Source organism: Streptomyces sp. NPDC096136 (genome assembly GCF_044763325.1).
Taxonomy (GTDB): domain Bacteria; phylum Actinomycetota; class Actinomycetes; order Streptomycetales; family Streptomycetaceae; genus Streptomyces.
The window spans coordinates 55,885-112,266 of sequence record NZ_JBIWFZ010000025.1; the positions used below are offsets into that span (position 1 = coordinate 55,885).

At 72.1% G+C, this 56,382-nt stretch carries 51 protein-coding genes and 2 pseudogenes (1 of these 53 only partly in view); 31 read left to right on the forward strand and 22 right to left on the reverse strand.

What is annotated here, in order from left to right:
* A protein-coding gene (locus ACIRBY_RS33930; protein ID WP_403908006.1) for a pirin family protein crosses the window boundary here: on the reverse strand, positions 1-600 show its 5' portion. Its footprint begins 342 nt before the window's first position; 600 of the gene's 942 nt are visible here — the first part of the coding sequence; its start codon is at positions 598-600; its stop codon lies beyond the left edge, outside the window.
* Positions 601-698: 98 nt separating this feature from the next.
* On the opposite strand from ACIRBY_RS33930, the gene ACIRBY_RS33935 reads away from it, so the two are divergent.
* On the forward strand, positions 699-1,199 hold the full coding sequence (locus ACIRBY_RS33935) for a carboxymuconolactone decarboxylase family protein (protein ID WP_403908008.1): 501 nt from the start codon (positions 699-701) through the stop codon (positions 1,197-1,199).
* Positions 1,200-1,258: 59 nt separating this feature from the next.
* Here the strand turns inward: ACIRBY_RS33935 and ACIRBY_RS33940 are convergent, their stop codons facing one another.
* Positions 1,259-2,863, reverse strand: coding sequence for an FAD-binding oxidoreductase (locus ACIRBY_RS33940; protein WP_403908010.1), 1,605 nt, complete (start codon positions 2,861-2,863; stop codon positions 1,259-1,261).
* A gap of 71 nt (positions 2,864-2,934) precedes the next feature.
* On the opposite strand from ACIRBY_RS33940, the gene ACIRBY_RS33945 reads away from it, so the two are divergent.
* Entirely contained in the window at positions 2,935-3,564 is a 630-nt protein-coding gene (locus tag ACIRBY_RS33945; RefSeq protein ID WP_403908012.1) for a TetR/AcrR family transcriptional regulator, read from the forward strand.
* Between the two features lie 10 nt (positions 3,565-3,574).
* On the opposite strand, the gene ACIRBY_RS33950 is transcribed toward ACIRBY_RS33945, so the two are convergent.
* The 4 genes from ACIRBY_RS33950 to ACIRBY_RS33965 all read right to left on the reverse strand — a co-directional run bounded on the left by ACIRBY_RS33950 (position 3,575) and on the right by ACIRBY_RS33965 (position 7,378).
* Positions 3,575-4,015: a subtilase-type protease inhibitor gene (locus ACIRBY_RS33950; protein ID WP_403908014.1), complete on the reverse strand. Its 441-nt coding sequence runs from the start codon at positions 4,013-4,015 to the stop codon at positions 3,575-3,577.
* A gap of 508 nt (positions 4,016-4,523) precedes the next feature.
* On the reverse strand, positions 4,524-5,507 hold the full coding sequence (locus tag ACIRBY_RS33955; RefSeq protein ID WP_403908016.1) for a GNAT family N-acetyltransferase: 984 nt from the start codon (positions 5,505-5,507) through the stop codon (positions 4,524-4,526).
* A gap of 210 nt (positions 5,508-5,717) precedes the next feature.
* On the reverse strand, positions 5,718-6,749 hold the full coding sequence (locus tag ACIRBY_RS33960; RefSeq protein WP_403908018.1) for a hypothetical protein: 1,032 nt from the start codon (positions 6,747-6,749) through the stop codon (positions 5,718-5,720).
* A 242-nt stretch (positions 6,750-6,991) separates the two neighbouring features.
* Positions 6,992-7,378, reverse strand: coding sequence for a MerR family transcriptional regulator (locus ACIRBY_RS33965; protein WP_403908020.1), 387 nt, complete (start codon positions 7,376-7,378; stop codon positions 6,992-6,994).
* Between the two features lie 98 nt (positions 7,379-7,476).
* Here ACIRBY_RS33965 and ACIRBY_RS33970 point away from each other — a divergent pair, with 98 nt between their 5' ends.
* Positions 7,477-8,265 (forward strand): amidohydrolase family protein, encoded by a 789-nt coding sequence (locus tag ACIRBY_RS33970; RefSeq protein WP_403908022.1) that lies wholly within the window; start codon positions 7,477-7,479, stop codon positions 8,263-8,265.
* 137 nt (positions 8,266-8,402) lie between these two features.
* On the opposite strand, the gene ACIRBY_RS33975 is transcribed toward ACIRBY_RS33970, so the two are convergent.
* Positions 8,403-8,711 (reverse strand): hypothetical protein, encoded by a 309-nt coding sequence (locus ACIRBY_RS33975; RefSeq protein ID WP_403908024.1) that lies wholly within the window; start codon positions 8,709-8,711, stop codon positions 8,403-8,405.
* Positions 8,712-10,523: 1,812 nt separating this feature from the next.
* Positions 10,524-11,168 (reverse strand): TetR/AcrR family transcriptional regulator, encoded by a 645-nt coding sequence (locus ACIRBY_RS33980; protein ID WP_403908026.1) that lies wholly within the window; start codon positions 11,166-11,168, stop codon positions 10,524-10,526.
* A gap of 90 nt (positions 11,169-11,258) precedes the next feature.
* On the opposite strand from ACIRBY_RS33980, the gene ACIRBY_RS33985 reads away from it, so the two are divergent.
* On the forward strand, positions 11,259-11,672 hold the full coding sequence (locus ACIRBY_RS33985) for a DUF4345 domain-containing protein (RefSeq protein ID WP_403908028.1): 414 nt from the start codon (positions 11,259-11,261) through the stop codon (positions 11,670-11,672).
* A gap of 192 nt (positions 11,673-11,864) precedes the next feature.
* On the opposite strand, the gene ACIRBY_RS33990 is transcribed toward ACIRBY_RS33985, so the two are convergent.
* The 3 genes from ACIRBY_RS33990 to ACIRBY_RS34000 form a co-directional block, all read right to left on the reverse strand.
* Positions 11,865-13,019, reverse strand: a complete 1,155-nt coding sequence (locus ACIRBY_RS33990; protein WP_403908030.1) for a Fic family protein — start codon at positions 13,017-13,019, stop codon at positions 11,865-11,867.
* Positions 13,019-13,621: a DUF6426 family protein gene (locus ACIRBY_RS33995; RefSeq protein WP_403908032.1), complete on the reverse strand. Its 603-nt coding sequence runs from the start codon at positions 13,619-13,621 to the stop codon at positions 13,019-13,021. Before ACIRBY_RS33995 ends, ACIRBY_RS33990 begins: the two co-directional genes overlap by 1 nt.
* A gap of 109 nt (positions 13,622-13,730) precedes the next feature.
* Positions 13,731-16,565, reverse strand: a complete 2,835-nt coding sequence (locus ACIRBY_RS34000) for a LuxR C-terminal-related transcriptional regulator (RefSeq protein WP_403908034.1) — start codon at positions 16,563-16,565, stop codon at positions 13,731-13,733.
* Between the two features lie 102 nt (positions 16,566-16,667).
* Here ACIRBY_RS34000 and ACIRBY_RS34005 point away from each other — a divergent pair.
* A pseudogene (locus ACIRBY_RS34005) lies at positions 16,668-16,847 on the forward strand (hypothetical protein); the annotation flags it as partial.
* A 74-nt stretch (positions 16,848-16,921) separates the two neighbouring features.
* On the opposite strand, the gene ACIRBY_RS34010 reads toward ACIRBY_RS34005, so the two are convergent.
* Both ACIRBY_RS34010 and ACIRBY_RS34015 read right to left on the reverse strand, forming a co-directional pair.
* A complete protein-coding gene (locus tag ACIRBY_RS34010; RefSeq protein ID WP_403908036.1) occupies positions 16,922-17,656 on the reverse strand; it encodes a CAP domain-containing protein in 735 nt (244 codons plus the stop codon).
* A 329-nt stretch (positions 17,657-17,985) separates the two neighbouring features.
* Entirely contained in the window at positions 17,986-18,804 is an 819-nt protein-coding gene (locus tag ACIRBY_RS34015) for a hypothetical protein (protein WP_403908038.1), read from the reverse strand.
* Between the two features lie 391 nt (positions 18,805-19,195).
* On the opposite strand from ACIRBY_RS34015, the pseudogene ACIRBY_RS34020 reads away from it, so the two are divergent.
* Positions 19,196-19,578, forward strand: a pseudogene (locus ACIRBY_RS34020) (hypothetical protein); the annotation flags it as partial.
* A 649-nt stretch (positions 19,579-20,227) separates the two neighbouring features.
* On the opposite strand, the gene ACIRBY_RS34025 reads toward ACIRBY_RS34020, so the two are convergent.
* Positions 20,228-20,380 carry a hypothetical protein gene (locus ACIRBY_RS34025; RefSeq protein ID WP_403908040.1) on the reverse strand — a complete coding sequence of 51 codons (153 nt, stop codon included), beginning with the start codon at positions 20,378-20,380 and terminating at the stop codon, positions 20,228-20,230.
* 44 nt (positions 20,381-20,424) lie between these two features.
* Positions 20,425-22,137, reverse strand: coding sequence for a serine/threonine-protein kinase (locus ACIRBY_RS34030; protein ID WP_403908042.1), 1,713 nt, complete (start codon positions 22,135-22,137; stop codon positions 20,425-20,427).
* Positions 22,138-22,556: 419 nt separating this feature from the next.
* Here ACIRBY_RS34030 and ACIRBY_RS34035 point away from each other — a divergent pair, with 419 nt between their 5' ends.
* From ACIRBY_RS34035 to ACIRBY_RS34055, 5 genes are all read left to right on the forward strand, one after another.
* Entirely contained in the window at positions 22,557-23,831 is a 1,275-nt protein-coding gene (locus tag ACIRBY_RS34035; protein WP_403908044.1) for a DUF4241 domain-containing protein, read from the forward strand.
* On the forward strand, positions 23,824-25,020 hold the full coding sequence (locus ACIRBY_RS34040) for a DUF4241 domain-containing protein (protein WP_403908046.1): 1,197 nt from the start codon (positions 23,824-23,826) through the stop codon (positions 25,018-25,020). The genes ACIRBY_RS34035 and ACIRBY_RS34040 overlap by 8 nt, the downstream gene beginning before the upstream one ends.
* Positions 25,021-25,242: 222 nt before the next feature.
* Positions 25,243-26,064 (forward strand): class I SAM-dependent methyltransferase, encoded by an 822-nt coding sequence (locus tag ACIRBY_RS34045; protein WP_403908048.1) that lies wholly within the window; start codon positions 25,243-25,245, stop codon positions 26,062-26,064.
* A gap of 194 nt (positions 26,065-26,258) precedes the next feature.
* On the forward strand, positions 26,259-27,338 hold the full coding sequence (locus tag ACIRBY_RS34050; RefSeq protein WP_403908050.1) for a hypothetical protein: 1,080 nt from the start codon (positions 26,259-26,261) through the stop codon (positions 27,336-27,338).
* A 245-nt stretch (positions 27,339-27,583) separates the two neighbouring features.
* Entirely contained in the window at positions 27,584-28,537 is a 954-nt protein-coding gene (locus ACIRBY_RS34055) for a MerR family transcriptional regulator (RefSeq protein ID WP_403908052.1), read from the forward strand.
* A gap of 284 nt (positions 28,538-28,821) precedes the next feature.
* Here the strand turns inward: ACIRBY_RS34055 and ACIRBY_RS34060 are convergent, their stop codons facing one another.
* The gene (locus tag ACIRBY_RS34060) at positions 28,822-29,616 is read right to left on the reverse strand and encodes a hypothetical protein (RefSeq protein ID WP_403908054.1); all 795 of its coding nucleotides are present in this window, start codon (positions 29,614-29,616) and stop codon (positions 28,822-28,824) included.
* A 490-nt stretch (positions 29,617-30,106) separates the two neighbouring features.
* Complete coding sequence (locus tag ACIRBY_RS34065) at positions 30,107-30,394, reverse strand: hypothetical protein (protein WP_403908056.1); 288 nt, start codon at positions 30,392-30,394, stop codon at positions 30,107-30,109.
* 342 nt (positions 30,395-30,736) lie between these two features.
* Between ACIRBY_RS34065 and ACIRBY_RS34070 the strand changes: the two genes are divergently transcribed.
* The 8 genes from ACIRBY_RS34070 to ACIRBY_RS34105 all read left to right on the forward strand — a co-directional run bounded on the left by ACIRBY_RS34070 (position 30,737) and on the right by ACIRBY_RS34105 (position 39,800).
* Positions 30,737-31,594, forward strand: a complete 858-nt coding sequence (locus ACIRBY_RS34070) for an ATP-binding cassette domain-containing protein (protein WP_403908058.1) — start codon at positions 30,737-30,739, stop codon at positions 31,592-31,594.
* Positions 31,591-32,367 (forward strand): ABC transporter permease subunit, encoded by a 777-nt coding sequence (locus ACIRBY_RS34075; RefSeq protein WP_403908060.1) that lies wholly within the window; start codon positions 31,591-31,593, stop codon positions 32,365-32,367. Before ACIRBY_RS34070 ends, ACIRBY_RS34075 begins: the two co-directional genes overlap by 4 nt.
* A 32-nt stretch (positions 32,368-32,399) precedes the next feature.
* Positions 32,400-33,575 carry a sensor histidine kinase gene (locus ACIRBY_RS34080; protein WP_403908062.1) on the forward strand — a complete coding sequence of 392 codons (1,176 nt, stop codon included), beginning with the start codon at positions 32,400-32,402 and terminating at the stop codon, positions 33,573-33,575.
* Positions 33,572-34,237, forward strand: a complete 666-nt coding sequence (locus ACIRBY_RS34085; RefSeq protein ID WP_403908064.1) for a response regulator — start codon at positions 33,572-33,574, stop codon at positions 34,235-34,237. Before ACIRBY_RS34080 ends, ACIRBY_RS34085 begins: the two co-directional genes overlap by 4 nt.
* Positions 34,238-34,687: 450 nt before the next feature.
* Positions 34,688-36,025, forward strand: coding sequence for a carotenoid oxygenase family protein (locus ACIRBY_RS34090; protein ID WP_403908066.1), 1,338 nt, complete (start codon positions 34,688-34,690; stop codon positions 36,023-36,025).
* Positions 36,026-36,133: 108 nt separating this feature from the next.
* The gene (locus ACIRBY_RS34095) at positions 36,134-37,621 is read left to right on the forward strand and encodes an MFS transporter (RefSeq protein ID WP_403908068.1); all 1,488 of its coding nucleotides are present in this window, start codon (positions 36,134-36,136) and stop codon (positions 37,619-37,621) included.
* A 68-nt stretch (positions 37,622-37,689) separates the two neighbouring features.
* Positions 37,690-38,127, forward strand: coding sequence for an ester cyclase (locus ACIRBY_RS34100; RefSeq protein WP_403908070.1), 438 nt, complete (start codon positions 37,690-37,692; stop codon positions 38,125-38,127).
* Positions 38,128-38,309: 182 nt separating this feature from the next.
* On the forward strand, positions 38,310-39,800 hold the full coding sequence (locus tag ACIRBY_RS34105; protein WP_403908072.1) for an alpha/beta hydrolase: 1,491 nt from the start codon (positions 38,310-38,312) through the stop codon (positions 39,798-39,800).
* A gap of 539 nt (positions 39,801-40,339) precedes the next feature.
* Here the strand turns inward: ACIRBY_RS34105 and ACIRBY_RS34110 are convergent.
* On the reverse strand, positions 40,340-41,233 hold the full coding sequence (locus ACIRBY_RS34110) for an NADP-dependent oxidoreductase (protein WP_403908074.1): 894 nt from the start codon (positions 41,231-41,233) through the stop codon (positions 40,340-40,342).
* A 70-nt stretch (positions 41,234-41,303) separates the two neighbouring features.
* Between ACIRBY_RS34110 and ACIRBY_RS34115 the strand changes: the two genes are divergently transcribed.
* Entirely contained in the window at positions 41,304-41,879 is a 576-nt protein-coding gene (locus ACIRBY_RS34115) for a TetR/AcrR family transcriptional regulator (protein WP_403908076.1), read from the forward strand.
* A 2,135-nt stretch (positions 41,880-44,014) separates the two neighbouring features.
* Here ACIRBY_RS34115 and ACIRBY_RS34120 read toward each other — a convergent pair.
* Together ACIRBY_RS34120 and ACIRBY_RS34125 are read right to left on the reverse strand one after the other, a co-directional pair.
* Positions 44,015-44,248: a DUF397 domain-containing protein gene (locus ACIRBY_RS34120; protein ID WP_403908078.1), complete on the reverse strand. Its 234-nt coding sequence runs from the start codon at positions 44,246-44,248 to the stop codon at positions 44,015-44,017.
* Positions 44,245-45,093: a helix-turn-helix domain-containing protein gene (locus tag ACIRBY_RS34125; RefSeq protein WP_403908080.1), complete on the reverse strand. Its 849-nt coding sequence runs from the start codon at positions 45,091-45,093 to the stop codon at positions 44,245-44,247. The genes ACIRBY_RS34120 and ACIRBY_RS34125 overlap by 4 nt, the downstream gene beginning before the upstream one ends.
* Positions 45,094-45,598: 505 nt before the next feature.
* Between ACIRBY_RS34125 and ACIRBY_RS34130 the strand changes: the two genes are divergently transcribed.
* The 11 genes from ACIRBY_RS34130 (at position 45,599) to ACIRBY_RS34180 (ending at position 54,794) form a co-directional block, all read left to right on the forward strand.
* Positions 45,599-46,006, forward strand: a complete 408-nt coding sequence (locus ACIRBY_RS34130) for an ATP-binding protein (RefSeq protein WP_403908082.1) — start codon at positions 45,599-45,601, stop codon at positions 46,004-46,006.
* 89 nt (positions 46,007-46,095) lie between these two features.
* Positions 46,096-46,335, forward strand: a complete 240-nt coding sequence (locus ACIRBY_RS34135) for a hypothetical protein (protein WP_403908084.1) — start codon at positions 46,096-46,098, stop codon at positions 46,333-46,335.
* 307 nt (positions 46,336-46,642) lie between these two features.
* The gene (locus tag ACIRBY_RS34140; protein ID WP_403908085.1) at positions 46,643-47,686 is read left to right on the forward strand and encodes a hypothetical protein; all 1,044 of its coding nucleotides are present in this window, start codon (positions 46,643-46,645) and stop codon (positions 47,684-47,686) included.
* The gene (locus ACIRBY_RS34145) at positions 47,683-49,722 is read left to right on the forward strand and encodes a hypothetical protein (RefSeq protein ID WP_403908087.1); all 2,040 of its coding nucleotides are present in this window, start codon (positions 47,683-47,685) and stop codon (positions 49,720-49,722) included. The genes ACIRBY_RS34140 and ACIRBY_RS34145 overlap by 4 nt, the downstream gene beginning before the upstream one ends.
* A complete protein-coding gene (locus ACIRBY_RS34150) occupies positions 49,707-50,723 on the forward strand; it encodes an enolase C-terminal domain-like protein (RefSeq protein WP_403908089.1) in 1,017 nt (338 codons plus the stop codon). The genes ACIRBY_RS34145 and ACIRBY_RS34150 overlap by 16 nt, the downstream gene beginning before the upstream one ends.
* Positions 50,717-51,160: a hypothetical protein gene (locus ACIRBY_RS34155; RefSeq protein WP_403908091.1), complete on the forward strand. Its 444-nt coding sequence runs from the start codon at positions 50,717-50,719 to the stop codon at positions 51,158-51,160. Before ACIRBY_RS34150 ends, ACIRBY_RS34155 begins: the two co-directional genes overlap by 7 nt.
* Entirely contained in the window at positions 51,157-51,828 is a 672-nt protein-coding gene (locus ACIRBY_RS34160; protein ID WP_403908093.1) for an HAD family hydrolase, read from the forward strand. Before ACIRBY_RS34155 ends, ACIRBY_RS34160 begins: the two co-directional genes overlap by 4 nt.
* Positions 51,825-52,613 carry a class I SAM-dependent methyltransferase gene (locus tag ACIRBY_RS34165; RefSeq protein ID WP_403908095.1) on the forward strand — a complete coding sequence of 263 codons (789 nt, stop codon included), beginning with the start codon at positions 51,825-51,827 and terminating at the stop codon, positions 52,611-52,613. The genes ACIRBY_RS34160 and ACIRBY_RS34165 overlap by 4 nt, the downstream gene beginning before the upstream one ends.
* On the forward strand, positions 52,610-53,398 hold the full coding sequence (locus tag ACIRBY_RS34170; protein WP_403908097.1) for a creatininase family protein: 789 nt from the start codon (positions 52,610-52,612) through the stop codon (positions 53,396-53,398). The genes ACIRBY_RS34165 and ACIRBY_RS34170 overlap by 4 nt, the downstream gene beginning before the upstream one ends.
* Positions 53,389-54,129: a phytanoyl-CoA dioxygenase family protein gene (locus tag ACIRBY_RS34175; protein ID WP_403908099.1), complete on the forward strand. Its 741-nt coding sequence runs from the start codon at positions 53,389-53,391 to the stop codon at positions 54,127-54,129. Before ACIRBY_RS34170 ends, ACIRBY_RS34175 begins: the two co-directional genes overlap by 10 nt.
* Positions 54,130-54,146: 17 nt before the next feature.
* Complete coding sequence (locus ACIRBY_RS34180; protein WP_403908101.1) at positions 54,147-54,794, forward strand: L-threonylcarbamoyladenylate synthase; 648 nt, start codon at positions 54,147-54,149, stop codon at positions 54,792-54,794.
* Between the two features lie 51 nt (positions 54,795-54,845).
* Here the strand turns inward: ACIRBY_RS34180 and ACIRBY_RS34185 are convergent, their stop codons facing one another.
* Together ACIRBY_RS34185 and ACIRBY_RS34190 are read right to left on the reverse strand one after the other, a co-directional pair.
* Positions 54,846-55,835: a phosphotransferase family protein gene (locus ACIRBY_RS34185; RefSeq protein ID WP_403908103.1), complete on the reverse strand. Its 990-nt coding sequence runs from the start codon at positions 55,833-55,835 to the stop codon at positions 54,846-54,848.
* 81 nt (positions 55,836-55,916) lie between these two features.
* Complete coding sequence (locus ACIRBY_RS34190) at positions 55,917-56,267, reverse strand: hypothetical protein (protein WP_403908105.1); 351 nt, start codon at positions 56,265-56,267, stop codon at positions 55,917-55,919.
* Between the last annotated feature and the right edge of the window lie 115 nt (positions 56,268-56,382).

Consider the following 56,382-nt stretch of genomic DNA (forward strand, 5'->3'; position numbering starts at 1 on the left):
GTGCTCGAAGCCGGGGTCGACGTCGAGGGTGAGGGTGGCTCCGGCGTCGATCAGGACCTCGGCGCCGAGGAGCGGGGTGAAGGTGCGGACGGGGGAGGTGTCGCCGGCGAGCGTGCCGAGGAAGACCCGCACTTCCGCGCCGTCGACGCGGACCGGCGCGGGTGCGTGGTGCTGGAACTCGCGGGGCGCGTGGCGGTGTTCGCCGGGGAGGGCCACCCAGAGCTGGACGCCGTGGAGGACGGTGGTGCCGGGGGTGGAGACCTCGGTGTGGCTGATGCCGTGGCCCCCGGTCATGAGGTTGATCTCGCCGGGCCGCACGAAGGCGTGGGTGCCCAGGCTGTCGCGGTGCTCGATCTCCCCGCTGAACAGCCAGCTGACGGTCTGGAGCCCGGTGTGCGGGTGGGGCGCGACGTCCATGCCGCCGGAGTCGGAGACCCGGTCGGGGCCGTAGTGGTCGGCGAAGCACCAGGCCCCGATGAGCGTCCGGGCCCGCTGCGGCAGGGTGCGTCGTACGGTCATCGCCCGCGGGCCGCCCAGCGGGACGTCGCGGGCGGTGAGGACCTCGACCCCGGTTTTGAACCCGACCTCCGTGTGATCCATCTCCCGGCCTCTCTCCCACCAAAGTAGTTTCGTTTTCAACAACTATCGATGATCATAGTCCTGAAGACGACCCGGGACAACAGGCGTAGGAGCCCACCATGACCGAGACGGCGCAGACCACGGCAGCCCACCGGACCAACGGCCGGATCTACCTCGACAAGCAGAACCCCTCCGCGTACCAGGCGCTGGTCAAGACCGCGGACACCGTCCGCGCGGCGGCCGCCGGGGCCGGCCTCGACAGGATCCTGGTCGAGCTGGTCAACCTGCGGGTCTCCCAGCTCAACGGCTGCGCGGCCTGCCTCGACGTCCACACCCGCGCCGCCCTGCGCGCCGGGGAGACCTCCCGCCGCCTGGGCGTGCTCGCGGCCTGGCGGGACACCGAACTCTTCTCGGCCCCCGAGCGCGCGGCCCTCGCTCTCGCCGAGGCCACCACGCACCCCGCCGACGCCCTCGCCCAGGAGCGCGCGTACGCACAGGCGCGGGAGGTGCTGGACGACGACGAGATCTCGGCCGTGATCTGGGTGGCGATCACGATCAACGCCTTCAACCGCGTCTCGATCCTCAGCAAGCACCCGGTACGGGACGCACCCGCCCACTGACCCCCTGCGGGCTCTCCACCCACCCCGACGGCCCCGGCGCCACCGAGCCCGCCGCGACGTCAGCCCACGAGCACGCCGGGGTTGAGGATGCCGTTCGGGTCGAGCGCGGACTTCGCGGCCGTCAGGGCCAGGGCGAAGGGTTCGGGGCGCTGGCGGTCGTAGCCCGGGCGGTGGTCCCGTCCCACGGCGTGGTGGTGGGTGATGGTGGCGCGGTGCCGGTGCAGCACCTCGCCGGCGACGGCCTTGAGGTCGTCCCAGAGCGCGACCCCGTCCCCGGCCCGGCCGGCGGCCAGCACCGTGAAATAGGGGGCGGCGCCGTCCGGATAGACGTGTGTCAGGCGGCAGTTGACGGTGGCGGGGTGTCCGGTGGCCTTCAGCGCCGCCGCACCGACCTCGGCGCGCACCTCCTCGATCAGGGCGGGGACGCGGTCCCAGGTGGCCGCCGTCTCGAAGGTCTCCGCCACCGCGCCCATCCGGACCAGCCCGTCGCGCAGGTAGGGCATCCGCAGGAAGGCCGCCCGCCAGGCGCCGACCGCCGCGTCGTCGGCCGGGGCGGCACCCGGACCCCGGTCGGGGCCGCGGCGCCCGCCGTGGGAGCGGGCCAGCTCCACGGCGCGCGCGAGCCGCCCGTCCACCGGTTCGCCCGCCGACTCGAAGCCGAGGACGAGGACGGAGGAGTCGTCCCCGGCGGCTCCCGAGAGGGCGGCCTCACCCGGGTCGAGGAGGCGGCAGTTGGCGGGCGCGAGGTCGGACTGCGCGAGCTCGCGGACCGCGCGCAGGGCGGCGTGGAAGTCCGTGAAGGCGACGGCCGCGGAGGCTTTGTGCCGCGGCCGTTCCTGGAGTCGCATCCATGCCTCGGTGATGACCCCGAGGGCGCCCTCCGACCCCAGGAAGAGGCGGTCGGGCGAGGGGCCGGCGCCGGAGGCGGGCAGGCGCCAGGAGCTGCTCGTACCGGCGGGGGTGACCACGTTCATGGACTGGACGAAGTCGTCGATGTGGGTGCGCCCGGTGGCGTAGTGGCCGCCGGCGCGGGTGGCGAGCCAGCCGCCGAGGGTGGAGAACTCGAAGCTCTGCGGGAAGTGGCGCAGGGTGAGTCCGTGCGGGCGCAGTTGGCGTTCCAGGTCCGGTCCCAGTGCGCCGGCCTGGATGCGCGCGGCGCGCCCTTCGGTGTCGACCTCCAGGACGCGCCGCATGGCGGTCAGGTCGAGGGACAGCACCGCGCGGTGGGCGTCGCCGCGGTACTCCACTCCGCCGGTGACGGAGGAGCCCCCGCCGTAGGGGACGACGGCGACCGCGCGTTCCCCGGCCCAGTCCAGGAGGTCTGCCACGCCCTGCTCGTCGACGGGGCGCGCGACGAGGTCGGGGATCCGGCCGGGCTGCCCGCGCAGGGCGCGGACCACGTCGCGGTAGGCCTTGCCCATGGAGTGGGCCGCGCGGTCGGCGGGCTCGGCACTGACGAGGCGGGCGAGGCTCGCCGGCGGTTCGACGGCGGGACTCCCGATGCGGAGGTCGCGGACGGCCGGGACGGGCAGCGGGCGCGCGAGGGTGCCGGGGAGCAGTGCGCCCATCGCGGCGCATTCCGCGTCGTCGGGGTGGGCGTCGGTCCAGCCCCAGCCCCACCAGGAGCGGGTGCGGAGGGTCGGCTGAGCGGTGGGGCCGTCCATGGGGGCACTCCGGGGGTCGCGGCGAGCAGGAATTTACCTTGGGGTAAATTACGTACTGGTAATATCGCTTCATGGCAACCCCTTCCTCGAAAGCCGGCACCAAGGGAGTCCCCCGGGAGCACCGCGCGCGGCAGATGCTGGACGCCGCCACGGAGGAGTTCGGCACCCGCGGTTACGCGGCCGCGTCGCTGCCCGCGATCGCCGCGCGGGTGGGCGTCACCAAGACGCTGCTGCACCAGTACTTCGGGACGAAGGAGGACCTGTACGTCGCCTGCCTGGTCCCGGTCGGCGACCGCCTGCTGGGCGCCGTCCGGGCGGCGATGGGGCCGGACCCGGCCACTGCCCGGACCCCGCTGCGCGTGCTCCACGCGCTCTTCACCGCACTGGAGGGGCAGCGGGAGGCGTGGTTCGTGCTCTACGACAGGACCCTGCCGACGGACGGGGAGGCCGCGCGCCTGGCCGGCGAGTACTGGGCGGCGATCGACCGCCTGGCCGCCGCGGGCACCGCCGACCTGCTGCGGGGCGCCGGTTCCACCGATCCGCTCGACGCCGACGCGCTCATGTACGTCTGGCGGGACCTGGTGGCGACCCTGGTGCGCTGGTGGGTCAAGCACCCGGAGCAGACCCCGGAGGCCATGACCCGGCGGTGCGCCCGCCTCTTCGCGGCCGCGGCGACCCTCGCCGCGGAGGACGGCCGGTGATCCCGCGGCGTCAGAACGCGTAGAGCGCGTTGCCGTTCAGGGCCGCGGACATCTCGCAGGAGTTGGGGAAGGTGTTCTGCCAGCTGAGGCGGCCGCCCTTCCAGACGCCGTCGGCGGTGACCGTGACGGGGTCGTACTGCCGCGGGCAAGGACGGGCCGGGGTCGGGGCCGCCAGCAGCCGGTCGAGCTCGCCGCCGGTGGCGTTGAGGGCGTCGCACGCGGCCCGGGGGTTCGGGTGGGTGCCCTCGGCGGCGTACCCGCAGCTCAGCACGACGGCCCGCAGGACGGTGCCCTTGGCGGCGTCGGCCCCCTTGGTGAAGGTGAAGACCATGGCGGAGGTTCCGGACGCGGCGGAGGGGGCGGGGGTCGCGGGCGCGGCCTGCGCCGCTCCCGTGGCGGTGGCGAGGCAGAGGAGGACGGCGGCGGAGACTACTGCGGAGCGGTGGCGCATGGCGGGGCTCGCTTTCGATTCAAAGGTTGAAACTGGCCCTATCTCTGTCATCCAGCGACCAGTTGGGGGCGACACTGTCAGATGCGAAAGTCCCTCGCACATCGAGGATCGATTTACGGACGGGGTGTTCGCATACCGGATCCCTGGTGGCGGCTACCGACCGTGCGCGGCGCAGCGCTTCAGAGTGACCGGATCGATACGCCGGCGGGACCCCGGGAGGGGCGCGTGAGGGCCGAGCGACCCGCGCGTTCGGCACGTCGGGCTGATGACGCGCCGCATATCGACGACGCGGCGCTGTCGGCCGCGGTGTGTCTGATGCGGCCAGGGGCCGAGGTGGTGACGGTGTTCTCCGGCGTCGCGTACCGGCGGTCGGACGAGGTCGTGGTCCTTGCGCCGGTGCACCCGCCGCCGGCTCCGGGGCCGGCCTGCGGGCGTTCTCGCGCGGTGGTCCGTACGGGAGGAATGGTCAAATCCTGTGGACTGATCGGACCGCCCACGGGCCGGTCGGTCAAGCAAGCGGCTTGCGGTAGCGGACGTGCTCGTTCCGCCGCCGGAACCCCACGCTCTCGTAAAGGCGGTAGGACCGGTGCGGATTTGCCGTGCCCGTGAACAGCCGAGCGGTCGTTGCACCCTGCTCGCGAAGGCTTCGCAGCCCGTCCAGCAGCAGGGCCCGGCCGATTCCGAGGCGTCGCTGGTCCGTCCGGACACTCAGCTCTTCGACCTCGCCCACGGTGTGGTCGTGGCGGCGGACGGAGCAGAGGGCGATGCCGACCATGTCCTGCCCGTTCCATGCAGCCCTCCAGCATGTCGAGTCGGCGGTGTCGACGAAGTCCTGGAACGGCCATTTTTGAGTGAAACCGGCATCCGCGTACGAATCGACGATCGTCCTCCAGGCTGCACGGTAGTGGCTTGCCCCGATCGGTCCCGTCCGTATCCCGGCCGGCAGTTCGCTGTCCCGCTCGGGCAGCTGCTGCAGTCCGCCCAGTTCCATCTCGACCAGGCTGAAGACACGTCGGTAGCCGGCTGCGAGGAGAAGGGCGGTGGCGTCCTCTTCGGAGACTTGAGCGTTCGCGCCGATCACTGCCGTCCGAGTCGTTCCGTGCTGTTCGACGAGCCGGCGGATCCGCTCTTCGGCCCGGCTCAGCATGGCTGAGCCGATGCCCTGGCCGCGGTGCTGGGGCACGAGGTAGCCGCGGTGCAGGTAGAGCCACGTATCGTCCCGCTCTTGCCACCACCGGATCGTCGAGTAGCCGACGACTCTCCCCTCGTGTACCACCAGGGTCTGGTTCTTGGACGGCTCCTCCAGCCTGGCGGAGGCTTCGGCGATCTCGGCTGCTGTCGGGAGCCCTTCCACAACCGAACGGGCATCGACCCCGTCACGTTCAGCACACCCCAGCCGCACCGCGGCCATGGCGCCGTGGTCGTCGCCGCCGCGATACGGCCGGAACCCGAAGCCGACCGGAAGGTCCTGTCCTGGTGTGTCATCCGACATGACCGGATGGTCTCGAAGTCCGGGGCAGGCACGCCACCCTATTCCTGCCGCGGTCGTCTGCGGCCGGCGGTTCCAGCACGCACGAGTGCGCCTGCCCGCGCCGCACCCTGGAGTGCACACGTCGGCCCACACGTATGCGGGAAGGTACGCCCTCCGCATCCCGCCCGGGGCTGATCCACAAGTCCTGGGCATCGCTCCCGTGCGCGGCAGCTACTGGATGCTCTTGAGGTGTGGGTGTCCAGGGTCGGCCGGGCAGGCGAAGATGTTCAGCTTGCCCCAACGGCCCACTTGGACCCGGGTGGGCTCGCCGTCCCCGCCGACAGCCGCATCCCGTTCCTCCAGGGGCGTCCAGCTGATGCGTCCGCCGCCCCACTCCGAGCTGTCGATGGTCAGCAGCAGCTCCATCGCGGCCGCGCAGGCGGGGCACTCCAGGACGTCGGCGTCGGTCAGGTTCCAGGACGCGTAGCCCCCGGCACGCCAGCCGGGCGGGATGGACAGGTCGAACTGGTAGGTCGGCCAGTCCCCTTCCTCCACGTCCGCTTCCTCGGCCTCCTCTTCGAGGGCCTCCTCCCTGGCTTCGATCCGAGCACACAGCTCTTCGGGCAGCAGCCCCGCGAAGGGGTACGTGACCACCTGCTCGGGGTGCAGCACGCACGGCTCGGGCACGTATCCCTCGAAGCCCACGACCTCCGGCACGGGCGGCCGGGCCATCACCTCGACGACCTCCCACGACCGGCGCCAGCGCAGGTCCAGCAGCATGCCGGTCCGGTTCTCGCCGTGTGCGTCGAAGGGGCACCAGAACACCTGGAGCAGATCGCTGTCCCGCGGCCCCGCGAGCAGGTCGGGCACGTCCCGGCGGTACAGCTGGGCCAGACCGATCATCGGGAGCGGGTCCGTCTCCCCGCACTCTCCCGACGCCCGGTACCTGCGCCTGAGCTCCTCCAGGAGCCGCCGTTCCTCGTCCGTGGGACCGCGCTCTGGGTCCCGGGCCCACGCGGCGGCCAGGAGCTGCCGCTCCCGGTGGATGTCCGCGGGGCGCCGGCCGCGCCCGTGGGGGTGCGGATCGGTGCACACAGGCCACGGCTCGTCCGCCGGCCAGAGCATCGGGCCGCCCACGGAGCTCACCGACGCGTCGGGGCTGCCCGGCCGCGGGTGCAGGCGGGTGGTCGTGCCGCGGTGGGCGGCGAGCCCGGGGAAGAGCCCCTCGACGTCGAGCGGGCGCGGTGGCGTGGTCCTCGTCATGTTCCCGAACCCTAAGACCTCGGCAGACCCGGCCCGCAGCCGGGCGTCGGGCTTACGGGTCCGGCCCCGGTGCTGCTCTGCCCGGTGCCGGACTCGTAGGAAGAGGTCCCTCCTTCTCGCCGACATCCCCGGCACCAGTGACCCCACCACGCTCCTGAACGCCGCAAACGGGTCCCGGCCTGAGTGTTTCAGTTGGCGGACGAGCGCGTGACCGCGGTTCTCACCCGCGACAACGCGGCCATTCACGGGACGTGAGCGTCCGCCGTCCGGTCCCGGCCTGCCGAGTTCTCGGTGGCGGCGATCGTCCGGCGCAGAAGGCTTCGTGCGGTCTCCAGGTCGGCGGCACGCTGGTCGAGGACGTCCAGCTGGTCGCGGAGGCTGGGGAGAACGCCGGGACAGGGGCGCAGCGTTGCCGCGTCGTGGGTGCAGGGCAGGACCTGGCGGATGATGCGGGTGGGCAGGCCCGCGGCCAGCAAGGCGCGGATGCGCCGCACCGTCTCCACCGTCTCGTCGTCGTACTCGCGATAGCCGTTGGTACGGCGCTCCGAGCGGATCAGCTCCATCCGCTCGTAGTAGCGCAGCAAGCGCTCGCTGACACCGACTCGACGCGACAGCTCACCGATCAGCACCGGCCGGCTCCTTCCCACTTGACCTTCCCACTGTGTCAGGGGGCAACAGTGCACCGGTCGGCCGCATTCCGGGCCGTTCGTCAAGGAGGGAATGACCGTTGATCATCGATGCGCACAGCCACGTCCACGACCCCGTCGAGGAACATGTGGGGCTACTGGACGAGGCCGGGGTGGACCGTGCCGTGCTGTTCGCCACCCGTCCACACCCGGAGCGGGCCGGTGACCTTGCCTCGCTACGCCGGGAGATGGCGATCCTGGACGAGGCCGTCGGAGGCCGGGCCGGCACGGCCGAGGGATATCGCTGCGCGTGGGGGGAACTGGACGCCGCACTCGCCGCACGGCCCGAGCGGTTCATCGGCTTCCTGGCCGTACCTTTGGAACCGGAGCCGCAACAGATTGCCGCGACCGTGGAACGCGAGGTCGTCGGGCGTGGGTTGCACGGGATCGGCGAGCTGACGCCACCGCCCGGACGGGCGGGGATGATCGAACCGGTGCTCCAGGCTGCGGCCGATCACGGCCGGCTGCCTGTGGTCGTGCACGGATCCGCCCCGACCACGGCGGACGATCTCAGGACGCTGTCAGCGCTCGCCGGCCGGTATCCGACGGTTCCGCTGGTGGTCAGCCAGCTCGGAGGGCTCAACTGGATGGAGGCCGTCGAGCTGGTCCGGGACACTCCGAACATGTACCTGGAGCTGTCCACGGCCAACGTCGTCTTCGCGGTCCGGCTGGCCATCAAGGAGATCCCGGACCGGACCCTGTTCGGCTCGGACGCCCCGTACGGTGACCCCGTCCTCGCCCGGGCGATGGTGGAGCGGGTCACCACCCCGGGCGAGGTACGCGACCGGGTACTCGGCGGCACGATCGCCGAACTGGTCGGGCTCGACTGAGGCGGCCCGGCGTTTCCCGGGCGCTCGTGTCCCCGGGCTGGAGCTTCCCGAGGATCTGGCCTCGGCGGCGTCCGAGGCCCGTCGCCGGACGGTCCTCGACTGCGCCGGGGAACCGATCGCGCACGGCGCGGTGACCGTCAGGCCCGGTGCCTGAGCCAGAGGTTCACCCGCTGGACACCGTTCCCGAAGTACCCCGGTGCGCAGTAGTAGTACTCCTGGGGATCCCGGGGATGCACGCGGTCGAGCCCGACGTTCCCCACGTACTTCTCCTTGTTGCACCCGTTCCAGTTGTCGGCGCTGTCGCCCGTGTCGTAGGTGCGCACCAGGTCGTTGACGTACGAGACGCTGACCGCCGCGAAAGCCGTCCCGGTGCTCGCGGTCAGCGTTCCGGTGGCTGCGGCTCCCGCCAGCAGAAGGGCCGCCGATACCCGTGTGATGCGCTTCATGAACGGAATCTCCTTCGTCGTGGACACGGCTCCGGAGCCTCGCCCGCGGAGCAGCACCACTGTGCCGTCTAGGTCACACGGGTGGCATCAGTCATTTGACTGCCGTCTACGCCCCCTGCAGCAGGCACCGCAGCCGCCACGGCGGACCCGGCGCCCCAGTCCGAGAAGAACACGTTCGGCGACACCATCGGCAAGACCTTCACCCCTTCGGCGCTGCGGGTGGAGCGGCAGTGCACCGGGCGTCAGTGCCTGAGCCGGCCGCCAAGTCGGACGCTCCGGGTCGTCGTCCACCACGTGCCGGGTCCGGTGGGAGCTGAGGTATCCCCCGATCGGTGCCGCCCGGCACCCACCCGTGTTCTTTTGGCGAACTCGAACCGCAGATAGCCTGTCAGCAAGCGGGTAGGACACGGTGAGGGTGCTGCCGCGTCAGGAGTAGTGACCAACGGCAGGCGATCTGTCGTGGGTGCGCTGCGCTGCCGACACTGCCACGAGGGGGAGCCATGGGGTATGTGGTGGCTGCCGCGCGGGCGGCGGCCGTGATCGTCGCTGCCTGGCTGGCGCTGTTCGCGCTGATGCTGCTGCTGGGATCGCTTCTGCCAGGTCCCAGGCCCCACGGCAGCCTCTGGTCCACGGTCCTCATGCTGTGGCTGCTCTCGCTGCTCCTCGGGCCGCTGGTCGCCTGCGTCGCGTTACGCCGGTGGATCGCAGGCGGCCGAGCCGGGAGTCCGGATGTACCTCTTCCTCCTGGACCGTACGCGCGAGCCGAGCAGGACACGCCGCAGTCCGGCGGCCATACGTGGCGGACGGACGCGCCACCTCCTCCGCGGTCCGACGAGCAGAGGCACTTCCAGGCCCCGCGTGCAGCAGAGGACCCGGACGCCGAGGCCCGGCGACAGGCCCGTGCGGAAGCCGAGCGGAAGCATGCAGAAGCTGAGCGCGACGCCCGCGCGCAAGCCGAGCGGGCGCGTCAGGAGGAGGTTCGACGACGAGCAAGGCGCAACCGGCGGCTGCGCGAACGGGGTCGGCGGTACTGACAAGGCGCAGGCCATCTGGGCGATGTCGCCGCCCGCTCCGGAACGGCGCCACCGCTACCCCGGCGGGCCGTGGGTGCGGGTACGCAGGGGGGCGTGCTGAGTTGGTACACGGCGTGGGCCGTCTGCTCCGGTGCGCCAGGGCGTCGCGGGTGAGTTGGGAAGCCGGGTCTGCTTGGCTGGTGTCCGCATCGGGGCTGCCGCTCGTGGAGGACGGCATGCCGACGTCCGCCGTGTGCTGGGGTACTCGGAGTCGTTCGCGATGCACGACCCGCAGCGGTCTCTGGTCCTGCCGGACGAACTGCTCAACATGGACGCACCCGACCACACCCGGCTGCGGCGCGTCCTGACACCCGAGTTCACGCTGAAGCGGATCCGCCGTCTCACCCCGGTGACCGAAGCCATCGTGGACCGGCTCCTGGACGCCATGGAGTCGAGGGGAGCTCCGGCGGACCTGGTCCGCGACCTCGCCCTGCCGCTGCCGGGCATGGTGATCTGCGACCTGCCCCGTCTCCCACGTCGCCTTCGGCCATGGAGCCCACCACTGCATCGGAGCCCTCCTCGCCCGCGCCGGGGAGTGAGGGAGGCGGCGGGCTCGGCCGGGCGCAGGCCCGGTGCGCGGCCGGCGGGCGCGCTGCGGCGTCGGCGATGGTGTCGAAGCGAAGGAGACCTCTCTCCACGGCCGGTCGAAGGAGCATCCGGGCCGTACGGAGGGCATGCCGCGGGTCCTGAGGCTGACGCGGCAGTTCGCAGGCCTCGCATGCCCCCGTCCGGGCATCCCTTACGGGGCAGTGCTTGAGGCGCCCGCGCCTGGCCCTTGAGGCGGCCAGTCGGGGGCGGGGTCGTGGGGGAGCAGGGGGCGGAGGGCGCCGAGAACCGCACCGATGCAGACGTCGCGCAGCTGGATGCGCGTGCACGTTTCGTGGGTGAGCCAGTCGACGCAGAGGACCTGGACGAAGACGAGCCAGCTCTTCAGGACACCGGACACGGCCTCGCGCGCGTCGTCGTCCGCGAGGGGGAGGACGGCCAGCAGACGCGTGCGGAGTGCGTCCAGCTCGTTCGTCATGATCGTCTGGATCACCGGGTCGCCGGCGAGGACCCGGTTCGCGGTGAGGACGGCGTTGCGGTTGGCCACGAAATAGTCGAGGTGGACGTCCATGCCCTGGATCAGCTGCTCCACCAGGGAGTCGGCGGGGTCGAGCCGTGTCTCGACGAGCAGCCGGTCCGCCGCCTGCTGGTAGACGGCTGCGAAGAGGGCCTGCTTGCTGGGGAAGTGACGGTAGAGCAGGGCCCTGGAGACACCGGCCTCTTCGGCGACCTCTTCCATGAGCACGTCGGCGTAGGGGTGGGAGGCGAAGAGCCGTGCGCCGACGGTGAGGAGGTGGGCGCGGCGGTCGGCGGGGGTGAGCCGCTGGCGGGGAGACACGGACGCAGCCTAGTTGACACGGGTCCACCAGCGCCCCGATCGTAGTAGACGTCTGTCAACTAAGCTTCGCCGAGGCGGCTTGGAGGAACCATGGCAAGGGTTCTGCGCACACTCACGGAGCTGATGGGCTGGTCCTGTGTGCTCATCGGCCTGTCCCATGTGGCACTAGGCAACGCGGCCATCCCCGGCGCCGGTTCCGCCGGCGCGACGGTCGACAGCTGGGGCCGGTTCATGGGCGCCGCCTTCGCCGGCTACGGGCTGGCCTGGCTCTGGGCCGCACGGCAGCGCCCGATCCCGGCCCGGGCGGTGCGGTGGCTGGCCGCCGTCTTCCTGCTGGGCGGCGTGGGCCGGCTGCTCTCGCTCGCCGCGCACGGCTGGCCGCACTGGTTCCAGATCGCGCTGGCCGTGATCGAGCTCGGCATGCCACCGGTCTTCTTCTGGCTCGCCGACGCGGAGGAGCGGGCCCTGCGCGGCAACACGGAGGCCGTGTCCACCGGGCGGTGAACGCGTGCACCCGCGTCTGGGTCGATGGCCCGGCCGGGGAGGCCGCCCGAACGGCCCGAGGAGGGCGGGCCGGGCTCGGGACCGTGCTCCAGCTGCGGCTGCGGAGGCGGGCGCTCTCGTACCGAGTCGTCGAGGCGCTGACCGGGATCGACCAGCTCAAGCAGCTCGGCGCCCTCAGGAACCCAGGAGTCCCTACCGACGGGGAGTCCGCGCAACAGAAGCCCCGCCTCCGCTGCACACCCGAGGACCCCCGGAGCCGCCGAGCCCCCGTCCGGGAGGCTCCTCGCCCTCGTAGGGGGCATCGAGGAGGCTCAGCAGGCCCGGGTGGACGAGCGCATCCCGCAGGCGGGGGTGGGGGGCGAGGATCCCGGCATCGCGCAGCCGGGCCAGTGCGGGGCCGGGGTCGTGCGTGGTGCGCCCGCGCAGCCACTGCGCCGACACCGCCACGCCGCACCGCAGCTGCCGCAACACGTCGGCCGCGGCCGGGTCGTCCGCGACCCGGCCGAGCGCCGTGTCGAGGAGGGTCCCGTACGCGGTGACGGTGGCGGTCCGGTGCCGGGACGTCTCGGTGACCGCGCGGGCGAACAGAGCGCCCCACCGCTCCCAGTCCCCGTCGGCCCCGGCGACGACGGCCTCGTCGTGCTCGGCCCGGTGGGCGTCGACCCAGCCCTCGACGTCGAGGAGGAGGCCGGGCAGCAGGCCCGCGCCCACCAGGTCGCACTGGGCGAGCAGGCGGGCGGTGCGGCCGTTGCCGTCCGGGAAGGGGTGGACGGTGAAGAGCCTCAGCATCCCGAACGCCGCGGCGTCCAGGGCCGGCGAGGCCGTGCGCACGGCCCAGCGGTACCAGCGCTCCACGTGGCCGTGCAGGGCCCGGCCGGGCGCGACGGCGACGGCGAAGCGACGGCCGTCGGGCCAGGTGATCCGTGCGGGGGCGCGGCGGAAGCCTCCGGGACCGGGGATGTTCGGGTCTCCCGCCACGAGCATCCGGTGCAGCGCGGCGAGCGCGTCCGGGGTGAAGCAGGGCCGCTGGCCGGGCCGTTGGCGCAGTTCGTCCCGGACCGAGGCGACGGCGAGGAGACCGGCCTCGGTGCGGGCCTGGGCAGCGTCGGCGAGCCGCTCGGCGAGCAGCGCGGGATCGGCGCGGCCCACGTGTCTCAGGTGCAGCCGGGTTCGGACCCTGGGGCGGTGGAAGAGGTCGGGGTTGCCGAGGTGGAGGGCTGCGGCCGCGGTCAGGGCGGCCAGCGCGCCATGGGCGCGGGCCCGGGCGTCGGCCGGTACGCACTCGGCGTCCAGCGGCGGTACGACGGGAGGGATCCGCCGTACCGCCGCGGTGGCGGGGACTGCCATCAGCAGCCGTGTACCGAGATCACGCCGGTGGGGGCGGTGACGTTGACCGCCTGGGTGCTCTGGCCGGCGCTGCTCGTGGTCGTGATCGCGTAGACGTTGGTCTGCCACTCGACGTACACGCCGATGCTCTGGCCCGGGCTGACGCTGGTGTGCAGGCCGTAGGACTTCTCCACCGAGGTGTTGAGTTCGGTCCCCAGCGCGGCCTTGAGCGCGCCGGACACTTCGGCCGTCAGGCCCGCGTTGACCTTCACCGACACGTTGTACTTGATGTTCTGGTCGATCCCGAGGACGGTCTGGCCGGTGTTGCGGACGCACTTGAACTGGTCGTCGATCGCCTCCTCCCACTTCGCCCCCTGGCTGACGACGACCGCGGTGGTGTGCGAGCCGCTCCCGCCGCCGCCCCCGTACCAGGGCTGGCCGCTGTGGTCCGACTCGGGCGGGTTGTGCCCGATGACGACGATGGGGTCGTTGACGTTGTCCCAGGGGTCGCAGCTCGTATAGCAGTCGGCGGCGGCCGCCGTCTGCGGAACCACCAGGGCCGGTACGGCGGTGAGGACGGTGACGCCGAGTGCCACGGCACCCAGGGCGGTCTTGAGCTGCACGGTCTCTCCACGGGAGGTGAGTCGGGGGTGGGTGCGGGATGCGCACCCTTTCGTGGAGGAGTCTCACGGCCGCCCGCGCGGCGGACATCCGTAGGTCTACGCAAGGCACCTACGCAACCGGGGCCCCCAGGCCCGTCTGCGGCGGCCCGAGCAGCCGGGTGAGGGCCACCCGCGAGGAGACACCGAGCTTGCGGTAGGCACTGCCGAGGTGGGTGTCGACGGTCCGGGTGCTGAGGACGAGGCGTTCGGCGACCTGCCGCGAGGACAGTCCGGCGGCGGCGAGTTCGGCCACCTCCCGCTCCCGGGCGCTGAGTGCGGCGAGCGGACCCGACGGGCGGGAGGCGGGGGCGGCGGCCGTGAGGGCGGCCCGGGCCCGCGCGCCGTCCTCGCACAGGCGCAGCGCCCCGCACCCCCGCGCGGCCTCCAGAGCCTCGTCGAGCGGGCCGAGGGCCGCCGCGGGGCCGTGCGCAGCGGCCAGGGCCGGGGTCGCGGCGATCACTGTCCACGCCTGCTGGACCGGCATCCGCAGGGCCTTGAAGGCCCGGGCGGCGTCCAGGGAGAGCGCGGCGGCGCGTACGGGATCACCCTGGGCGAGGGCGAGGGCGGCTCCCGCCCGGTCCGCCTGCGCCTGCTGGAACGCGGGTCTGCCGAGCCGTTCGGCCGAGGCGTCCGCCGCCCGGGCGGCGCGGGCGGCCGCGGCCAGGTCCCCGCACTGGGCCGCCGCCGTGGTCATCAGCGCGAACAGGGAGGGACGGGAGGGGGGTTGGAGCAGGGCGAGGTCCTCGCCGCCGCCCTCGACCAGCGTACGCAGACAAGCGGCCGGGTCGCCGCCCACCAGCCGGGCCACCGCGAGCAGCCCCAGGGCCGATCCCGCCCACCAGCCGGTGCCGGGCACGGTGGCCCGCAGCCCCGCCTCGGCCAGCTCCACCACCTCGGCTGTCCTGCGCCGCGGGGCCGCCCACAACAGGGCGGCGGAGCGCAGGGCGATGGCGAGTCCTGCCGCGTCCGGGGCGCCGATCTCCCCCGCCAGCCGCTCCGCCTCGCGGGCGTGCTGCAGCGCCGCGTCGAGACGGCCGGCCCACTGGTCCAGGAGCGACAGGCCGAGCAGCTGGTTGACCGCGATGTGCTTGTGCGCGCCCCCGCCCGCCGTCGCCAGGCCCCGCGCGAGGTGGCGGCGGGCGTCGGCGAACCGCTCCACGAACAGCTCGGCACAGCCCAGAAGTGCCAGCACCTCGGGGGCGCGCCCCGCCACGGTGTCGGGACGGGAGTCGACGCGCCGGGCCCACCGGGCGACCGCGGGGGCGGCGCGCGCGAAGTCGCCGACGTAGCTGTCGCAGAAGGCGGCGAGGACGCCGAGCGCGGTGCGTCCGTCCTCGTCCGCCGCCGCGGCGGCGGCCCGGGCGGCCTCATGGGCCAGGCCGCGGACCTCGGAAGCCGTTCCGCGCAGCGCGTGCAGGAGGCCGTAGTCGAAGACGAGGCCGGCCGTTTCCGCGGGGAGGGGCGCGGACAGGGGCCGGGCCAGCCCGTCGACGACCGTACGGGCCGTCGCGTCGGCCTCCTCGTACCGGCCGAGGAGGCGCTCGACCCCGACGCACAGGGCCAGGGCCTCCGTACGGAGCCGGCCGGGCAGGGCGCCGGGGGTGCGCAGGAGCTCATGGGCCAGGCCCCGCGCCTCCTCGGGACGGCCGGCGGCGGTGAGCGCCCGGCAGCAGTCCAGGGCGAGGCGCGCACGCCCTGCCGAGCCCGAGCTTCCGGCCGGCGCGTATGCGAGGGTGAGGCGCAGCCAGCGGGCGGCGGTGGCGGGCTCGCCGGCGAGGGCCTCGGCGGCCCCCTCGGCGAGTACGCGCAGGGCCCGGGCGGGATCGGCTGCCGCGGGCAGCGCGTGTTCGGCGTGCCGGGCGCGGGCCGCGGCCCCGGCACCGCGGGTGTCGAGGAGGTCGAGGGCGCGCAGGTGGGCGTCCTGGAGCAGGCCGGGGTTCATCCGGTGGCGCAGGAGGTGTCCCAGGACGGGGTGGCGGAAGACCAGCGTGCCGGCCAGTTCGCCGGAGCGGATCAGGTCGGCGGCGGCGAGGGCGCCGAGGGCCGCGGCGGCGCGGTCGCCGCGGTACCCGGCCACGTGCGCGGCGTCGCCGGGGCGGAACGGTTCTCCGAGGACGGCCGCGGCGGCCAGCACCTCGGCGCAGTCGCCGGGGAGGGCTTCGAGTTCGGCGAGCACCGGCGCCGCGGCGCGCAGCAGCGGGCCCGCCGCCGCCTCGGACCGGGCCGGCCACTGGTCGGGGTCGTGGCCCGCGGCGAGCAGGACGCGCAGGGCGCGCGGGTTGCCGAGGGAGCCGGCCGCCAGCCTCTCGGCCGGGCCGCGGTGTCCGCCGGACAGCGCGGTGATGGCCTCGGCGTCCAGCGGAGCGGGTTCCACGCGTACGAGGTGCCCCGCGTGCCAGGCGTCGTCCAGGGTGGCGAGCAGGGCCGGCGGGGTCTGGCGGGGCCGCAGGGCGAGGGCCAGGACCAGCGGGCGGGCGGCGCACTCCTCGACGAGGAGCTCCAGCAGCCGGACCGTGGCGGGGTCGGCGTGGTGGAGGTCGTCCAGGACGAGGACGCTCCCGCGGCCGCCGCCGCGCCGCGCGCACCCGTCGAGCAGGGCCCGTACCAGCTCGTGGTCCGCGGCATCCTCCCACCGCGGGCCGGGCGCCGGGAGCGCGGACCGTTCCCAGGCTTCGCGTAACACCTGGTACGGTCCGGCCCCGGCGGAACGGGCCCGGGACCGCAGCACAGGGGTGCCCCCTTCGGCGGCGAGCCGGGCGAGCAGGTTCAGCAGGGCGGTCTTCCCGGTGCCTGGGTCCCCCGCGATCTCCAGAACCGTGCCGCGGCCCACGGCGAGGCCCTCGACGGCGCGGGCGAGCGCCGCGCTCTCCTCCCGCCGCCCCGCCAACGCCGGTGCCTCTGACACGGCTTCCCCCCTCCGCGCGCCCCGGAGGGCGACTGCGGGAAATGCTAACGATCTTCACAAGAACGTGACAAGGAGGAGGCGCCCGCGGGAGTGCGTGACGGGGGTCGACACCGACGTCCGGATCCCCGACGAATACGGCCCCCCGACGGACCACCGGCCTGCACGTTCAATCTGCACGCGGACAAGGCACACGACATCCCCGACCTGCGAAAACGATTCTGCGGGAAACGAATCAGCGTCCGCATCGCCCGCAAAGGCATCGAGTCATCAGAACGGCTCGGGTGGTACGCGGGTTTCGGTTCGAGTGGCCATCGGTCCCGGCCGCAAGGAGGTGGGGGTTGTGGGCGTGGGCCCCGTTAGCGTTGACAGCCTCCGAATGTCTGGACGTATGTCGCAGCCGGGCTGGTTGTTCCGGCGGCTGGATCCGCGCTGCCCAACTCCGCGCGCAAAGCCATCTGTTGAAAATTCGGGTCGAGCATGTTTGCGCGATGCCCCGGACTGGTTTCCCAGGCCCTGTACGCCGCGATTGGCGTCACATAGTCAGAGCCCCATCCTGTGTAGGTATTCTCAGCGTCCCAGTATTTCGTGCAGCCTTTCCCGAAGCCGTTAGCCTTCGCGCGATCGTCCGGGGTCGTGTGCGTCACAGGGTTGATATGCGGATTGCATCTCTGTGGCTTGTCAGGCCAGTATGGGCACATGTTGGCGGGCACCTGACCAACGGCTCCCCACCACCGCATTTTGACTGCGGCCTGCGCATGGTCATATGCGGCACCTCGGATTCCACGCTGCATGCCGGGGAGGAGCAGGTAAATTTTGAGTCCCGGCAGACCGTTTGCCTGGCGTAGCCCGTTGACCAGGCAAAGAACCGCAGCTTCCATTCGGGAATTCTGTAGCATGAAGTTTGCATGACCGATAGGCGTGTGAGGGTAGGCGGATTCCGGCTTGAGTATCATGTCTTGATCCTGGCAGTACGGCGCGTGTCTGCGGCTTGCACTCGCCGTCGATGCTGCGGCATCAACTGATGGCGCCGTCAGCGCGGTCGCCAGAATGAGCGCACTCGCGAGTGAGGTCACGGTCTTCTTGGCTCGCATGTCAGACTTCTTCCGCACGACGAGAACCGTTGCAGCGGTTCTCCGTCGGGAAACCGGCTTGGGAGGCTCTCCCTCGCTGAGGCAGTAGCCGAATCCTCTGCCGGCATAGCTGCACGTTCAACCGTCTACCGCCGAGGGACGCTGCGAACGTTTATTCCCGGCCCGCCTTCACTTCCGTCTTACAACTCCCACCCCTACCTGTCCAATCGAGAGACTGTCGCAATGCCGGCCTCTCCTCACACTGGCAAGGCCGAGGAAGGGTTCGCGTCGCCGGGTGGTGGCAGACATCGACTGACATGTGGTTCCGGCTTGGATCCCGACCGGTGTGACTACGGCGCTGGCGCGGGAGGCTGCTGCTCGGATGCCTGTCCGCGCTGCCGGCCGAGGCTCGAGCGGCGCAGTGCAGGACTTGCGTCACCGACTTCGTGCATTTTCATCCCGGTGGTCAGGACGTCCTTTGCGATCTGGGCGAGTAGCTCGTCGCGCATGGGCGGCTCAAGGCGGTCGACGATGCGTTCGGCTGAAAGGAAGTACTGGTTGATCACGGGCTGGTTGAAGTACTGGTTGAGCTGTTGTAGTGAGCGGTCGTAGACGACCATGAACGTCTTGCTGAGGTAGCCGACGAAGGCAGTGGAGACGGCTGCGAGGGAACCGATGAAGATCCGCTCGCCGAGGGCGTTGAACTGCATCGATGCGATGAACGCCACGACGAGGACCAGCAGTCCTACGATCATGGCGCCGATGCTGCTGTAGAATGACTTATTCGCCTGCTTCGTTGCGATGCCGTGGTATCGATCGAGGAGGATGCGGTTGAAGTTGACGAGGCTCGCCAGCTCCATCCTCTCCTGCAGATGATCAGCGGCGTTCTCGAACCGCTCGCGTTCCGCACGCTGCACAGCTGTCTTGCGCTGTTCTCGCAGGATCAGCGCCGCACCGAGCGCGACAGTAAAGAGCACGACGATAGCTGCCGTCACTGGAAGAAACCAGGTCGGGAGCGCTTCGACACTGCCGCCTTTCCCCTGCGATGGCAGGGTTGCGATGAGGGCAGTCATTGTCATTCCGGTTGCTGAGAAGCCCGCGAGGTAGATGATCCTTTCAAGCACGCCCGCGCTCTCGGCGACCTGTTTCGCATGCGTAGCCGCTGACATGAAACCCATCGTGCCCCCACGCTCTCGGTTCGAGGCGCCAGCCTAGCGAGAACGGGTTCTATGCCGCGGTGCGTTCTGCCATCTGCAGCCGCAGCACTTCGCTGTGCCCGTACTGCTTCTGGCAGCCGCCGCATCGGAAGCGGGGGTGTCGAGCCGAAATGGGTGGTGAGGTGCCCGGGACCGCGCTGAAGAGCTGGCTCGGCCGACGCCACCGGCTCGCCCTCCACGCGGACCACGTAGACGGAGGCACCCGACTCCTGCGTGATGCCGTCACCACCATCGACGCGCACAGCCCGCCGGCGGCGGACGGTATTCCCACTACAACGGCACTGGGCTCACCCCCCCGGTGGACGCCGACGGCCGGGCAGGCCTGAGCCGCCGCCGGCAGCCGGCGCGAGAGCTCGGCTACCTGACCGCGGAGGAGTTCGGGTATGTCCTGGCCAAGCGCCGGGAGACCTCGGGCGAGGACCTCTCCGCCTGGTTCACCAGCCCCCAGGCCTACGAGTACCTATGCGCGCAGGCGCGAGCTGGTCCGCCGGGACCTGCGCCGGGCCCCGCTGGCCGCGGCGGGCCTGCTGGACCGGCGGCGCTACGCGAAAGACTGCCGGGTCGGGGCCGCCAACCCGGCGCAGGGGCGGCGTACCGCTTCGAGGCCGGCCGCTGGGGGCAGCGGGTCAGCATCCCCTGCCCGGTCTGCTGACACCGGCTGCGCGTCCCGGTGCGCGGGCGGCTGCGGGCGCGCTGTGTCGCACGGAGCTGGAGTGCGACACCTGAACCACGGGGCCGCCGGCCCCGTCACAGGACCCCGCCGCAGCTGCCACCACACCCGGGGCTGTGCGCGCGATGTGGGGCACCATGGCGCCTGCGGCGGTCCGGGCGGCGCGGGAGCGGCCCGCGTACAAGCCCGTATGGGATCTGGCTCACGGTGGTGGTGATGAGTACCGCACAGCGATCCGTTCCGCGAGCTCCTCGGGCGGCGCCGGACCGTGCCCGGCGGCAGGCCCGGGGCCCCAGCGGTCGGTCCAGGCCTGAAGGGCCTGGACGTGTGGCTGGTTGGTCCAGTAGACGCCTCGTACAAGGGGGTGCCACAGCGTCTCGGGCAGGGCGAGGTCCAGCCAGCCGGTGAGTCCGAGTCAGGCGTGCGGGACGGTGCCGCCCAGTGTCTGACCGGACGTCGGGGCGTCGGCGGGGACGGGCTCCCACTCGCGCAGCAGTCCGCGGTGTTTCAGCTCGTCGCCCGCCCCGGCGCCAGGGTGAGGGTCTGCCTCGGGCGGTGCAGGCCGTTCTCCCGCCGCTGGTGCCGTGCAGCGCGGATCCGGGCCGGGACAGCGCGTCGCTGTGCGCCCCGCAGCAGGTCCAGGCCCTCCCGTTGGCCGCTGGCCAGACCTGGGACCTGCTTTCGCGAGCGGCGGCCGTTCCTGGGTCAGGAGCCGGTGTGCACGTCGTCGATGGTGGGGCCGGCGCCGAGGGGGTCGAAGGTGAAGCTGACGGCGGTCCCGGTTGCCGGCGGGAGCGGCAGCAGGTCGGCTACGACGAGCAGTGGTGCGGTGGGTGACCAGGTGCTGGCGGCGTTCACGACGCCGATGGGAACCGTGACGGGTCAGCGTTGTCGCACGATACTCAGATCACCTTGAGGCACAAGGTCACGGTTCCGTGGAGGGCCTGGATCGACGGTGTCGTGCACTGACCGGCCTGGCCGGGTCCGAGGACCTTGGTGATCTGCGCGCGGTAGTCCCATGCGCTGGGGAAGTGGGAATCGGCGCAGTCCCAGCCGTCCAGCAGACTGACGGTATCCAGCTTGCCGTCCTTGCCGTTGGCGAGCACGCATTCGCCGACGCGGAATTGACGGTCGACGCACAGGCTGACGCTTGGGGATCCCTTGTGGGTCCACTCCACGCTCCCTCCCCTGGGAGGGCCGGGACACTCGGGGCCGATCGGCCCCACGCGGGTGACTCGGTAGTACGCGTTCCACGCGTCGCAGGGCACCGTCTTGGGAGTGAGGGGTTCGTCGGGCTGGCCGAAGGTGAAGTCACGCGGGTACTCGTCCTCCACGTGGAAGCAGTCGCCCTTCCGTACCGCCGCGAAAGCCGAGCCGACGGTGTCTTCGCTGGGCGTCGGGCTCGGAGTGGGTGTGGGTGTGGGTGTGGGTGTAGGAATGGGACTCGGCGTGGGAGTGGGGCTCGGTGTGGGGGTGGGGCTCGGTGTGGCGGTGGGGCTGGGGGTGGGGCCGCCTGCCGTGACGGCGGCGTGCCGTTCGGAGAGGTTCAGGCCGACGACCGTGGCGGCGAGCAGGCCGAGGACGGCACATACGACGCCGATCCACACGCGTTTCGAGCCCGGCCAGCTCCGGTGGGGGGCCGGTTCACGGGGCGACCCGTCGTCGGGACCGATCGGCGTCGGTTCTTTGCGGGTGCCGGATTCAAAAGCAGGCGAAGGTAACAGGACTGTCGGGGCGTGTGCTTGGCGTTCGGCAATCATCGTCGCGACGGGTGTGGGCCATTTGCCCGTTGTCCGGTGGGGGTTGGTGAGTTCCCTGAGGATGTCCGCCACGGCGGGGCGGTCGCCGGGGTTCTTGGCCAGGCAGCGCTGCACCAGGTCCATGAGGTGGGCCGGCAAGCCGGTCAGATCGGGTTCGTCGTGGACGACGCGGTAGACGATCGCTTCGCCCGAGCCCGTTCCGTACGGGCTGCGGCCGGTGGCGGCGAAGGCAAGGACGAGTCCGAGGGAGAACACGTCGCTGGGCGGGCCGATCTCGTGGCCGCGCGCCTGTTCCGGGGACATGAACGACGGGGTGCCGACCACGGCGCGGGAGAGCGTGAGAGACGTCGCGTCGAGCGCGCGAGTGATGCCGAAGTCGATGACGTGGGGGCCGTCAGCGGCGAGGATCACGTTGGAGGGCTTGAGGTCGCGATGCACGAGGTTGCAGGCGTGGATCGCCCGGAGCCCCTCGGCCAGTCCCGCTCCCAGCAGCGCGGTCCCCTCCGCAGGCAGCGGGCCGTGCGTCTCGACGGCCTGGTGCAGGGACGGGCCGGATATGTAGGCGGTGACCAGCCACGGCGGGTCGGCATCGGGGTCTGCGTCTACCACTTGGGCGGTGTAGAACCCGCCGACCCGGCGGGCCGCCTCGACCTCTACGGCGAACCGGCGGCGAAATTCGGTATCGCCGGCCAGCTCGGGCCGTACCACCTTGACCGCGACCGGACGTCCGCCGGGAGAGCGTCCCAGGAACACCTGCCCCATCCCGCCACCACCCAGCCGCCCCTCCAGCCGGAAATCCCCTACCGCGTGCGGATCACCCGGCCGCAACGGCTCTAGCCAGACCAGCGAGTTCACCGCAGCCTCGTGTTCATGTCCTGGGCGGTACGGTCATGTTCGTCGAGCGAACACATGCCGTAGCCGATCGATTCGTCCACGCCGCGAGTCTACGAACTGCCCCGTTCACGGTACAGATCACTGGGCTTCTGTGGACGGCGCACAAGCGGCGCTTCTTCTACCTTGATGGAGCCGTGGATTCTGCACCGGCCGGCGGCAGGGCCGTTTGGCCGAGCCGCTCTCGCCGCTGCCTGGCAGGCGGAGTCCGGCCACGGGCTGCGCATCGTCGATGCCCCCCTGACCGGTTGGGGTCATGGATCAGATCGTCGGGGAGACCGTCTGGGCAGGGTCGGCCGGCCGTCCGGCCCCGTGGGGCCGCTGTCACAGCCGGCGGCTACCTTGCTCGGGAACATGCAAGGGCGCAGGAGCAGGGAGTGGTCATGGTCGTCGAGGTGGGGTACGCGCAGGCGTGGGACCCGGAGGTCCGCGCGGCCTGGCGCCCCCTGTCCGCCGGGGAGGCCCGGGAGCGGGACGCGGCCGGGTTGCCGTACGTGGTGGTGTACCGGATGGTGGGCCGGGAGGCGCCGCTGGAGGTCCGGCTCGTCTCCTGGCGGGACCACCACGTCGGGCTGTGGGTGTACGACGGCCAGGGCCGCCGTACCCACGACCTGGACCTGAGGCTGCTGGACGACCCGGAGCGGCTGTTCCACCGGTACACCGTCGCCTGGAACTACCCGGGCCCCGAGACGGCGGAGTTCGACCCGAAGTGCCCGCGCGTCATCCTGGACCTGTTTCCGGACGGGAGGGGGCGGAGGGTGGAGGAGCCGCGGGGCTACGCCACCTCGGCGGGCCTGCGGGAGGACGAGCGCTGGACGGACCGGCCCGCCTTCGGTGAGTGGCCGCTGTTCTCGGCGCAGCTCCACGGGTTCACGGAGCCGCCGGTCTTCGAGGCGGCCGACCTTCCGGAGAGCGACGGCGGGGAGGCGCCCGCCTCCTGCTGGCGGCCGCCGCGTCCCGCGCAGCCGGGCCGGATCGGGGAGCTGTTCCGGCCCGGGGCACGGGTCACCGACGGGTACCACCCCGAGCAGACGGTCGTGGAGCCGCACCGGGTCGCCACCGTGCGCGTCCCCAGTGGGCTGCTGGCCGTCTCGGGACTGTTCACCACCCACGAGAACGGGCCGCACATCACGGTCCCCGTCCCGCCCGGGGAGTACGTGCTCGACGAGGCCCGGGTAGCGTTCAGCTACCACTGCGAGTGGAGCGACGCCGAGGTCGAGACCACGGCGCCCACGGCCGTCCGCCTGCTCCTCAGCGAGACCCCTGCCGCGTCCTGGGAGATGGCCCTCGGGGCGGACGACGACCTCCGTATCTTCATCGGGAACCAGATAGCCGGGTTCGACACGGACGGCGCCACCGGCTGCTTCGCCGATGCCGGGTCCTTCGAGTCGCTCCTCTCGCTCTTCGAGCGGGGGCTGATCGACGGGGAGCCGGACCTCGACGGGTACGAGGACCTCACCGACGGGTCGATGTTCATCCACCGCACCTGGGACACGGCCACCGGCGGCGAGTTGATGGCCTTCGCGACGACCGGGGACGGCACCTACCCGGTGTGGCTGGGGCGTTCCGAGGCCGACGAGCTGGTCAGCGTCGTGGTGCTGATCGAGGGGATGCCCGAGATCCTGCCCGGGCGGGAAGGGGACGCCGTCGATGTCTGACACGGTGTACGTGACGTACGAGGAGTCCTGGCACGCGGGGTCCCGCACCGGCGGGCGAGGGCTGTCCCCCGACGAGGCGCGGGCGCGGGACGCGGAGGGGCTGCCGTACGCGGTGGTGTACCGCGCTCTGGGGCGCGAAGTGCCGCTCGGGGTGCGGTCGGTGGCGTGGCGGGCCGGCATCGTTGACACCTGGGCGTTTGACGAGCAGGGCCGCCGGACCGCCGAGGCGGAGCTGCGGATGCGCGACGACGAGCGGCGGCTGCTGCTGCGACGGCTGCTCGTGCGGCGGTACCCGGACGCGGGGACGGCGCAGGACGCGGTGGACTGCCCCCGCACGGCGGTGGAGGTGTCCGCCGACGGCACGGCCCGGATCTCGCACCAGCCCGGGGGCATGCGGGGCGACTCCCTGGAGGCCGAGGTGGAGGTCGCCGACGGGGACCTGTGGGTGGTCCGGCCGGGCTTCGACGACTGGCCGGCGCTGCCCGTGGCGGACGCGCTCCCGGAGTGGGTCGGCGCGCTGCCCGACGCGGAGACGCCCGGCTGGCGGCGGGTGCCGTCCCGGCTGCGCGGGCCCGCCGACTTCGACCGGGTGTTCCGGGCCGGGGCGGAGATCCCCGGGCTGAAGGTCCTCGACCCGGTGCCGTGCGGGACCGTGCGCGTGCCGAGCGGGGTGCTGGCGGTGGCCTGCCCGGACACCGGGGAGGGGCTGTCCGGGATCACGGTGGAGTTGCCGCCGGGCGCGTACCCGGTGGAGGCGGCCTGGGTTGAGGTGGGGGAGGAGCACTGGGGGACGTACGTGGATGTGGTGGCCGTCCGGCTGCTGATCGGCGACGGCCCCGTGGCGGCCTGGGAGATGGCGCTCGGACCGGGTGACGACACGCTCCGGCTCCCGGCCGGCGCGGCCTTCGGCTTCGGCACGGACGCGGCCGCGGGCGCCTTCGGCGACGCCGAGCTGTGGGAGGAGCTGCGGGACCTGCTGGAGCGGGCGAGGCGGCAGGGGTCCCCGGAGCACGACCGGCTCTCCAACTCCGTCGTCGGCATGCATTTGGACGGCGGAAGCCTCGGGGCGGACCTGGCGGTGTTCTGCACGGGCGGCGACGGGGTGTACCCGGTGTGGGTGGGGCGTTCGGCGTCCGGGGAGGTCGTACAGGTGGCCGTACGGACGGCCTTGCTCGATCTCGAAGGCTGACGCTGTCGTGCCAAGTGCGGCAGCGGTGCGGGGCGGGCCGGCGTCTTGGGGGCGAAGCATCACCACGGCCTCCACGGTCATGAAAGCCGTGCCCACCAGCGAGCAGCAGGCGGACTTGACCACGACGGCTGAGTAGAACTCGGCTGGCCTCCCGGCGAGCGAGCGCAGCGGTGGGAAAGTGGAGGGGTGAAGCCTTCGCCCGGTGGGTTGTTTGCCTCGACCGTGCCGTACTACGCCAGGTTCCGGCCCGCGTACGATCCCCGCCTGTTCGCCCTCCTCGCCCGGCGTTTCACCCTGGACGGCTCCCAGCGGGTGCTGGATCTGGGCGCGGGCAGCGGAGCTCTCACCCTGCCGCTGGCTCCCCTTCTGCGGGAGGTGATCGCCGTCGACCCGGAACCTGCCATGATCGCCGAGGGCCGCCGGCTCGCCGCCCGGGCAGGGGTGGGCGGCATCGACTGGCGACTTGGCAGTTCCGACATGCTGCTTGCGATGAACGTGGGTCCGGTCCTCCTGACGGTGATGGGCGCCTCCTTCCACTGGACCGACCGGGAACGGCTGCTGCGCGACCTGGACACCCTGATCGAACCCGGGGGCGCGGTGGTCCTGGCGACCTGCGGCGCCCGGCACGACGACCTCGAACCGCCGCCCTGGCTGCCCGTGGTCGAGGAGGTCCGCCGCCGCCACCTGGACCCCGAACGTCCGCGGGGTTCCGGGCCGGCCCGATATCCCGAGGTGCGTCACCAGGAAGTCCTGCTCCGCTCGCCGTTCTCCCGGATCGAGGAGGTGCACTGGGACCGGACGGTCCGCCGTGGCCTGGACGAGGTCGTGGGTCTCCAGCTCTCCTACAGCTTCACCAGCCCGGCCGCACTCGGCTCCGGCCGCACGGCCTTCGAGCGGGACCTCCGCCAAGCCCTGCACGCCTTCGCTCCCGGCGGCGGCCCCTTCGACGAACGTGTCCGCACAGAGGCCCTCATCGCCGTCCGGCCCCCGGGGCGAGATCGGCCACCCCCCGCCGATGAGCGCCCCGAGAGCGCCGGGACCTGATCACGTACCTGTACCCGGTGGTTGGCGAGGAGTCTGCTCACCCCTTGGCCCGCACGGCTCCGCCAGCCACTGGGCCCCCGCGTACCGACCCTGGAACGGCCCCTGGGCCGGCGCTCGCGGAGGGCCGTGTACCGGTGCGGATGCGGGGGAAGCATTACCGGCCGGTCGAGCATTTTTCGCAGCGGGGGGAAGCGATGGACGCAGCGGCATTAGCGGCGTGGGTGACATCGGTGATCACCGGGATCGCCACCGGCGTCGGCAGCGGTCTTGGAACCGTTGCCTCCGACCGGATCAGCCGGGTCGCTCGGGAACGGCTCGGTGCGGATGAGGAGAGCCGTCGGGTGCTGGAGCGCTTCGACGGTGACCCGGCCGCGCCCGGCGCGGAGGACGACCTGAGGGCCCGGCTGCTGGCCATGATCGAGCAGGACCCCGAGTTCGCCGCCCGCCTTCGCACCACTGCGGGACTGCCGTCCGGGCCGCCCGGATCAATCCACCAGCATGTCCACGCCGGCCGTGACATGAAGAACAATGTGATCGCGATCGGGCCGGTGAGCATCCGCAAGACGCCCGGGACGATCACTGCGCTGGTTGTCGTGGCGGTGCTCGTTCTGGGCTTCGCCATCAACGGCGTCGTCAGTCTCGTCGACAGCGACAACAGCCCTGCCAGCGGCGTGCCGTGGGGGGTGGGGGCCGCCCCCGGGTCGGATGGGGACGGTGTAGACCCTGGGGCGGGCGGCGGCCAGAACAAGGCCGCGGCCGTGCGGGACGTCGCGCTGGCGAAGGCCATCGCACCGGACCTGCAGTCCATGCCTTCCGGCTGGGGCCTGAAAGAAGGACCTGTCATCAGCGACGCCTGCACGTCTGACTGCCAGGGAGGGCTGTATACGGGCGGGGTGGGAATGGCCGACTCCTCGGGCGACACCCAGGTCGCGTTCAACTACCGGACCTTCGACACGGTCGAGAACGCGAAAGCCGCCTACCAGCGCTACGTCGACAACGCCGGAGGGACGGTCAACGAATCCCGGGCCGCGATGTCTCTGGCACAGGTCGGCGACAGCAGCATCGCCTACTCCTCACGCCAGTACACCGGTTCCGAGTACCTGTACAAAGGCTTCGTCTACCTGCGCGTAGGTACCGTCTACGGGCAGGTCGTGTACAACACCGGCTACAAGGACCTCGACACACAGAAGCTGGCCACCTTCGCCCGCCTGCTGGTCGACCGCGCGCAGCAGGCCCAGAACGGCCAGATGCCGTCGGCGCGGGCCACTCGTTGATCCTGGCCGGAGCCGGAGTGCCCGGTGCTCGGGGTTCCCCGACGGCACCAGCCGCTGGGCGCTGGCGCCGCGTTCATCGCGCCGACCGCCGACCGCCGACCGCCGACCGCCCGGCCGGGAGCTGGGCGAGCTCCTCGACGCCGACGGGTTCGAGTCCCACGTCACCGGCGAGCACCCGCTGCCGCTGCCCCGGCGGATCCGGCCCGGTTTGAGTCTCCCCCGGGGGGAGACGCCAAGCTGGGGCCATGGACAGCGACGTGCTCTTCTCCATCGGAGAACTATCCCGCCGGACCGGCCTGACGGTGAAGACCATCCGGTTCTACTCCGACCAGGGCATCGTCCCGCCGACCGACCGGAGCCCGGCGGGGTACCGGCTCTACGACCCCGACGCACTCGCACGCCTGGCCCTCGTCCGCACGCTGCGTGACCTCGGGCTGGACCTGGCAACCGTGCGCAAGGTACTGGACCGGGAGGCGTCCATACCGGAGGTCACGGAAGCGCACGCCAGGGCACTGGACGTACAGATCCGGACCCTCCGCCTGCGCCGGGCAGTGCTCCGGGCAGTCGCCAGACGCGGACCCACCACCATGGAGATGGACTTGATGCACCGACTCGCCACGCTCTCCCGGACCGAACGGCACCGGCTGGTGTCCGACTTCATCGACGAGGCCTTCGAGGGGCTCGATGCCAACCCCGAGTTCGTGGCCCTGATGCGGTCCGCCATGCCCGAACTCCCTGACGATCCCACGCCCGAGCAGGTCGAGGCGTGGGTGGAGCTCGCCGGACTCTGCCAGGACGCGGACTTCCGTTCCGCGCTCCGCCGCCTCGCACGGGACCAGGCACAGGAGCCCGCCGGGGAGGACGTCGTCGCCGTGCAGGACTCCATCGACCGGGCGATACGCGAACGCGTCGGCGAAGCCGCAGCCGTCGGTCTCCTGCCGGCCCCCGCCACCGGTGTGTCCCCGGCCGACGCGCTGGGCGGCCTCTACGCCGACGCGTTCAGGCGGGCGGACGCGGGTGATCTGCGCCGCTGGCTCCTGGCCCGGCTGCGGTCCACCGCGGACCCGGACGCCGAGCGCTACTGGCGGCTGCTGGCCACGGTCAACGGCTGGCCCGCGTCGGCGGCCCTCGCACCGGTCCACCCCTGGTTCACCGAGGTCTCCGCCGGGAGTGGTGCCGGCACGACGGCGGAAGCTTGAAGCGATGAGGACGCGGGACCTGCGGTTCGCTCTGGACGTGGACGTGGAGGGGCTGGCCTGGCTGAGGGCATTGGTGGCGACGGCGGTGGACGGCCGCAGGGCCCGGATCACCGGTGCGCACATGGCGGACGGTCCGCAAGACGGTGATCGCGGCCATGTGCCCGGTGGGCACAACCCCTCATACTACCGGGGGTGTACCGGAACGAGAAGGTGGGCGGGTGTGTGCCCGCCGTCCACCGGCCCGGCGCGCGCGAGGAAGTCGAACTCTTCACGGGCCCGCCGGGTCAGCAGGCGATGGTGGCCCAGGAGTGGCCGGGGAAGGTTCGCGAGCCCGCTTGGCCGCTTGCCAGCACGTCGAGTTCGGCGCCGGTGGTCGGAGCGAGGATCGCGAACGACAGCGTGGCCTTGCCGTCGGTGTCGAACACGCCGGATGCTCCCGAGGTGTAGGCCTTCTGACCGACGATCCAGTAGTCGGCCCAGACCGACCGGGCCGCGTACGGCGAGGGCCCGTAGGACGGACCGTGTGCGACGTTCACCGTCACGACGTCCTCGCGGACGTAGGCGTGCCTGCCGCCGGCGCCGATGTCGACGGTCTCGCAGCGCTGGGAGACGCCGGTCACGGTCACGTAGTCGTTCCACGTCGAAGCGTCGACATAGGTGGGGTTGTCCCAGGTGCAGGGCGCCAGCGGAACGCTCACGAAGTTGCTGTAGTAGACGCCGTGCACCCAGACCTGGTAGATGACGGTCAGCGTCGCGCCCGGCGGCGGGTTGGACACCGAGAAGTTGAACGTGGCGTTCTTCCTAGCGGCGTCGAACGTGCCGTTGGCCGTGCCGGTCCTGGTGCTGCCGCTGATGGTGTAGGAGGCGGTGATGGTGGATTCGGCCGGGGGGTAGCCGACGGTCTCGAGGTTGAGGGTGATCCGGTCGACGGGTATCGCGGTCGTCATGGGACCGCTGCCACTGTTCTGTATGGCGCAGTGCTGGTCCACGTTGGGCGCGAACGGTCCGCCCGGGTCGGCGGTGGCGGCTGACGCCCCGGCGGCGGTCAGGCAGATCAGCACGACGAGAGCGGTGGTCACCGCTCTCCACGATCTCCAGGTCTTCCAGGTTCCTCGGGTCTTTCGGGCCATCGCGAGTGCCCCCCAGGTCGTTGGTGCCGGACGGTGCTCTCCACTTGCGGCGGCAGAGACGCCCGTACGGCACCTGCGGTTCCTGCTCCTTCCGGTCCTCGCCTGCGCCCGCGCCGTCAGCCCCGATCTGGACGATCTCGACCTGTGAGCCGCGGGTGTCGGCGAAGCAGATGGCCTCCACGCCGCGCTCGCCGGTGATTCGCCGAAGACGTCAGGATCGGACGCCGCACCGTTCCGACTGCCTTCGGCGAGACGCCCGCCCGTCCGTTGCCGGCGGCGGGGTCCGTCGCCCCGCCGGTGGTTGGTCTGCCTGATGCTCCTCGCCCGGCATGGGTCAACCGCCCAGGGCTGGGCCTTCGGGACGCCGGTGCAGGGGGGTGTGGTCCGGCTGGGCCCGGCGGGCTCCTGTGTGTGGTGCCCGCCGGGGGGGCGGGCCGGGTCAGCCGCCCGACTTGATGAGGTTGTCGATCAGCGCCTTCAGCAACCTGGCTTCGGAGCGGGTGCGTTCGGCGTCCGCGTGCATCCCGAGCTGTTCCAGACGTACGACCTTGTCGTACAGGTACTCCAAGTGGTGGAGGAGCGCGGGTATGTCGTGGCGGGGGGTTGCGGCGGCTGTGGCGGTGGGGCCGGCCTGCCGGGTGGGGGCGGCCTGTGCGGGTGCTGCCGCGAGCAGGGCACCGCCGGTCAGGGCGGCGGTCAGCGTGATGGCGGCAAGACGATGACGCATGGGGGGTGACTCCTTGTCTTCTTGTTTCGTGCCGTGGCGTCCGACGGCGAACCGGGCGAGGCTGCCGAGGAGCGCGTTCATCGGCCTCCCCCTCGCCGGGCGTTGAGCCGGGCCATTCAGTTCGACCGCCGTATCGTCACCCGGCGACGTCCCCGTCCACGTTGGTCTTTCAGCTCGTTGCGGTCACCCGAAAGTCGTACCCGGCCTGCCCGGTCGTCCGATGCCCCGCCCCGGCTTCCTGCGGAGTGTGGAGGCTGTTCGTCCAATGGGGGCGGGCCGGTGGAAGGGAAGGGCATGCTTCGGGTGCAGGGGTTGCGGAAGAGGTACGGCGACAGGCTTGCCGTGGACGGTCTCTCGTTCACGGTGCGGCCGGGGGTGGTCACGGGCCTCCTCGGCCCGAACGGCGCCGGCAAATCGACCACGATGCGTCTGATGCTCGGGCTGGACACGGGGGAGGGGAGCACCACCTTCGACGGTGTGCGGTACGCGGAGCTCGGATCCCCCGCCGGGACGGTCGGCTCGCTGCTGGACGCGGGCGCCGTGCACCCGGCCCGCAGTACCCACCACCACCTGCGGATGGTCGCCGCCGGCGCGGGCCTGCCGGATCGGCGGGTACGGGACGTGCTGTCCCTGGTGGGCCTCGACGGCGTACGCCACTGCCGCACCGGTCGTCTCAGCCTGGGCATGCGGCAACGGCTGGGGCTGGCCACGGCGCTCCTGGGGGATCCGGAGTACCTGATCCTGGACGAGCCGGCCAACGGTCTCGATCCGGAAGGCGTGCGCTGGATGCGCCGCTTGCTCGTCGGGCTCGCCGAGGAGGGGCGGGTCGTGCTCGTCTCCTCACACCTGCTGTCGGAGATGGTCACGCTGGCAGGGGACCTGGTGGTGATCGGGCGGGGCCGGCTGATCGCCGCGCAGCCGGTCGAGGAGTTCGTCGCCGCCCACTCCCGCTCCGAGGTGGTCGTGCGCACCGATCGGTCGGATGAACTGGCCGCCCTGCTGCGTCAGGAGGGCGCGCAGGCATGGGCGGACGAGTCGGACAGCCTGATCGTGACCGGTGTCGACGCCGAGTGCGTCGGCGCGGTCGCCGCCCGACACCAGCTGGTGGTACGGGAGTTGTGTACGCGGCGCAGCAGTCTGGAGGACGCCTTCCTCGCAGCCACGGCCGAGCGGACCCGGTTCCGGGGGACAGCCGCATGACGGGCCGGAGCGTGCCCGGCCGGGACGCGGCCGCGCTGCCGGTTGCCGCGGCCGGCCGGGGCGTCGCGATCGGCCGGGCGCTGGCCCATGAGTGGTTCGCCCTGCGGTCGCTGCGCATGCCCTGGGTGTTGTGCGGCTCGGCGGTGGCGGCACAGGTGCTGGTCGACCTGGCGGTGTGCCGGGACGGGACGTCCGGTCTGCGGCAGTTCGCCGCCGGCATGGCGGGTGTGACCCTCGTCGGGTTCGTGTTCCTGGCCGCGCTCGGCGTGGGCGTCCTGGGCGGAGAGTACCGACACCGCACCATCACCCGGACCGTCCTCACCCTGGGTGACCGCCGCGGGATCCTGCTGGCGAAGGCGGTGCTGACCGGCGCGGTCACGGCGTGCGTCGCCACGGTCATGGTGCTGGTGAACGCGCTGAGCGTGCCGGTGCTCGGGAAGACCTCGCTCCCCGTGACCGAAGCGGTCGCGATGGGGGGCTCCGCGGTCCTCTACGCGGCGCTGTGCGCACTGGTGGGCCTGGCGCTGGCCGGGATCACCCGGAACTCGACGCTGTCGATCGCCCTGGTGGTCCTCTGGCCGCTCCTGCTGGAGAACCTGCTGGCCCTGACCACGGGGTTCGGCCGGAGGCTGGCCCCGTTCGGCGCGGCCGCCGCGCAGGCCCGGGCAGGCGATGCAAGCGGACCGCAGTGGCTGCTGATGCTGCCGCTTGCCGTCCTCACCGCGGCGCTGCTGACCGCTGCCGGCGTCCTGTTCTGCCGCCGGGACGTGTGACGGCCCGGCGCGTCCGGCTAGGATCCGGTCCGGTGAAGATCTTCGTCGCCCGACCGGACCGCCCTTGGCTGCCCTGGTGGGAGAACCGGCCCGCGTATCTCGCCCTCGACGTCATGGTGGCGGCCGGATGCGCGGTGCCGGCCCTGGCCGCCGGAGGCAGCCCCTGGAGGCTGCTGGCCTTCTTCGCCGCTCTGCCCACCCTTCTGGTACGCCGCCGCTTCCCGTGGCTGCCCCTGGTGGCGATGCCGCTGTTCTGCTGGAGCTGGGGAGCTTTCCCGGCCATGGTGGTGTGCTACACGGTGGCCCGGCAGTGGGGATGGCGCTGGCGCACCCTGATGGCCTTCCTCCTCACCGTGGTCGGCACTGTGATCGTCGCCTGGCATCCGACGCCGGAGGACGTCGACCTGGACCAACTCTTCTTCCCCATGGCCGGGTTGGCCCTCCCCGCCCTGGGTGGACTGTGGATGCGCCAGCGGCATGCGTTGCTGGCCACGTTGCGTGAACGCACCCTGCAGGCAGAACGGGAGCGGGACCTGCTCGCCGAGCGGGCGGTCGCCGCCGAGCGCCGGCGCATAGCCCGGGAGATGCACGACGTGGTCGCCCACCGCGTCAGCACCATAGCCCTGCAGGCGGGTGCCCTGAGCGTGACCGCCCCGGACGAGCGCACGATCGAGACCGCCGAGGTCATCCGCCGCGCCAGCGCCCAAGCCCTGACGGAACTGCGCGAGATCCTGAACGTCCTGCGCCACGACCAGCAGGAGCCGTCGGAGGGTGTGCGCGGGGTGCAGTCGGACGGCTCGGTACAAGCGGACGTGTCCGCGCTGGTGCGCGACTGCGTCGCCGCCGGCGGCAACATCCACCTGCACACGGCCGCGGAACTCCCCGTGGTCACCGGGGCCGTGCGCCGTGCCGTCCACCGGGTGGCCCAGGAAGCCCTCACCAACGCCGCCAAACACGCCCCGCACGCCCGCGTGGACATCCGGCTCGCCGACGAGCAGGGCGAGTTGCAGCTCACCGTGACCAACCGGCGCGGCGGCAGGCGCCCGGCCGGTCAGGCCGTACCCGGATCCGGGTACGGCCTGCTCGGCATGCGCGAACGCGTCACACTCGTCCAGGGCACCCTCCATACCGGCCCGACCCCGGAGGGCGGTTACCGTGTGCACGCAGCCTTCCCCCTCGTGTCCACCGTCGCCAAGGAGCCCGCGTGATCGACGACCAGCCCGGCCCTTCGGTGAAGGTGGTCCTGCTGGACGACGAGGAACTCGTCCGCAGCGGCGTACGGATGATCCTCGACGCCGACCCGCGGATCGAAGTGGTCGCCGAAGGCGGCGACGGGGACTCCGCCGTGGACCTGGTCGCCCGGTACCGTCCGCACGTGGTGCTCACCGACATCCAGATGCCCCGCGTCGACGGCCTGGAAGTCACCAGACGACTGCTCGCCACTCCCGCCCCGCCCGCCGTCGGGGTGCTCACCACCTTCGATCTCGACGAGTACGTCCACGCCGCGCTGCGCGCGGGCGCGGCGGGCTTCCTGCTCAAGGACACCCCGCCCCGGGAACTGGCCCGCGCCGTGCACGTCCTGGCCCGCGGCGAGGCGATGCTGTCGCCGCGCATCACCAAGCGCCTGCTCAGCACCTTTGCCGGCAACGACGCGGCGGACGCGGCCCGGCGCCGGCTGACCGTCCTCACCGACCGGGAGCGCGAGGTCGCCGCTGCGGTCGCGCGGGGCCTGAGCAACGCCGAGATCGCCGCCGACCTGCACCTGAGCGAGTCGACGGTGAAGGTCCACATCGGACGGATCATGACCAAGCTGGAGGCGGCGAACCGCACGCAGGTCGCCATCATCGCCCACGACGCCCAGCTCGCCTGACCCGACGCGGCCGGGCAGGAGCGGACGGCCGCCGCACCGCTGTCTTCCGTTCGACCGGTCCGGCACCTCGGCAACCACGCCCTCGCGCCATCCCGTCACCCGCCCCGCAGCACGACCTGGTTCGAGACCACGTCCCCCTCCGCGCCGCGCCGTCCCGGCTGCTCGCGCCACGGCGTCGCCCAGGCCGCCCCGCGCCAGCGCAGCACAGCGCTTTCGGCCTCGACGCCGACAGGCCCGGTACGACTTTCGGGTAACCCGCCACGAGCGGAAAGGCGGACGTGCCCGACGTCAACTCCGGACGACGCTATGGGTGTTCGAACGGAACAGGCCGACACGCCGCCCACCCCGTCGACTGTCCGAGACCGGGCAGGCGTGAGCGGCCCGTCCTTTCCGGCCCTGCCCCTCCGGGCGCTCTCGGCCTCTCGGCCTTCTCGACCAGGAAAGACGACCATGACTCTCAGCAAGCCCTACGTCAGCGACCACTTCTCTCCCGTCACCGACGAGATCACCGGCCGCGAACTGCGGGTGCGGGGCACCCTCCCGCCCGAGCTGAACGGCCGCTACTTCCGCAACGGCCACAACCCCAAGCCGGGCGTCACCCCCACCCACTGGTTCCGGGGCGAGGGCATGCTGCACGGCATTCGCCTCAAGGACGGCCGGGCCGAGTGGTACCGCAACCGCTGGGTGAAGACCCCGTTCCTGGACGGCGTCCCCTTCACCGGGACCGAACTCGACGTCAGCGCCGCGGCCACCAACATCATCTTCCATGGCGGTCGCTACCTGGCACTCCAGGAGGCCAACCTGCCCTGGGAGGTCAGCGCCGACCTCGACACGATCGGCGTGTACGACTTCGGCGGCAAGCTCACGAGCGCGATGACCGCCCACCCCAAGGAGGACCCGCAGACCGGTGAGCTGCACTTCTTCAGCTACAGCCCCTTCCCGCCGCACCTGACCCACTACGTGGCCGACGCTTCCGGCGCCATCGTCAGGTCACAGATCGTCGAAGGCGCCGGCCCGTCGCTCATGCACGATTTCGCCATCACCCGCGAGCACGTCGTCTTCATCGACTCGCCGGTGGTCTTCGACCACGCGGAGCAGTCCGGCATCCCCTACCGCTGGCACGACGACGTCCCTCTGCGCATCGGGGTGCTCCCGCGCGCCGGAGGCCGGACCACCTGGTTCGAGGTGCCCGACCAGGCCGTGCTGCTGCACGTCGCCAACGCCTACACCGACGCACGCGGCCGGATCGTCCTCGAAGCACCGCGCTTCGACCGTTCCGCCTGGGAGAGCTCGTGGAAGTGGTGGGTCGGCGCGCCCGGCTACGGCACCGCCCCCAACGCCGGCTCGACCTTCCACCGCTGGATCATCGACCCCGCCACCGGCACGGTCACCACCGAGTCCCTCAACGACCTGGTCACCGAGTTCCCCGCGATCAACGACGCCCACACCGGTGGCGACTACCGCTACAGCTACGCCATCGCCTTCCCCGGCGCGGGCCTGTCGGGCTACCACACGGCCAAGCTCGACTCACGCACCGGCGAGCAGCTGCTGTTCGCGCACGGCGAGGGCCGGATGCCCGGCGAGGCGGTCTTCGCCCCCGCCGAGGGCGGGGCCGCCGAAGACGACGGCTACCTGCTCACCATCGTCAGCGACGTCAAGGCCGACTGCTCGGAACTCCTCGTCCTGGACGCGGGTGATCTGAGCACCGTAGCCGCCGTCGAACTCCCGCGCAGGGTACCCGCCGGCATCCACGGCCACTGGATCCCCGACACCGAGCTGTCCTCCTGACCGCTCCACCGGACCCTTCTCCCCCCACCCCCCACCCCCCCCAGCAGCCGGGGCCGCAGCATGTCCCACGTGCGGCCCGGCTCCCACACCCCCATGGACCGGACCACCATGAACCACCGATTCTCCCCGGGCGGTCCACCCGCCCGCCGCCCCGCCCACAGCCCCGCCCTCGGCCGTGGTCCCGTGCTGGCGGCGCTGGCAGGCGGCCAGTTCGCCGTCATGCTCGCCACCTCCGTCGTCAACGTGGCGCTCCCTCAGATCCGCAGCGGGGCAGGCCTCTCGGACACCGGAACCACATGGGTGGTCAACGCCTACGGTCTGGCATTCGGGGCCTTGCTCCTGGCGGGCGGCCGGGCCGCCGACCTCCTCGGCCGGCGCCGGGTACTGATCGCGGGCCTGTCCCTGTTCGCCGGGGCCTCACTTGCGGCGGGACTGGCCGCCACCCCGGGCGCGCTGATCGCGGCCCGGGCCGCGCAGGGGGTCGGCGCCGCAGCCGTAGCCCCGGCGGCGCTCGCCCTGGCCATGGAGCAGTTCCCCTCCGGCGCCGGCCGCGGCAAGGCGCTCGGCGTGTGGGGAGCGGTCTCCGGAGCGGGTGGAGCGGGCGGCGTCCTGCTGGGCGGTGTGCTGACCCAGGCGTGGGGCTGGCCCTGGATCTTCCACACCGTCGCACTGGGATCGGGAGTGGTCCTCACCGCCGTGGCCGTTCTCGTGCCGGCCTCGGACGGACGGCGGTCAGGGCGGTTCGACCTGCTGGGCACCACGACCGTCACCCTCGCCCTGACCTGCCTGGTCTGGGCATTGACCACCGCACGCGGTGCCGGCTGGACGGATGCCCGGGTACTCGCCGCCCTCGGCGCCGCCGTCGTACTGCTCGGGGCGTTCGCCGTCATCGAGCTGCGCCGGACCGATGCCCTGATACCGCCGAGGCTCTTCACCACCGGTAGGGTCGCCGCCGGCAACCTGCTGATGGCCCTGCTGGGCTCCGTATGGATCGCCTTGTTCTACTTCCTCCCGCTCTACCAGCAACAGGTGCTCGGATCAGCGCCCTTGGCCACCGGAGCGGGCCAGCTCCCACTCGCCGCCGCGAACATGCTCGGCTCCACCCTCGCGCCGCGCCTGTCCCGCCGATTCGGTGCCACCGCGACCGTGACCGGCGCCCTGCTCGCCGAGGCCGCCGGAATGCTGTGGCTGTCCCGGATCAGCGCCGACGGCAGCTACCTCGCTGACATCCTCGCCCCGAGCGTCCTGGTCGGCCTCGGCCTCGGCGTCGCCTTCGTCCAGCTCACGGCCCTCGCCGTCGAAGGCGTCCCGCCACAGGACGCGGGCCTGGCCGGGGCACTGGTGAACACCACCCGCCAGGTCGGCGGCGCCGTCGGACTCGCCGCCCTCGCAACCCTGGCGGGCTCGGTCACCACACACGCCGCCCTACGCGAACCGCACGTGGAGGCGCTCACCGCCGGTTACCGGACCGCGTTCACCATCTCGGCCGCGGTGCTGGCCTCGACGGCCTTCCTCGCTCTTCTGCTCACCCGCCGCACCGCCCCACGGACCACCGCCGAAACGACCCTCACCCGCTGGGCCCCCGGGTGCGGCTGACGCCGCCCCCCGGGGGGCCGCCCGCCGCACGTCCTGCAAGCAATCCGCATCTCGAAGGAGAATCCACCATGTCCGCTTCCTCCAACGCCCTGCTCGCCGAGCCGTGGAAGGCCCTCTGGAACAACGACCTGTCCTTCACCGACAAGATCATCGCTCCTGACTTCGTCGCGCACGCCGCTCCTCTCACAGGCTCGGGCGACGACACGGTTCACGGCCGTGACGGCCTGAACGGGTGGGTGGCGGGCATCCACACGATCCTGCGTGACCTCAGCTTCGAGATCACCGTCGGCCCGATCGCCGCCGACGACTTCCTGGTGGTCCGCTGGGCGGCCGAAGGCACGTACGCCGGAGGCTTCCCGGGAGCTTCGCAGGACGCCGTGGGCAACCGGGTCCGCTTCACGGGAACCGACACCCTGCTGGTCAAGGACGGCATGCTCGCCGAGTACTGGGCCAACGCCGACAGCCTGCTGTTCGTGCGGCAGCTCGGTGTCCGCGAGCTGTCCTGACCGGCACATCGAAGGGGAGGGTCCGGGCGGACCCTCCCTGATCGCCCCTGAGGGGTCCCTGACCCGACCCGGAACAGCCCCTGACAGGGGCACTACGACGTAGACCGTGCGCCTAACGTGACGATGCCGCCCCGGCCGGGCCCGCACACCTGACACGACCGCTCTCTTCACGAGGAGGATCCATGTCGCCGACAAGGGGCAGATCCGCACTGCCGCGCATCGCCGCGCGGGGCACGGCCATGGTGGCGGGAGCCGCCGTGGCCGTGGTCACCGGCCTCGCCGCCGCTCCCGCAGTCCAAGCGTCGCCGCCGGCCTCCGAGATCCTGCGCTGGGCACCGTGTGGCGACCCGGCGAAGCCCGGAGCCGAGTGCGCCGCTCTGTCGGTGCCCGTCGACTGGGCTCACCCGGACGGGCCGAGACTCGACCTGGCCGTGGCCCGCCGCAAGGCCACCGACCCCGGCGCCCGCGTCGCCTCGATGGTGTTCGGCCCCGGCGGGCCGGGCGACTCGGGTGTGGAGAGGGTGGTGAGCGGCATCGGCCGGTTCAGCCCCGAGGTCCGCCGAAGGTTCGACGTCGTCAGCTTCGACCCGCGCGGCGTGGGCGGCAGCAACCCGGTGACCTGCTCCGGCGACCTGCTCGCCCAGCGGCCGTCACCGCAGCTGAGGAGCCAGGCCGACTTCGACGCCACCATGGCGTACAACAGGCGGCTCCGCGCCGACTGCCGTGCCCGCACCGGCCCGGTGTTCGACCACCTGGACACCGCCCAGACGGTCCGGGACCTGGACGCCCTCCGGGCCGCCCTCGGCGAGCGGAAACTGACCTTCCACGGCAGCTCGTACGGCACGCTGCTCGGCGCGCAGTACGCCGAGACCTACCCGCGCCGCGTGCGCGCGATGGTGCTGGAGAGCGTCATGGACCACAGCGTCGCGACCACCCGAGACTTCCTGCGGTCCGAGGCGGCCACCGCGCAGGATTCGTTCGAGGAGTTCGTGAAGTGGTGCGCCGGCGCCCAGGACTGCGCGCTGCACGGCCGCGACGTCCGCGCCGTCTGGCAGGGCCTGTTGGCCCGGGCCGGGCGCGGCGAGCTGGAGGACCCGGCGAAGCCGGGCACCGCGCTGTCCTCTCCGGACCTGGTCAACAAGATCGCTTTCCGGAAGTTCTACCAGGCCGACCACGCGGGCCTGGCCGCGGCGATCGCGGGGCTGGACGGGAGCAAGCCGCTGCCGGCGTCGCCCACCTCGATCGCGCAGCTCCCTTCGGCCACCCCGCTCTTCTGCTCGGACTGGCACCTGCCGGTGCGCGACTACGAGGAGTACGCCTCGCTCGTCGCCATGATGAACACGGCCGCGCCCGACCTGCCCCACCTCCTGCCGATCCAGATGACGACGGCGTGTCTGGGCGCGCCGACCGCGAACCCGCAGCACCGCCTGGACGCACACGCGGCCCCGCCGATCCTGGTGTCCAGCGCGCTGCACGACCCCGCCACCGGCTACCCGTGGGCGGTTTCGGTGGCCCGGCAGCTCGGCCGCAGCGGTGTGCTCCTCACCTACGAGGGCCACGGCCACGGCAGCGTCACTCGGGGCCCGTGCATGGAGGACGCCGTGAACGCCTACCTCACCGACCTCGCGGTCCCACCACGGGGTACCAGCTGCCCCGCCGTGCCACGGACGTAGTGTCAGCCCCGCACGCGGCATGGCCGAGCTCAACGAGCCGGAGCGCAACGACCGGGACGGCCCGGAACGGCCGGACGATCCGGTCGACGAGTACGAGCGGGTGCCAGGCCCAGCTCGTCAGCGAATCCGTGCTCTTCGGAGCCGGGCTGCGCGGGACCGTACTGACCTGCAGCGTCCATCCCACGGGCACGGACCAAGGGCGATCCCGCGACCCCGTGCCCCTGGGTCGAGGAGGGTGTAGGAGCGGGACAGGCCGAGCGCCTGCCCACCGAGCGCACCCGGCTCCACTCGTCGCGGATGCATGCGGTCTTTGAGGAGGAGGGTGGCGGCCCAGCCGAACAGGGTCTCCACCTTCAGCTCCGGCTCCTTGGCGAGGGGCTGCTCCACGTGGTGCCCGTACAACGGGCGCCGCCGATTCCTCCGGCTGCCGGAACACGTCCTCGTGAGACCACAGGGGATGCCCAGCGCCCGGACGGCGTGGAGGGGTGCTGGCGGCGTCGCGGGCGCCCGGGCGGGGTCTGTGACGGCGATCCCGCTCGTCAGATGACGAGGACCCGGCGCCCCCGGGTGTGGCCGGCGCGGCTGTCGGCATGTGCCGCCGCCGCCTCGGTGAGCGGGTACGACTTCTCCACCGGGATGCGGAGGCTGCCCCGGGAGATGAAGTCGACGGCCTCGGCGAGCGCGTCCGGTACGCTCCCGGCGACGCCGGAGAACCGGACGCCCAGCCGCGGCGCATCGAGGTCGGCGATCGAGATGACCTTGCCCGGGTCGCCGGTCAGGTCGACCAGTTCGCGGATCACCCCCGAGCCGGCCAGGTCCAGGGCCGCGTCGACAGGGCCCAGCTGCCGCACCCGTTCGACCCAGCCCTCGTGGTAGGTCGTGGCCAGGGCGCCCAGGCCACGCAGGTAGTCCTGGTTCGCGGCCCCGGCCGTACCGATCACTGCGATGCCGCGCGCGCGGGCGATCTGCAGGACCGCCGACCCGACGCCGCCGGACGCGCCGCTGACCAGCAGGCTCTGCCCGGGCCGCACGCCGACCTCGCGGAGGATGCGCAGGGCGGTCTCCACCACCGACGGGTACCCGGCCGCCTCCTCGAAGGTCAGGCCCTCGGGCATCCGGGCCCAGGCCGACAGCACGGCGAAGTCGGCGTACGTGTCGGAGCCTTCGCCGAACACGCGGTCGCCGACCTCGACCCCCTCGACGCCCGCGCCGACCTCGTCCACGACACCCGCCGCGTCCAGTCCGACCCCGGCGGGCAGTTCGACCGGATGGGCGCCCAGGACCTGGCCCTCCCGGATCCTCCAGTCGACGGGGTTGACCCCCGCCGCCCGTACGGCGATGCGTATCCGGCCGGGACCCGCGTGCGGCTCCTCGGCTTCCACCAGCTGCAGGACCTCGGGACCGCCGAACTCGGCGAAGCTGATTTTCCTCATGGCGCCGAAGATAAGCCTAACCGTTAGTGTTTCACAACGGTTAGGTATTCATACCTGCTAGTGTCATGGCATGACCGAGCAGTCCGGGCGCCGCGAACGCAAGAAGGCCGCGACCCGTCAGAAGATCGCCGACACCGCGATGCGCCTGTTCCTGGAGCGCGGGTACGACGCCGTGGGCATCCGTGACGTGGCGGCCGAGGCCGACGTGGCCGTCACCACCGTCTTCGCCCACTTCGCCTCGAAGGAGGCCCTGGTCTTCGAACGGGACCAGGACTTCCAGCAGCGCCTCACACGGTCCGTGACCGACCGCGCTCCGCAGGAGCCCCTCATCGCGGCGCTGCACCGCGAGGTCCAGGCTCTGGTACGGCACTGCACAGCGGAGGGCAGTGCGCCCGTCCGACGCATGATCGAGGGATCACCCGCCCTGCAGGAGTACGAGGAGTCGATGAGCCTGCGTCACGCAGAGGCGCTGGCAGGGGCGCTGGCCGCCGATCCCCTCCTGTCCCGGAGCGCGACGGCCTGCAAGGCGACCGCGCGGTTCGCCATCGACGCCTACTCGCTGGCCTGCCGGGCGGACGATCCCGGGGCCACGGTGGACGAGGTCTTCCGGATGATCGAGGCGGCCTGGGAAGCCACGGCGCCCTGAGCCCGGTACGCCACCGGCCTCACTCGGCCCGGGTGACGGATCCCGTACACATCGCGAGGATCAGGGCGGTTCGGAGGGCGGCGGACGGCTGCCTCGGCTTCCGCGTACTGCCGCGAGGTCGGCACCGACGCGCCGAAGGTGGGCCCGTCCGGGGCGGCTTCCCAGGTGCGGGAGCGGATCTGCTGTTCGGCTTCCTGGGTGCGCGTTCCGCCCGCTTCGTCGCCGGCGCGGCGAGCCTCGGCACGCGGTGGAGTTCCCGGTGCAGGGACCCGCGTCCCGAAGGCTGCGCCGCGATCGAGGCATGCCGGTTGCGGCCAACTCGGCCGCTCCACACCGCACCAGTCAGTGCCGGCGGTGCCGGTTGTGGCGTGGCGGTTCGGCGGTCACCAGGAGGACAAGGGCGAGGCCGAGAGGGAGCAGGAGCATCAGCACCACGGTCATGGCCGCCCTCGTGCCCACCCGGGCGCCTTTGACACCGTGTCGGCCGGCAACGCCAGCCTCCAGCGTGACCGCCGGCGGTCGAACGGCACGTCGATGCCGTCGCGGTGCCGAGGGCGCCCGGCGGGGCCTGCCCAGCGGCAGCCGCTCTCCGGCTGCGGCCGTGACCGGCGGTTTCGCGGGGCATCGGCGCACCCACCCGCGGTTTTGTTTTCGGGGAGTGTCCGCTGTTGTCGGCGCGGGTGCACGGGTTTGACGGTGCCGCCGGTCTTCGAGGCGGCCGAGGCCCTCGAGGGCGACGGCAGGGAGGCGCCCGTCTCCTGCTGGCGGTCGCCGCGTCCCGCGCAGCCGGGCCGGATCGGGGAGCTGTTCCGGCCCGGGGCACGGGTCACGGAACGGGAGCCATGGAATGCCTTCCGTGGAGGTGCTTGTTCTTGTACCCCACGAAACGGTGGCGTTCTCACCGGTCGGCTCACCGCTGCCAGCCTCCCAGAGTCACGGGAAGGGATCAGTGCCGCCGGCGAGGTCGCGCCGCCCCAGGGAATCTCCCCACCGCAGGTCAAAGACCTGCCGACAGGACCTCACCGATGACGGACCACACCCGGTGAACTCACCAGCCACCTCACCGCTCCCTCCGATTCGGCGTAGCAGGAAGCCGTCATCGGGGCGGCGATCCCGCTGCCCGATACGGCCATCGCGGCACAGGCAGCAGCCGCGATCGGCCTGACTGAGGAGGCCGCCCGTCAGTAGCCCCAGCCATCCCCGAGACACCGATCGATTGGCAGACCCTGCCATTCGAAGAAGAGCGAGCGGGTGAACCCTGGCCGACCGGCCCTCCACCGCAGACGTCCCCAGGCCGGGGACAACCTTGAAGCAGGCGGTTGTCTTCCTGCACTGCTTGGGCTGCTGAGGGGGAAGGTAGGGGGAATGCGGGAGGGGGACACTGAGGGGGACGTAAGAGGGGGAGATTGCCGGGGAGACCCTACTGTCGGCGCACCGTGCATTTGCGCTGCTCAGGTGCTCTCTTTGCCGGTGGTTACCGGCCGGACTTTCTTTGTGCAGGGGGAGAGGGAGGAGATGGGGTGAGGCGAGCGGTGCTTGTCGGGGGCTCGGGCGAACGTGCGGCCGGAGCGCCGCCACTTCGGCACCGGCTTGGGCTCGGGAAGAGCACCGACGGCTACGCCTACTTCCCGCGCGTTCAGGACACCAGCGACAGCAGATGCCGCCTCGGCCCGGCGGTCACCTGCGAGTGGACCCGATTCCAGGCCTTGACCGGCCTGGCCCGTTGACGAAGACGGCGACCTTGCCCTGCGCCGAGCCCTCGCCGCCATCGGCCCCGTGCTATGCCTGGGCCGAGCCGGTCATTCAAGCGATGTCGCGTTCGAACTTGCCACCCTGCACCCGCTGATTCGAAGCGGGCGACCATACTGGCACGCTCTGAGCCGTACTTGGCCGACCCTGCCCGTAGGGGATGCGGACGCCCTTCGTGAAGCCGCCGCGAGGCCGGCCGGCAACAAGGAGGGCCACGGCGCGGAGTGGGCGTGGAAGCGGAGGCGGCCCCGCTGCTGAGCACGCCGCTGCCACAGCCGGTCATCCGGCGGCTGACAGCAGGCAGACGGATATCGCCATACAGGCAAGGCCGGGATTCCCCCCGCTGCGGGCTGGGGGAATCCGGGCCTTGGCCGTTCAGCGCCTGGTCAGGCGGTTGGGGCTTGACCGCGGATCGCGTGCGGCAGGAACGCGGTGAAGGCGGTTTGGGTGAAGGTGATGGCCGGTCCCGCCGGCCTCTTCGAGTCGCGGACGGCGATGAAGCCGCGGGTGGGCCGGACGTCGGCGATCTCGACGCACTGCTCGCCGGCGTCGCTGAACGACGACTTGTGCCATTCCGCTTCGGGAAGGTCGGTGGCGTACAGCCTGGTCGTGTCGGTCATGACTTCTCCATGGTGGATTTGATCTTCTCCCGTGAGTCGTCGACGGGGAGTGCTGCGGCCACGATCCGCTCGAAGGCGGCCTCGTAGACCTTCACGTCGTCTGTGCCCTCGGCGAAGGACCCACCGCGCAGGGTCTCCAGACTGATCACGGTGGGCCAGGGGTGGGGGAACCTGACGATGTGGAACGGGCCCGCCATCCCGGGGTGAGGGGTGGCGAGTATCGGCATCACCTGGAGGGTGATGTTGGGCAGATCGGCCATGTCGAGCAGGTGCCGCAGTTGCTCGCGCATCAGTGAGGGGTGGGTCGCCGACCGGTAGTGCAGGGTCGATTCGTGGATGACGGCCCACAGCTTGAGGGGTCCGCCCGGCCTGCTGGTGTCGGTGAGGATGGCCTGGCGCTTCTTGCGCATCTCCACGAGCACGGAGACCTCGGCCGCGGTCCGGGTGATGGCGGTGGCTGTGATGATCTCGCGGGCGTACTGCGGGATCTGCAGCAGGCCCGGGAGCACCTCGGGGCGGTAGATGCGGGTGTCCTCCGCGTCCTCCTCCAGGCCGATGTAGTCCTTGTAGTTGGTCTCGGGCAGGTCGCCGTAGTTGCTCCACCAGCCGACCTTGTTGGCGTCACGGGCCAGCTCCTCCATGGCGGTGACCACGGTCTCGTCGGTGACCCCGTAGGCCTTCAGGAGTGGCTTCACGTCCTTGATCGGCAAATGGGCCTTGGCGTTCTCGATCCGGTTGATCTTGCTGGCATCCCAGCCGACGGCCTGGGCGGCGCTCTCGGAGGTGTTGAAGCCGGCGTTCTTCCTGAAGGTTCGCAGCGCGCTGCCGAGACGGCGTCTGCGCACGGTCTGCACAAGCGGCGGTGTGGGCACGGGAAGTTGGACCTCTCTGCGGGCTGGCAGGTCGATGCAGGGGGCGGATCTTCCCCTTCCGGGGGTGCGGCTTCCTCTTGCCGGGTCAGTCTGCCCGTCCCGGGGATCGGAAGTCGATCGAACATCCCTCCAATCGTTGGGAGTTTGGTTGCAATGGTTGCAGGCATCGCGTCATCGGGTGCATTCTTCCCATGTGACGCCGTGACCAAGTGTCAGCAGATGATCACGCTGAGGTGGTAGGTCGCGGTCCCCAGAACGGCCGGGTTCGAGCATGGCCCGGCCTGCCGGCCTCGTGTCCCCGCCCCCGTCGGGGACACGAGGCCGCGCACCCCACCCCCGCTCCCAACTCGCCGAGGCCACCCATGAGCCAGAGCACCACTCGCACACCCCGCACCCGCCGTCCGGCCTCCACCGCCCACGCCATACAGGGCCCCGACAGCGGCAGGGCCGCCCGGTGACCGGCGCTCTGGCGGACGACGTGAGAGCAGCACCCACCGGACCCCAGCGCTACAGCGACAACTACTCGCCCCGCGACACCGCTCCCTCCCGCGCCCGCCACGACGTCACCCTCTGCCTGCGCACCTGGGGCCTCGACACCCTGATCGACGACGCGCAGCTGATCGTCACCGAGCTCGTCGCGAACGCCGTTCAGCACACCCACACCCGGCGGATCGGCGTTTCCGTCACCCGCCACCCCGACCACGTACGGATCGTCGTCACCGACACCAGCCGCACCCTCCCCGTCCCCACGCCCGCCGGCCCCGAAGCAGAGGCCGGCCGGGGGCTCCACCTCGTCGACCAGCTCACCACCCGATGGGGAAGCAAGCAGTTCCGGACCGGCAAGCAGGTCTGGGCCGAACTCACCACCATCAAGGCAACGCCGTGAACGCCGGCGACTGGGGCGAGTTACACGGCCCCACCCACCTCCGCCCGCCCCGCAAGCGCCGGCACGCCCGGCCGGACGGGAACGTGATCGTGGGACTGCTGCTGACGACAGGCAACGTGCTCGGCTTGGCCGTCCTCGCGCTCTCCTGCGCCGACCAGGCCGACGGCGCCACCGCCGTCCCCTCGATCACCGTCCCGGACCAGGCACCCGCCGAAGCACAGCCGCCCAGCAGGACGGCCAACGACACGGCGCACACCCTCGGACCGGCAGCCCGTACCACCGAATCGCGGGCCTGCCGCTGCGGATCCCACCCCCGCACCACCCTGTGAACTCCGGTGGCAGCGCGGCGCCCCTGAGCCCGCGCCGTCACCGGCCAGAATCCCGGCCCGGCGCCCCGAAGGACAGCACCGCCGGACCGGGGCACCGTCCCCGGCTGAACAACCCTGGACAGGTCGAGCAGCCGGGGACGGGCACCACCACGCACTCGTCGGACATCCCGGCCACGGCCCCTTGCCCGCAGGCGCATCAGCCTGCACCGTACGGAAGTTCACCGCGTCCGTCCCCTTGACCGGATGGAGGGCCCCCGTGCCTGCCACCACACCGCGTGAATCCCACACCACCACCGACTTAGACGCCATGGCCACCCTCGCCGCCCGCTACGGCGTGCCCATCGAGGACGCCCTGCTGATGGCGATCAACCTCCACGGCATCAGCTCGCCCCTTAACCGCCACCGCGCCCGGGTCCTGATCCGCCTGGTGACGGCGCCCGCAGTGCCGTGGCAGGTGATCGTCCCGCTGAACGCCTCCGCCTCCCCGTTCGTCCTGGACGAGGACACCCTCCTCCTGTCCGGGATCCCCGTCGCGACCGTGACGCGGGTCGACGCGGACGAGGCCGTGGGCGGCTACTTCCGCAACGAGGGCCGCGCCGTCACCCTCAACCCCAATGCCCGCAGCCGCTGCGTCGGCTGCGCGTTCTGCCCCAACACCCTCGAAGCCGCCGCCGACCCCCGCCTGTCCGAGCAGCGCGCCGTCCGTGAGCTCCTGGACGCCATGGCTCACCAGCACTCGGCCGGCACTCTGGCCGGACTGGAGGAGGTCACCGTCTCCACCGGCTGCTTCGAACGCGAACAGGCCGCCGTCGACCACCTCGGAGACCTCCGCGCGGTGCTGACCGAGACCGGGATCACCGCCAAGATCGGACTCCTCACCTCGGTGCTGCGCACCCAGACGGCCTTTGACACCCTGGCCCGCACGGCCGGCCCGTTCGTCCTGCGCATGACCGCCGAGTGCTTCACCCGCCGCGACCTGCTGCTGAAGGCATCCAAGACGGAGCTCACCCGCAAGCAGATGCCGCGCGTGCTGCGCCGGGCCGTACGCGCCGGACACGACACCTCGTTCACCTACATCGTCGGGCTCGACGACCTGCCCGCCATGGAGGACGGCGTCCGCGACCTCGCACCGCACATCACCGAGTTCCCCAATCTCCAGGTCTACCAGGCCCACAACCGGATCATGGCTGGGCTCCGCGCCCCGGGCGCCACCGACCTCGCCTTCTACCTGCAGGCCCGCACCGTCCTGGAGGACATCCTCGGGCCGACCGGCCTACGCCCGAAGGCATGGGAGTGCTACCGGCCCCTGTGGCACTTCACCTTCGGCCCCGAACGCCTGGTCGCGGCATGACCGGCCACGCCCAGAACGCGGATCTGCTGTGGCGGGCACAGACCTACGTGGCCGCCGCGCAAATCCACCTGCGCGACAATGTCCTGCTGCGCCGCCCCCTGTCCCCGGGGGACGTGAAGGCGCACCCGGTCGGCCACTGGGGCACTGTGCCCGGGACGGCCTGGGCCCTGGCCCACATCAGCCTGCTGTCCGGCACCGGCGACACCGAGCTGGTCCCGCTGCTGGGCGCCGGCCACGCCGGAGTCGCGCAGATCGCCGCAGGCTGGCTGACCGGCCACCTGGCCGCCGCCCGGCCCCAGTTCACCCGCGATGAGCAGGGGCTGGTGAACCTGTGCCGGTTTTTCCCCGAGGTCGCCGGCCTCGGCTCCGAGGTCACCCCGGCCCTGCCGGCGGGGGACTTCCTCGGCGGCCGGCTCGGCGGCTGCCTGCCCTTCGCCCAGGGCGCCGCCCTCGCGTCCGGCCCCGGCCGGGTGATCGTGCCGGTCCTGGGCGATGGCGAGTGCGAGACCCCGACCACGGCCGCGGCCTGGCTCGCCGCTCACGCACTGCCCGGAACCCCGGTGCTGCCGATCGTCCACCTCAACGGCTTCCGCATGGGCGCCCCCAGCCTCCTCGCCGGCCTCGACGCCAGCGCCCTGACTGCGTACGCCGCCGGGCTCGGCTGGCACGCCCACATCATCACCGTCCCGGACGACGGCCATGAGTCCTTCCACGCCGAGCTCGCCGAGTCCGTCGCCGACACCCTGGCCGGACGCCGAACGGTGCTGTTCATGCGGTGTGTCAAGGGCTGGAGCGGCCCCGCCACCGTCAGCGGACAGCAGGTCCTCGGCACTGCGCGCGCCCACAAGACCCCGCTCACCCGGGCCGCCACCGACTCCGCCCAGCTGCACGCGCTGGAAGCGTGGCTGTCTGCGTACCGGCCCGAGGAGCTGTTCACCGACGACGGCCATCCGGGCCCCGGCCTTGCCGCTGCCCTCGCGGCGACCGGCTGGCCTCGCCTGAAGGCACCCCGTCCCGCTCCGGCGCCGGTGACCGTTCGGCAGCAGCCCGGTTCGTTCGCCGACGCCGTCACCACCGTGATCCGTTCCCACGTCCGCGCCGGGGACTTCCAGGTGTTCAGCCCGGACGAGCTTGCCTCCAACCGCCTCGCCGAACTCGCCCGGCGGCCCTGGACCACCGAGGTCCTCGCCGAGGAGGTCCTGGGCGAGCAGCTCGCCGGCTTCAACGCCGCCGGCGGCCGAGGGGTCCTCATCTCCTACGAGGCGTTCGCCCCGCTCCTGGCGACCGGACTCGTCTCCCTGCTCAAGCAGCAGCGGATGCCCGGCGCCGCTCCGCGGCCGAGCTTCAACCTGCTCCTGACCTCCTACGGCTGGCACAACACCTACACGCACGGCGACCCGTCGCTGACCACGACGCTCCTCGCCCTGGAGGACCCGACCCTACGGGTGTTGACGCCCGCCGACCCGACCCGGCTGGCGGCCATCCTGGACGACGCGTTCACCAGCACGGGCCAGCTCAACGTGATCGTCGCAGGCAAGCACCCGCTGCCGAACGCTCCCGCCGACACGCTCCGCGAGGAGCTGTCCCGCGGGCTGGCCGTCTGGCCGCACCTCTCCGACGTTCAGCTGCCGGTCTTGACCGTGGTGGTGTGCGGGGACCTGCCCGCCGCGGTCGCCGCCGAGGCGCTGCCGCGGATCCGGGCGGAGCTGGGTGTGGCGGTGCGGGTGGTGTCCGTCCTCGACCTGACCGTGCTCGGCGCCCCCGACGTGTGGCCCGCCGGGCTGGCCGCCGATGAAGCGGACGTCCTGTTTGGCGAGGATGCGGCGCTGCTGGTCGTCACCCTCGGGCACCCGGCCGCGATCTGGTCCCTCCTGAAGGCCAGGTACGCGCGGCCGGTCGAGGTGATCGGCTGGCGGGAGGCCGAAGGCCCCCGCCCCCAGCAAGACCTGGCGGCTGCGGCCGGCATGTCCGCTGAGGGCCTGCTCGCGGCTGCCGGGCGCCTGCTGAAGGCGAGGGCAGGATGCGACACCTGGTGATCGACTCCTTCGACTTCGCCGATCTCGCCGAGTACGCCGGGCCGGGCGACGACACCGTCTTCGTCGCGGTCCGCTCCGGCCCTGCTGTCGGTTGGTACGGGCCCCTCGCCGACCCCGTCGCCCGTACCGTCCGCGGCCTGGCTCCGGTACTCGTCGGTGTCGACGCGACCGACCACGAAGGCCTCCACGCCCATCTGGTGCAGGCCGCGCCCGGCTCCCGTGCCGGTTCGTGGGCGGTTGGCGCGCTGGACTGCGCGGCTTGGGACCTGCATGCCCGGGCCGAGGGCTGCCCGGTCGCCGGCCTGCTGACCGACGAGCCGCTACAGCACCGAATGGACGGGTACTCGTCCTGGTTGACCCGCGACCTCGCCCACCCCGCCATCGCGGACCTGACTGCTGAGGTCAGCGCCCAGGGGTGGGCCTTCACGAAGTGGGGACTGCGGAACCGCCCGGGCGCCAGCGGCGGAGCGCTCGCCGAACTTCTGCACGCCGTCGTGACGGCCGAGCCGGTGGCGGTCGACGCCGTCGGCACCTGGCCGCCGGCCCTCGCGGCCGAGTTCGCCGCGGCCGCCGACCCGGCCGCGCTGGTCTGGCTGGAGGACCCGGCCCCCGCCGACAACCTGCGCGCCTACGAGCAGCTGCGCACCCTTCCGATCGCGGTGGGAGAGCGTTTCACCCTGACCGACGACGCGCCCGCCGTCCTCGCCAGGATCCGGCCTTCCGCGCTCACCCTGGACGTGGTCGGATGCGGCGGACTCACCGCCGCTCGCCGGATTCTGGCCTGCACCACGACCCCCGTCTTCCCGCACGGCCGTTCCTTCCAGCCCGGCCTTCACCTGGCCGCCGCCCGGCCCGACCGGGTCCTGGCCGTCGAATACCGGCAGCAGTGGGAGCGCGGCCGCCAGAACCTCTACACGCACCCCGTCGAACCCGACCGCGGACACCTCACCCTGCCCACCACCTCCGGCCTGGGCGCCGCCCCGAGGAGCGCACCATGCTGAACCCGCCCCGCGCCCTGCCCGTACGAGGCCGCACCGTCCCCGCCGCCACCGGTCCTCTGCTCCTCCTGGAGGAGCGCCTGGAAGGGCGCGACACCTTCCTGACCGGCACCCTCACCCTGGACGGCCTCGACGTCCCGGTGCGGATCACCACCCTCGACGCCAGCACCACCCTCCAGCCCACCCAGCCGCTCCCCGACGACCTGCCCGAGCAGTGGTCGGCCACGCTCCACCTGCGCCACGGCCAGCGCCCCCGCGAGATCCCCGACGACCTACGCGCCGCCGCCGCCACGGCCGGGCGCGACCTCGACGCCCTGGACGACGCGGAACTGCGCTACGCCCTTACCTTCCTCGGCGAGGCCACCACGCCCGCCATCCGCACCGACCGCCTGACCGCGATCGTCACCGGCCTGCCCACCCTCGAAGGAGACCCCGAGTGACCCAGCCCGTGCAGCTCATCAGCGTGGACGTCGGCGGAACCATCGGCGAAGCCGACGGCCCCGGCCTGACCATGCAGCTCACCGCCGCCTCCCCCCTGCCCGCCGACCAGGCGCGCGCCGTGATGCGAGGCCGCCTGCACACCCAGCCCGCCATCACCGACGCCCTGGCCGCCGAACTCGCCGACGCCCTCGGCATCGAGCCGGCCGACTTCCCCCGCGACCTGCCCGCCGCCCCGCTCACCCTGTACCCGTACGCCCTCGACGCCCTGCGCGACCTGGCCGGCGTCGCGCCGGTGGTCACCCTGTCCAACGTGACCTGCGTTGACGCCGACACCGAGGGCCTGCGTCAACGCCTCGCGCCCTGGGTCACCGGCCTGTTCCCGTCCTGCACCCTCGGCTACGCCAAGCCCGACCCCCGCGCTTTTCTCACCGTCGCCGAACACCACGGCGTGGCACCGGCCAGCATGATTCACATCGGCGACGACTGGGCCTGTGACGTCCTGGGCGCCCTCGACGCCGGCGCCGTCCCGGTGTGGATCTCCAAAGACCGGACCATTCCCGACACACCGCCCACCTTCGGGCGGCAGCATGTCCACGTGGCCGCCACCCTCGCCGATGCGGCCACCCTCATCCGCACCCTCAACACCCCCGAAGGAACCACGTCATGAGCCTGTTCACCGGCACCTCCAGCTACTACCGCCAGTACCGCCCCGGCATCCCCGACGACCTCGCCGCCCGCCTTGCCGCGTACGCGCCCGACCGCCGGCCGCGCCGCCTGCTGGACGTCGGCACCGGCACCGGCCTGGTCGCCGAGGCGATGATGCCGTACTTCACCGACGTCATCGCCTGCGACAACGACCCCGACATGATCGCCACCGCCGAGGAAGCGCTGCGCCCCAAGGTCCCACAGGGCACCACCCTGTCCCTGGTCACCTCCACCGCCGAGGGCTTCCGCCCGCCGGCCGGGTGGAAGGCAGACCTGGTCACCATCTGCCGCGCCTTCCACTGGCTCGACCAGGCCGGCGTCCTGGCCCTGCTGGACTCCCAGGTCGCCGAGGGCGGCGCGGTGGCAGTGTTCGCCGACCGCAGCTTCTGGGCCGCCGAGAGCGACTGGAAGGCCGCCGTCAAGCAGGTCATCAAGGACTTCCTCGGCGAGGAACGCCGAGCGGGCGGCGGCACCTTCCAGCACCACAACCGCCCCTACAGCGAGATCATGGAGGAGTCCCCGTTCAACCAGGTCGAGGAGTTCACCGTCCCGGTCACCCGGACCTGGAACACCGCCGGCATCCTCGGCTACCTCTACTCCACCAGCTTCGCCGCCCCCGCCCTGTTCGGCGCCCGGCTGGAGGAGTTCGAGACTGCCGTGCAGAAGACCCTCCGGGGCTTCTCCGACGACGACACCTTCCACGAGGACAACGAGTTCCTCGTCCGTGTCGGACGGCGCGCCGCATGACCGGCCCCGGCGGCGGTCACCGCCGGCTCGACCGGCTGACCGCCGCCGACCTGACCGCCCGCCTGCAGGCCGCCTCCGTGCTGTGCCTGCCCGTGGGCTCCACCGAGCAGCACGGCCCCCATTTACCGCTGGCCACCGACACCGTCATCGCCGAGGAGTTCACCCGGCACCTGGTCGCCGCGCACGGCGAGGCCTTCGACATGTGGCAGCTCCCGGCCGTCCCGTACGGCATCGCCCCGGAGCACGCCTGGGCTCCCGGCACTCTGTCGCTGACCATCACCGAGTTCACCACCCTGCTGCACACTCTCGTTGCCCAGCACGTAAGGGCCTCCCAGGCCCGGAACCTGGTCCTGGTCAACGGGCACGGCGGCAACCGCGGCGTGCTGGACGCACTCGTCTACGAACTCGGCCACGCCCACGACATCAGCGTGTGCGTCCTGCACCCCCTGGCCCTGGCCCATCTTCCCGCAGGCGACCGGCCCGAGATCCACGCTGGCCTCCACGAGGCCGCGCTCATGCTCCACCTCGCGCCCGACACGGTCCGCCTCGACCAGCTCGCCGACCACCCGCCGCAGGATGCCGACGAGATCCGCCGGCAGGTCACCGACCGGGGCGTGAGTTGGCCCTGGTGTTCAGGAGACCCGCGCATCGCCGCCAACGGGGTCATCGGCAACGACCCGCACACCGCCACCCCGGCCCTCGGCGCCCGCCTCCTGGACCAGGCCGTCGCCGCCTCCGTACCCGCCCTGGAAGCCCTCACCGGAAGGAAGAGCCCATGCTCGTGACCGACGACGAGCGCGCCCGATTCCGCCGCGACGGCATGTTCGTCCGCCGCGGCCTCGCCGCCGACGCCCACACCGGCCCCGCCCGCGACCTCATCACCACCTGGTACGCCAAGGACTACGACCCCGACCGCCTGACCGAGTACACCCAGCGCACCTTCGCCCCCGAACACGGCCGGCACCCGGCCCTCCTCGACCTCTACACCGCCACCGGCGCCGCCGACATCGCGCGGGACCTCCTGACCGACCCGGCCCAGGTCACCACCACCCAGGTCCAGATCCGCATCCCCAACGACCCGCTGGCCGCCGCTCAGCCGGAGAAGACGATGCACGTGGACGGCGTCGGCTGCCCCCACCTCGACCCCGCCGAACTGCGCACCTTCTCCCTCCTGGTCGGCGTCGTCCTCTCCCCGATCACCCGCCCCGACGCCGGCGCCCTCCACTACGCCCCCGGTGGCCACCTGACGATGTCCCGCTGGTTCGCCACCGAATGGGCCCGCGGCATCACCGACCAAGTCCCCCCGGACATCGGCACCACCGGCGGCGAACCGCTCCTCGCCGATGTCGGCGACGTCCTCTTCATGCACCACCTGGTCCCGCACGCCGTCGGCACCAACCACACCACCACGCCCCGGCTCATGGCGTACTTCCGCGTCTCCCACACCCAGCACGCCGCACGGCGCCTCGACGCACTGCGCGACCCCTGGCTCGACTACCCCGCCATCAACCCCTGACCGGGAAGGACCCCCTCGTGCAGATCATCCCGACCACCGATATCGACACCGCCGCAGCCGCCATCGAGGCCGGACGCCTCGTCGTCGTCCCCACCGCCCGCTGGTACATGATCTGCGCCGACGCCGCCAACCCCGACGCCTACAAGGCCATACTCGAAGGCAAGCAGCGCCCCAAGAACAAGCCCCTCGCCCTCGTCGTCCCCGACCAGGACCGGGCCCGCGACCTGCTGCACTTCACCCCCGACGCCGAGCGCCTGGCCGCCGCGTTCTGGCCCGGCGACCTCGCCCTCTTCCTGCCCTGGCGCGAGCCGGCCGACGCCGCCCGATACACCGTCGTCGGCTCACCCGCCCTGACCACCCACGCCCCCGGCCCCCTGGGCGACCTCGCCCGAGCGGTCCCCGGACTGCTCGCGTCGACCACCGTCAACGTTTCCGGCGACGCCGGGCCCGACGATCGCGGCCCCGCCATCACCCTCGCTGAGGTCGAAGAGTTCCTCACCGAAGCCGGCCTCGACGCGATCGTCATGGACGGCGGCGTCTGCCCGGCCGCCAACCACCTCACCATCGTCGACTGCGCCGGAGACCAGACCCAGCTCGTCCGCGCAGGCCTGGTCCACCCGCGGGCTGTCGCCTCCGTCATCGGCCGCGCCCTGCCGATGGCCTGACCCGGTCGGCCCGAAGGGCGCCTCCCTGGCCAGGGGAGGCGCCCTTCACCATCAGCGGGCGAGCGCGGACAACTCCGCTGCCACCGCCGGATAGGAATCCCGCACACCGGCCTGGTTGCCGAGCCGGTGCCGCTCCAGGCGCAGCGCACCGAGGTGCCGGACCTCGTACACGGGCCGCCGCCACCGGACCGACGCCGTGTCCGCGGGCGCCGGGCAGGCCTCGAAGAAGGACAGCCGCTCGTCCTGCTTGGCCCTGGCCATCCGCATCGGCCAGTCCGCCTCCGGGTCGCCCCACCAGGTTCGGTCCATGTCCAGGACACCGCAGATCGTCGGCACTGGGGCCCCTTCCGCGAGCATGGTGTTCACCGTCCACAGATCACCGGTCAGCAGTCGTGGCACCGTCACCTCGTCCAGGACGTCCGCGCCAGCCTGGGCGGCGTCGGCGGCCTTGCGCAGGTCGGCCGCGTCCAAGCCGCAGCCCTTGACGTCCTCGGCGATCAGGCGCAGCGACGCGATGACCGCCCCGCTCCATCGCGCGTGCCCGGGGCCGGTGACCGGGCCGAACCAGGGCCCGGCGACCGCGTGCACCGATGCGGTGATCTCCCCCATCTGCCGGAAGAGCGCCGGGTGGGTCTCCTTCGGGTACGAGCTGAGGAGCTCTGGCGCCGGGGTCCCGGGCAGGAAAGACTGGATCATCCAGTCTCTGCCGACGACGGACTGGGTGAAGTCGGCCGCCAGGACGCGCGGCATCAAGGCGGCGATCGGCGCGAGCCGCGGCACCGACGCGGACTCCGCGCGCATCAACTCCCGCTCGGAGCGGAACTGGCGGGCCGGTTCCGGCGCCACCCGCAGCACGAGCGGCTCCGCGCGGCCGGCCAGGTCGATGCGGTAGGTGGTGTTGTACATCCCGCCGCTCAGCTCCGTAGCGGAACGGACCTCGGCGCCGGGCCCGAAGGCGCGCTCCGCGACCGCCTGGATCTGGAGACCGGTCAGGCCCTGTTGAAAGGCGTCGGCGGACCGAACGATCGCGTGCAGCTCCAAGGGGACTTCCTTCCGGGCTGTGAGGACTTCGGGCAACCGGACCACAGCCTGCTGTTCAGGGCTTCGGTTCGGGCCGACTCGTCAGTAGGCGCTGCGGTCCGGGTACACCGATACGAGCTCCGCCGCGTAGGTGCCGTCCGGCAGCACCGCGTCGGTCAGTTCGAACTGCTCCCGCTTCCCCGCCGGGCCGGTCCAGGTGATCCGGACGCCGGCGGGGCGGCTGCTGGGCCAGTGGACCGGCTGGCCGTCAGCGGCCCGGACTCCGAGCAGCGTGTATGTGCGGACCTGCCGCGCGGTCTCGGTGGCCGGGGCTGCGCCGGGGGCGGCCGGGTTCCGGCGCCGGCGGAGCCAGCCCCATGCTGCGGTCCCCGCCAGCAGCGTGAGGCCGCCCAGGGTCTCCGCGGTCCAGCCGGTGAGCACGTCGGTGAGCATGTCGGTGTCCTTCTCTGTGTGATGACGGGCGGAGCGTGAAGAGGGCGCGCCGCTGACGTCGCGTCCTGGGCGGCACAGTGCGGGAGTGGATAGTTAGCCCCGCAACCCCTGCCGG

What these genes read in the sequence shown, in the direction of transcription:
- ACIRBY_RS33935 (WP_403908008.1), top strand. Translation starts at nt 699, where the DNA reads ATGACCGAGACGGCGCAGACCACGGCAGCCCACCGGACCAACGGCCGG.
- ACIRBY_RS33940 (WP_403908010.1), bottom strand. Translation starts at nt 2,863, where the DNA reads ATGGACGGCCCCACCGCTCAGCCGACCCTCCGCACCCGCTCCTGGTGG.
- ACIRBY_RS33945 (WP_403908012.1), top strand. Translation starts at nt 2,935, where the DNA reads ATGGCAACCCCTTCCTCGAAAGCCGGCACCAAGGGAGTCCCCCGGGAG.
- ACIRBY_RS33950 (WP_403908014.1), bottom strand. Translation starts at nt 4,015, where the DNA reads ATGCGCCACCGCTCCGCAGTAGTCTCCGCCGCCGTCCTCCTCTGCCTC.
- ACIRBY_RS33955 (WP_403908016.1), bottom strand. Translation starts at nt 5,507, where the DNA reads ATGTCGGATGACACACCAGGACAGGACCTTCCGGTCGGCTTCGGGTTC.
- ACIRBY_RS33960 (WP_403908018.1), bottom strand. Translation starts at nt 6,749, where the DNA reads ATGACGAGGACCACGCCACCGCGCCCGCTCGACGTCGAGGGGCTCTTC.
- ACIRBY_RS33975 (WP_403908024.1), bottom strand. Translation starts at nt 8,711, where the DNA reads ATGAAGCGCATCACACGGGTATCGGCGGCCCTTCTGCTGGCGGGAGCC.
- ACIRBY_RS33985 (WP_403908028.1), top strand. Translation starts at nt 11,259, where the DNA reads ATGGCAAGGGTTCTGCGCACACTCACGGAGCTGATGGGCTGGTCCTGT.
- ACIRBY_RS33990 (WP_403908030.1), bottom strand. Translation starts at nt 13,019, where the DNA reads ATGGCAGTCCCCGCCACCGCGGCGGTACGGCGGATCCCTCCCGTCGTA.
- ACIRBY_RS34010 (WP_403908036.1), bottom strand. Translation starts at nt 17,656, where the DNA reads ATGCGAGCCAAGAAGACCGTGACCTCACTCGCGAGTGCGCTCATTCTG.
- ACIRBY_RS34015 (WP_403908038.1), bottom strand. Translation starts at nt 18,804, where the DNA reads ATGTCAGCGGCTACGCATGCGAAACAGGTCGCCGAGAGCGCGGGCGTG.
- ACIRBY_RS34035 (WP_403908044.1), top strand. Translation starts at nt 22,557, where the DNA reads ATGGTCGTCGAGGTGGGGTACGCGCAGGCGTGGGACCCGGAGGTCCGC.
- ACIRBY_RS34040 (WP_403908046.1), top strand. Translation starts at nt 23,824, where the DNA reads ATGTCTGACACGGTGTACGTGACGTACGAGGAGTCCTGGCACGCGGGG.
- ACIRBY_RS34050 (WP_403908050.1), top strand. Translation starts at nt 26,259, where the DNA reads ATGGACGCAGCGGCATTAGCGGCGTGGGTGACATCGGTGATCACCGGG.
- ACIRBY_RS34055 (WP_403908052.1), top strand. Translation starts at nt 27,584, where the DNA reads ATGGACAGCGACGTGCTCTTCTCCATCGGAGAACTATCCCGCCGGACC.
- ACIRBY_RS34065 (WP_403908056.1), bottom strand. Translation starts at nt 30,394, where the DNA reads ATGCGTCATCGTCTTGCCGCCATCACGCTGACCGCCGCCCTGACCGGC.
- ACIRBY_RS34075 (WP_403908060.1), top strand. Translation starts at nt 31,591, where the DNA reads ATGACGGGCCGGAGCGTGCCCGGCCGGGACGCGGCCGCGCTGCCGGTT.
- ACIRBY_RS34090 (WP_403908066.1), top strand. Translation starts at nt 34,688, where the DNA reads ATGACTCTCAGCAAGCCCTACGTCAGCGACCACTTCTCTCCCGTCACC.
- ACIRBY_RS34095 (WP_403908068.1), top strand. Translation starts at nt 36,134, where the DNA reads ATGAACCACCGATTCTCCCCGGGCGGTCCACCCGCCCGCCGCCCCGCC.
- ACIRBY_RS34100 (WP_403908070.1), top strand. Translation starts at nt 37,690, where the DNA reads ATGTCCGCTTCCTCCAACGCCCTGCTCGCCGAGCCGTGGAAGGCCCTC.
- ACIRBY_RS34105 (WP_403908072.1), top strand. Translation starts at nt 38,310, where the DNA reads ATGTCGCCGACAAGGGGCAGATCCGCACTGCCGCGCATCGCCGCGCGG.
- ACIRBY_RS34110 (WP_403908074.1), bottom strand. Translation starts at nt 41,233, where the DNA reads ATGAGGAAAATCAGCTTCGCCGAGTTCGGCGGTCCCGAGGTCCTGCAG.
- ACIRBY_RS34115 (WP_403908076.1), top strand. Translation starts at nt 41,304, where the DNA reads ATGACCGAGCAGTCCGGGCGCCGCGAACGCAAGAAGGCCGCGACCCGT.
- ACIRBY_RS34120 (WP_403908078.1), bottom strand. Translation starts at nt 44,248, where the DNA reads ATGACCGACACGACCAGGCTGTACGCCACCGACCTTCCCGAAGCGGAA.
- ACIRBY_RS34140 (WP_403908085.1), top strand. Translation starts at nt 46,643, where the DNA reads ATGGCCACCCTCGCCGCCCGCTACGGCGTGCCCATCGAGGACGCCCTG.
- ACIRBY_RS34145 (WP_403908087.1), top strand. Translation starts at nt 47,683, where the DNA reads ATGACCGGCCACGCCCAGAACGCGGATCTGCTGTGGCGGGCACAGACC.
- ACIRBY_RS34150 (WP_403908089.1), top strand. Translation starts at nt 49,707, where the DNA reads ATGCGACACCTGGTGATCGACTCCTTCGACTTCGCCGATCTCGCCGAG.
- ACIRBY_RS34155 (WP_403908091.1), top strand. Translation starts at nt 50,717, where the DNA reads ATGCTGAACCCGCCCCGCGCCCTGCCCGTACGAGGCCGCACCGTCCCC.
- ACIRBY_RS34165 (WP_403908095.1), top strand. Translation starts at nt 51,825, where the DNA reads ATGAGCCTGTTCACCGGCACCTCCAGCTACTACCGCCAGTACCGCCCC.
- ACIRBY_RS34170 (WP_403908097.1), top strand. Translation starts at nt 52,610, where the DNA reads ATGACCGGCCCCGGCGGCGGTCACCGCCGGCTCGACCGGCTGACCGCC.
- ACIRBY_RS34175 (WP_403908099.1), top strand. Translation starts at nt 53,389, where the DNA reads ATGCTCGTGACCGACGACGAGCGCGCCCGATTCCGCCGCGACGGCATG.
- ACIRBY_RS34190 (WP_403908105.1), bottom strand. Translation starts at nt 56,267, where the DNA reads ATGCTCACCGACGTGCTCACCGGCTGGACCGCGGAGACCCTGGGCGGC.